This window comes from Mycobacterium bulgaricum (assembly GCF_041287165.2).
Taxonomy (GTDB): domain Bacteria; phylum Actinomycetota; class Actinomycetes; order Mycobacteriales; family Mycobacteriaceae; genus Mycobacterium; species Mycobacterium bulgaricum.
In genome coordinates, this window is record NZ_JBGGKV020000001.1 from 170,704 (window position 1) to 226,869 (window position 56,166).

56 protein-coding genes and 1 pseudogene (2 of these 57 cut by a window edge) are annotated in these 56,166 nt (G+C 67.3%); 31 read left to right on the forward strand and 26 right to left on the reverse strand.

The features are described 5' to 3' along the window. The 4 genes in view from ACAG24_RS00835 to ACAG24_RS00850 are tightly spaced (at most 39 nt apart) and all read right to left on the reverse strand, a layout consistent with a single transcriptional unit that may run on beyond the window. A protein-coding gene (locus ACAG24_RS00835; protein WP_370470806.1) for a glycosyltransferase 87 family protein crosses the window boundary here: on the reverse strand, positions 1-1,028 show its 5' portion. Its footprint begins 151 nt before the window's first position; only the first 1,028 of its 1,179 coding nucleotides appear in the window; the start codon lies at positions 1,026-1,028; the stop codon falls past the left edge of the window. A 6-nt stretch (positions 1,029-1,034) separates the two neighbouring features. After that, on the reverse strand, positions 1,035-2,066 hold the full coding sequence (locus ACAG24_RS00840) for a fused (3R)-hydroxyacyl-ACP dehydratase subunits HadA/HadB (RefSeq protein ID WP_370470807.1): 1,032 nt from the start codon (positions 2,064-2,066) through the stop codon (positions 1,035-1,037). 39 nt (positions 2,067-2,105) lie between these two features. Beyond that, positions 2,106-2,528 (reverse strand): nitroreductase family deazaflavin-dependent oxidoreductase, encoded by a 423-nt coding sequence (locus tag ACAG24_RS00845; RefSeq protein WP_370470808.1) that lies wholly within the window; start codon positions 2,526-2,528, stop codon positions 2,106-2,108. Between the two features lie 30 nt (positions 2,529-2,558). Further along, on the reverse strand, positions 2,559-3,005 hold the full coding sequence (locus ACAG24_RS00850; protein WP_370470809.1) for a hypothetical protein: 447 nt from the start codon (positions 3,003-3,005) through the stop codon (positions 2,559-2,561). Between the two features lie 116 nt (positions 3,006-3,121). On the opposite strand from ACAG24_RS00850, the gene ACAG24_RS00855 reads away from it, so the two are divergent. Genes ACAG24_RS00855 through ACAG24_RS00875 form a run of 5 tightly spaced genes read left to right on the forward strand, consistent with a single transcriptional unit; the run spans position 3,122 to position 11,742 of the window. Beyond that, positions 3,122-5,725 (forward strand): two-component system response regulator, encoded by a 2,604-nt coding sequence (locus ACAG24_RS00855; RefSeq protein ID WP_370470810.1) that lies wholly within the window; start codon positions 3,122-3,124, stop codon positions 5,723-5,725. 6 nt (positions 5,726-5,731) lie between these two features. After that, positions 5,732-9,232: a response regulator gene (locus ACAG24_RS00860; RefSeq protein WP_370470811.1), complete on the forward strand. Its 3,501-nt coding sequence runs from the start codon at positions 5,732-5,734 to the stop codon at positions 9,230-9,232. A gap of 5 nt (positions 9,233-9,237) precedes the next feature. Then, positions 9,238-10,086: a CheR family methyltransferase gene (locus ACAG24_RS00865; protein WP_370470812.1), complete on the forward strand. Its 849-nt coding sequence runs from the start codon at positions 9,238-9,240 to the stop codon at positions 10,084-10,086. A gap of 1 nt (position 10,087) precedes the next feature. Further along, positions 10,088-10,708, forward strand: a complete 621-nt coding sequence (locus ACAG24_RS00870) for a chemotaxis protein CheB (RefSeq protein WP_370470813.1) — start codon at positions 10,088-10,090, stop codon at positions 10,706-10,708. A gap of 44 nt (positions 10,709-10,752) precedes the next feature. Further along, entirely contained in the window at positions 10,753-11,742 is a 990-nt protein-coding gene (locus ACAG24_RS00875; RefSeq protein WP_370470814.1) for a glycoside hydrolase family 6 protein, read from the forward strand. A 9-nt stretch (positions 11,743-11,751) separates the two neighbouring features. Here ACAG24_RS00875 and ACAG24_RS00880 read toward each other — a convergent pair whose 3' ends face one another. Continuing rightward, complete coding sequence (locus ACAG24_RS00880) at positions 11,752-12,948, reverse strand: YihY/virulence factor BrkB family protein (protein ID WP_370470815.1); 1,197 nt, start codon at positions 12,946-12,948, stop codon at positions 11,752-11,754. Between the two features lie 58 nt (positions 12,949-13,006). Between ACAG24_RS00880 and ACAG24_RS00885 the strand changes: the two genes are divergently transcribed. Then, entirely contained in the window at positions 13,007-13,210 is a 204-nt protein-coding gene (locus ACAG24_RS00885; RefSeq protein ID WP_370470816.1) for a zinc ribbon domain-containing protein, read from the forward strand. Positions 13,211-13,259: 49 nt separating this feature from the next. On the opposite strand, the gene ACAG24_RS00890 is transcribed toward ACAG24_RS00885, so the two are convergent. Next, the gene (locus tag ACAG24_RS00890) at positions 13,260-15,977 is read right to left on the reverse strand and encodes a hypothetical protein (protein WP_370470817.1); all 2,718 of its coding nucleotides are present in this window, start codon (positions 15,975-15,977) and stop codon (positions 13,260-13,262) included. A gap of 180 nt (positions 15,978-16,157) precedes the next feature. Here ACAG24_RS00890 and ACAG24_RS00895 point away from each other — a divergent pair, with 180 nt between their 5' ends. Then, positions 16,158-16,826 (forward strand): TetR/AcrR family transcriptional regulator, encoded by a 669-nt coding sequence (locus ACAG24_RS00895; protein WP_370470818.1) that lies wholly within the window; start codon positions 16,158-16,160, stop codon positions 16,824-16,826. Positions 16,827-16,965: 139 nt separating this feature from the next. On the opposite strand, the gene ACAG24_RS00900 is transcribed toward ACAG24_RS00895, so the two are convergent. Then, on the reverse strand, positions 16,966-18,150 hold the full coding sequence (locus tag ACAG24_RS00900; protein WP_370470819.1) for an FAD-dependent monooxygenase: 1,185 nt from the start codon (positions 18,148-18,150) through the stop codon (positions 16,966-16,968). A 72-nt stretch (positions 18,151-18,222) separates the two neighbouring features. Between ACAG24_RS00900 and ACAG24_RS00905 the strand changes: the two genes are divergently transcribed. Together ACAG24_RS00905 and ACAG24_RS00910 are read left to right on the forward strand one after the other, a co-directional pair. Next, the gene (locus ACAG24_RS00905; RefSeq protein WP_370471743.1) at positions 18,223-19,014 is read left to right on the forward strand and encodes a cyclase family protein; all 792 of its coding nucleotides are present in this window, start codon (positions 18,223-18,225) and stop codon (positions 19,012-19,014) included. Between the two features lie 136 nt (positions 19,015-19,150). After that, positions 19,151-20,398 (forward strand): ammonium transporter, encoded by a 1,248-nt coding sequence (locus ACAG24_RS00910; RefSeq protein WP_370470820.1) that lies wholly within the window; start codon positions 19,151-19,153, stop codon positions 20,396-20,398. A 58-nt stretch (positions 20,399-20,456) separates the two neighbouring features. Here ACAG24_RS00910 and malQ read toward each other — a convergent pair whose 3' ends face one another. Genes malQ through ACAG24_RS00925 form a run of 3 tightly spaced genes read right to left on the reverse strand, consistent with a single transcriptional unit; the run spans position 20,457 to position 24,116 of the window. Next, the gene (malQ, locus tag ACAG24_RS00915) at positions 20,457-22,463 is read right to left on the reverse strand and encodes a 4-alpha-glucanotransferase (protein ID WP_370470821.1); all 2,007 of its coding nucleotides are present in this window, start codon (positions 22,461-22,463) and stop codon (positions 20,457-20,459) included. Positions 22,464-22,485: 22 nt separating this feature from the next. Beyond that, a complete protein-coding gene (locus ACAG24_RS00920; RefSeq protein WP_370470822.1) occupies positions 22,486-23,697 on the reverse strand; it encodes an oxygenase MpaB family protein in 1,212 nt (403 codons plus the stop codon). Beyond that, the gene (locus ACAG24_RS00925; RefSeq protein WP_370470823.1) at positions 23,694-24,116 is read right to left on the reverse strand and encodes a pyridoxamine 5'-phosphate oxidase family protein; all 423 of its coding nucleotides are present in this window, start codon (positions 24,114-24,116) and stop codon (positions 23,694-23,696) included. The genes ACAG24_RS00920 and ACAG24_RS00925 overlap by 4 nt, the downstream gene beginning before the upstream one ends. A gap of 417 nt (positions 24,117-24,533) precedes the next feature. Here ACAG24_RS00925 and ACAG24_RS00930 point away from each other — a divergent pair, with 417 nt between their 5' ends. From ACAG24_RS00930 to ACAG24_RS00940, 3 genes are all read left to right on the forward strand, one after another. Further along, on the forward strand, positions 24,534-25,913 hold the full coding sequence (locus ACAG24_RS00930) for a uracil-xanthine permease family protein (protein WP_370470824.1): 1,380 nt from the start codon (positions 24,534-24,536) through the stop codon (positions 25,911-25,913). Continuing rightward, on the forward strand, positions 25,910-26,623 hold the full coding sequence (locus ACAG24_RS00935) for a cysteine hydrolase family protein (protein WP_370470825.1): 714 nt from the start codon (positions 25,910-25,912) through the stop codon (positions 26,621-26,623). The genes ACAG24_RS00930 and ACAG24_RS00935 overlap by 4 nt, the downstream gene beginning before the upstream one ends. Positions 26,624-26,814: 191 nt before the next feature. Then, the gene (locus tag ACAG24_RS00940; RefSeq protein WP_370470826.1) at positions 26,815-27,849 is read left to right on the forward strand and encodes a GlxA family transcriptional regulator; all 1,035 of its coding nucleotides are present in this window, start codon (positions 26,815-26,817) and stop codon (positions 27,847-27,849) included. On the opposite strand, the gene ACAG24_RS00945 is transcribed toward ACAG24_RS00940, so the two are convergent. Further along, entirely contained in the window at positions 27,799-28,779 is a 981-nt protein-coding gene (locus tag ACAG24_RS00945; protein ID WP_370470827.1) for a GlxA family transcriptional regulator, read from the reverse strand. The two genes, ACAG24_RS00940 and ACAG24_RS00945, sit on opposite strands and share 51 nt — an antisense overlap. A 244-nt stretch (positions 28,780-29,023) precedes the next feature. Between ACAG24_RS00945 and ACAG24_RS00950 the strand changes: the two genes are divergently transcribed. From ACAG24_RS00950 to ACAG24_RS00970, 5 genes are read left to right on the forward strand one after another with little or no spacing between them, the layout of a single operon-like run. Continuing rightward, the gene (locus ACAG24_RS00950; protein ID WP_370470828.1) at positions 29,024-29,548 is read left to right on the forward strand and encodes a DUF1097 domain-containing protein; all 525 of its coding nucleotides are present in this window, start codon (positions 29,024-29,026) and stop codon (positions 29,546-29,548) included. Beyond that, a complete protein-coding gene (gene nthB / locus ACAG24_RS00955) occupies positions 29,545-30,279 on the forward strand; it encodes a nitrile hydratase subunit beta (protein WP_370470829.1) in 735 nt (244 codons plus the stop codon). The genes ACAG24_RS00950 and nthB overlap by 4 nt, the downstream gene beginning before the upstream one ends. After that, positions 30,276-30,896, forward strand: a complete 621-nt coding sequence (gene nthA / locus ACAG24_RS00960) for a nitrile hydratase subunit alpha (RefSeq protein ID WP_370470830.1) — start codon at positions 30,276-30,278, stop codon at positions 30,894-30,896. The genes nthB and nthA overlap by 4 nt, the downstream gene beginning before the upstream one ends. Then, positions 30,893-31,177, forward strand: coding sequence for a nitrile hydratase accessory protein (locus ACAG24_RS00965; RefSeq protein ID WP_370470831.1), 285 nt, complete (start codon positions 30,893-30,895; stop codon positions 31,175-31,177). Before nthA ends, ACAG24_RS00965 begins: the two co-directional genes overlap by 4 nt. Before the next feature lie 22 nt (positions 31,178-31,199). Next, positions 31,200-31,877: an energy-coupling factor ABC transporter permease gene (locus tag ACAG24_RS00970; protein WP_370470832.1), complete on the forward strand. Its 678-nt coding sequence runs from the start codon at positions 31,200-31,202 to the stop codon at positions 31,875-31,877. A 3-nt stretch (positions 31,878-31,880) separates the two neighbouring features. Here ACAG24_RS00970 and ACAG24_RS00975 read toward each other — a convergent pair whose 3' ends face one another. The 3 genes from ACAG24_RS00975 to ACAG24_RS00985 all read right to left on the reverse strand — a co-directional run bounded on the left by ACAG24_RS00975 (position 31,881) and on the right by ACAG24_RS00985 (position 34,612). Continuing rightward, positions 31,881-32,360 (reverse strand): hypothetical protein, encoded by a 480-nt coding sequence (locus ACAG24_RS00975; RefSeq protein WP_370470833.1) that lies wholly within the window; start codon positions 32,358-32,360, stop codon positions 31,881-31,883. Between the two features lie 121 nt (positions 32,361-32,481). Continuing rightward, the gene (locus ACAG24_RS00980; protein WP_370471744.1) at positions 32,482-34,017 is read right to left on the reverse strand and encodes a phospholipase D family protein; all 1,536 of its coding nucleotides are present in this window, start codon (positions 34,015-34,017) and stop codon (positions 32,482-32,484) included. Between the two features lie 22 nt (positions 34,018-34,039). After that, the gene (locus ACAG24_RS00985) at positions 34,040-34,612 is read right to left on the reverse strand and encodes a DUF2231 domain-containing protein (protein ID WP_370470834.1); all 573 of its coding nucleotides are present in this window, start codon (positions 34,610-34,612) and stop codon (positions 34,040-34,042) included. A 128-nt stretch (positions 34,613-34,740) separates the two neighbouring features. Here ACAG24_RS00985 and ACAG24_RS00990 point away from each other — a divergent pair, with 128 nt between their 5' ends. Together ACAG24_RS00990 and ACAG24_RS00995 are read left to right on the forward strand one after the other, a co-directional pair. Beyond that, entirely contained in the window at positions 34,741-35,148 is a 408-nt protein-coding gene (locus ACAG24_RS00990) for a YciI family protein (RefSeq protein WP_370470835.1), read from the forward strand. Continuing rightward, a pseudogene (locus tag ACAG24_RS00995) lies at positions 35,148-36,370 on the forward strand (RNA polymerase sigma factor). Before ACAG24_RS00990 ends, ACAG24_RS00995 begins: the two are co-directional and overlap by 1 nt. Here the strand turns inward: ACAG24_RS00995 and ACAG24_RS01000 are convergent. After that, a complete protein-coding gene (locus ACAG24_RS01000; RefSeq protein ID WP_370470836.1) occupies positions 36,305-36,610 on the reverse strand; it encodes a DUF202 domain-containing protein in 306 nt (101 codons plus the stop codon). The pseudogene ACAG24_RS00995 and the gene ACAG24_RS01000 overlap by 66 nt on opposite strands. Then, positions 36,607-36,957, reverse strand: a complete 351-nt coding sequence (locus tag ACAG24_RS01005; RefSeq protein WP_370470837.1) for a YidH family protein — start codon at positions 36,955-36,957, stop codon at positions 36,607-36,609. Before ACAG24_RS01005 ends, ACAG24_RS01000 begins: the two co-directional genes overlap by 4 nt. Positions 36,958-37,010: 53 nt before the next feature. Between ACAG24_RS01005 and ACAG24_RS01010 the strand changes: the two genes are divergently transcribed. Beyond that, positions 37,011-37,841, forward strand: a complete 831-nt coding sequence (locus ACAG24_RS01010; RefSeq protein ID WP_370470838.1) for an LLM class F420-dependent oxidoreductase — start codon at positions 37,011-37,013, stop codon at positions 37,839-37,841. Here ACAG24_RS01010 and ACAG24_RS01015 read toward each other — a convergent pair. Both ACAG24_RS01015 and ACAG24_RS01020 read right to left on the reverse strand, forming a co-directional pair. Beyond that, on the reverse strand, positions 37,838-38,470 hold the full coding sequence (locus ACAG24_RS01015; RefSeq protein ID WP_370470839.1) for a vWA domain-containing protein: 633 nt from the start codon (positions 38,468-38,470) through the stop codon (positions 37,838-37,840). The genes ACAG24_RS01010 and ACAG24_RS01015 overlap by 4 nt on opposite strands. A gap of 427 nt (positions 38,471-38,897) precedes the next feature. After that, positions 38,898-41,429, reverse strand: a complete 2,532-nt coding sequence (locus ACAG24_RS01020; RefSeq protein ID WP_370470840.1) for a DEAD/DEAH box helicase — start codon at positions 41,427-41,429, stop codon at positions 38,898-38,900. 55 nt (positions 41,430-41,484) lie between these two features. On the opposite strand from ACAG24_RS01020, the gene ACAG24_RS01025 reads away from it, so the two are divergent. Together ACAG24_RS01025 and ACAG24_RS01030 are read left to right on the forward strand one after the other, a co-directional pair. Further along, positions 41,485-42,330 (forward strand): 1-acyl-sn-glycerol-3-phosphate acyltransferase, encoded by an 846-nt coding sequence (locus ACAG24_RS01025; protein WP_370470841.1) that lies wholly within the window; start codon positions 41,485-41,487, stop codon positions 42,328-42,330. Positions 42,331-42,339: 9 nt separating this feature from the next. Next, positions 42,340-42,774, forward strand: coding sequence for an SRPBCC family protein (locus ACAG24_RS01030; protein WP_370470842.1), 435 nt, complete (start codon positions 42,340-42,342; stop codon positions 42,772-42,774). Positions 42,775-42,777: 3 nt separating this feature from the next. Here ACAG24_RS01030 and ACAG24_RS01035 read toward each other — a convergent pair whose 3' ends face one another. Both ACAG24_RS01035 and ACAG24_RS01040 read right to left on the reverse strand, forming a co-directional pair. After that, positions 42,778-43,611, reverse strand: a complete 834-nt coding sequence (locus ACAG24_RS01035; protein ID WP_370470843.1) for an acyl-CoA thioesterase — start codon at positions 43,609-43,611, stop codon at positions 42,778-42,780. A gap of 13 nt (positions 43,612-43,624) precedes the next feature. Beyond that, on the reverse strand, positions 43,625-44,815 hold the full coding sequence (locus ACAG24_RS01040; protein WP_370470844.1) for a metallophosphoesterase: 1,191 nt from the start codon (positions 44,813-44,815) through the stop codon (positions 43,625-43,627). 72 nt (positions 44,816-44,887) lie between these two features. On the opposite strand from ACAG24_RS01040, the gene ACAG24_RS01045 reads away from it, so the two are divergent. From ACAG24_RS01045 to ACAG24_RS01070, 6 genes are read left to right on the forward strand one after another with little or no spacing between them, the layout of a single operon-like run. Next, on the forward strand, positions 44,888-45,727 hold the full coding sequence (locus tag ACAG24_RS01045; protein ID WP_370470845.1) for an SDR family oxidoreductase: 840 nt from the start codon (positions 44,888-44,890) through the stop codon (positions 45,725-45,727). Beyond that, the gene (locus tag ACAG24_RS01050; protein WP_370470846.1) at positions 45,727-46,566 is read left to right on the forward strand and encodes an EamA family transporter; all 840 of its coding nucleotides are present in this window, start codon (positions 45,727-45,729) and stop codon (positions 46,564-46,566) included. Before ACAG24_RS01045 ends, ACAG24_RS01050 begins: the two co-directional genes overlap by 1 nt. Beyond that, positions 46,559-47,191 (forward strand): TetR/AcrR family transcriptional regulator, encoded by a 633-nt coding sequence (locus tag ACAG24_RS01055; RefSeq protein ID WP_370470847.1) that lies wholly within the window; start codon positions 46,559-46,561, stop codon positions 47,189-47,191. Before ACAG24_RS01050 ends, ACAG24_RS01055 begins: the two co-directional genes overlap by 8 nt. Next, on the forward strand, positions 47,191-48,486 hold the full coding sequence (locus ACAG24_RS01060) for a hydroxyacid-oxoacid transhydrogenase (protein WP_370470848.1): 1,296 nt from the start codon (positions 47,191-47,193) through the stop codon (positions 48,484-48,486). Before ACAG24_RS01055 ends, ACAG24_RS01060 begins: the two co-directional genes overlap by 1 nt. 6 nt (positions 48,487-48,492) lie before the next feature. Further along, a complete protein-coding gene (locus tag ACAG24_RS01065) occupies positions 48,493-48,936 on the forward strand; it encodes an acyl-CoA thioesterase (protein WP_370470849.1) in 444 nt (147 codons plus the stop codon). Continuing rightward, on the forward strand, positions 48,933-49,439 hold the full coding sequence (locus tag ACAG24_RS01070; protein WP_370470850.1) for a MarR family winged helix-turn-helix transcriptional regulator: 507 nt from the start codon (positions 48,933-48,935) through the stop codon (positions 49,437-49,439). The genes ACAG24_RS01065 and ACAG24_RS01070 overlap by 4 nt, the downstream gene beginning before the upstream one ends. A 1-nt stretch (position 49,440) precedes the next feature. Here the strand turns inward: ACAG24_RS01070 and ACAG24_RS01075 are convergent, their stop codons facing one another. Beyond that, positions 49,441-50,187: an SDR family NAD(P)-dependent oxidoreductase gene (locus ACAG24_RS01075; RefSeq protein ID WP_370470851.1), complete on the reverse strand. Its 747-nt coding sequence runs from the start codon at positions 50,185-50,187 to the stop codon at positions 49,441-49,443. Between the two features lie 62 nt (positions 50,188-50,249). On the opposite strand from ACAG24_RS01075, the gene ACAG24_RS01080 reads away from it, so the two are divergent. After that, positions 50,250-50,618, forward strand: a complete 369-nt coding sequence (locus tag ACAG24_RS01080) for a nuclear transport factor 2 family protein (RefSeq protein ID WP_370470852.1) — start codon at positions 50,250-50,252, stop codon at positions 50,616-50,618. Here ACAG24_RS01080 and ACAG24_RS01085 read toward each other — a convergent pair. The 5 genes from ACAG24_RS01085 to ACAG24_RS01105 form a co-directional block, all read right to left on the reverse strand. Further along, the gene (locus ACAG24_RS01085; RefSeq protein WP_370470853.1) at positions 50,599-51,279 is read right to left on the reverse strand and encodes an alpha/beta hydrolase; all 681 of its coding nucleotides are present in this window, start codon (positions 51,277-51,279) and stop codon (positions 50,599-50,601) included. The genes ACAG24_RS01080 and ACAG24_RS01085 overlap by 20 nt on opposite strands. Further along, positions 51,279-51,629 (reverse strand): STAS domain-containing protein, encoded by a 351-nt coding sequence (locus ACAG24_RS01090; RefSeq protein ID WP_370470854.1) that lies wholly within the window; start codon positions 51,627-51,629, stop codon positions 51,279-51,281. The genes ACAG24_RS01085 and ACAG24_RS01090 overlap by 1 nt, the downstream gene beginning before the upstream one ends. Beyond that, positions 51,626-52,693 (reverse strand): cobalamin B12-binding domain-containing protein, encoded by a 1,068-nt coding sequence (locus ACAG24_RS01095; protein WP_370470855.1) that lies wholly within the window; start codon positions 52,691-52,693, stop codon positions 51,626-51,628. The genes ACAG24_RS01090 and ACAG24_RS01095 overlap by 4 nt, the downstream gene beginning before the upstream one ends. After that, positions 52,690-54,279, reverse strand: coding sequence for a PP2C family protein-serine/threonine phosphatase (locus ACAG24_RS01100; RefSeq protein WP_370470856.1), 1,590 nt, complete (start codon positions 54,277-54,279; stop codon positions 52,690-52,692). The genes ACAG24_RS01095 and ACAG24_RS01100 overlap by 4 nt, the downstream gene beginning before the upstream one ends. A 129-nt stretch (positions 54,280-54,408) precedes the next feature. Beyond that, the gene (locus ACAG24_RS01105; RefSeq protein ID WP_370470857.1) at positions 54,409-55,392 is read right to left on the reverse strand and encodes a glycerophosphodiester phosphodiesterase; all 984 of its coding nucleotides are present in this window, start codon (positions 55,390-55,392) and stop codon (positions 54,409-54,411) included. Positions 55,393-55,475: 83 nt separating this feature from the next. Here ACAG24_RS01105 and ACAG24_RS01110 point away from each other — a divergent pair, with 83 nt between their 5' ends. Both ACAG24_RS01110 and ACAG24_RS01115 read left to right on the forward strand, forming a co-directional pair. Next, positions 55,476-55,607 (forward strand): hypothetical protein, encoded by a 132-nt coding sequence (locus ACAG24_RS01110; protein WP_370470858.1) that lies wholly within the window; start codon positions 55,476-55,478, stop codon positions 55,605-55,607. A gap of 22 nt (positions 55,608-55,629) precedes the next feature. Beyond that, positions 55,630-56,166 carry the beginning of an aspartate aminotransferase family protein gene (locus ACAG24_RS01115; protein WP_370470859.1) on the forward strand. Its footprint extends 765 nt past the window's final position, so 537 of the gene's 1,302 nt are visible here — the first part of the coding sequence; it begins with the start codon at positions 55,630-55,632; the stop codon falls past the right edge of the window.

Genomic DNA, 56,166 nt, shown 5'->3' on the forward strand with positions numbered 1-56,166 from the left:
TGCGGCCACGCCCCGAGTGTGACGAACAGCGCGGCCGGGACCAGCCACCAGCGCCACGACCGCAGCGCACGGTCGACCAGCCACACGAACAGCGGCACCACCCACACGAAGTGATGTGTCCACGAAAACGGCGACACCACAGCTGCCGACAGGCCGACCAGCGTCACCGACAGCAGACGCTCACCACTGCGGTACAACCGCACCGCAACCCAAAGGCTGACCGCCGCAACCGCTGCCGCGATCATCAGCCAGAGCCAGACGGGTGGTTCGCCGCCGATGAGCCGGGCCATCGCGCCGCGCAGAGATTGGTTCGACGGATGCCCCAGCCGCTCGCCGACGCGTTCGGAGTCGACGAAGGTGCCCGTCCAGTACCGTCGCGAATCATCAGGCAGCAGAAGCCATCCCAGGCCGACGGTGGATGCCAGCGATGCGACGGCAACCGCGGCCGTGCGCCACTGCCGCAGCGCGAGGAAGTACAGGACGAAATAGGCGGGCGTGAGTTTGATGCCCGCCGCGATGCCGGTGCCGATACCAGCCAGACGACTGCGCCGGATGCCCACCGCGTCCGAGAGGACGAGCAGCATAAGGACGAGATTGATCTGTCCGAAGAACAACGACGTGCGGACCGGCTCAAGGAACACACACCCCAGCGCGATCAGCACCGAGACGCCTGCCACCCGCCTGTCCGGGCGGTAGCCGAGCAACCGCCAGCTCTGGACGACCACCGCGGTCAGCACCACGAGGTTGACCGCCATCCAGTAATGCCGGTCGGCCACGATCGGCAGCATGTCGAGCGGGACGAACACGACCGCGGAGAACGGTGTGTAGGTGTAAAAGAGCTTCTGGTCGACCGGCGTCTCGTACAGCGGCAGCCCGGACAGCACATGCCAGGCGCCCTTGCGATACACGTCGAGGTCGACGCCGCCGTCGAACAGACCCCAGTTCGCGGTGGGGTTGATCGTGGTCAACGCAAGCACCACCGACAACGTCGCCCACGCGACCAGGATCGCGAGCGCAGGCCTGCTCACGGCCAATCAGCGGAAGCGAATGTTCAGGGACGCGAGCCCGAAGATCTTCTTGCCGCCCGACTTGGCTCCGATCAGGACGACACCGGAGCGGGTCTCGGGGTCCAGCGACTTGATCTTGCCGCTGTACTCGATGTCCGCGCCCTCCTTGGCCGACACGATGGCCGGCTGCGAGAGCCGGATCGTGTACCGGGTGACGGCGCCGGGGTCACCCGACCACGCCGATGCGAAGCCGGCTCCCAGACCCATGGTGAGCATGCCGTGGGCGATCACGTCGGGCAGCCCGGCCAGCTTCGCGATGTCCTCGTCCCAGTGGATCGGGTTCGCGTCGCCCGCCACGCCCGCGTAGTTCACCAGGTCACCGCGGGACAGCCTGGTGTGGTGGACGGCCAGCTCGTCGCCGACCTTCACCTCGTCGAACGACCGGCTCCCCGGAGTGCGTGTCACGCCGCCCTCGGAGATGCGGGTCTCGCCCTCGGGGCGCACGGTCTTCTGGTACTCGGCGTCGGATCCCCCGATGTCCAGGATGTTCATGTCGTGCATCATCGCGTTCTGGACGGCGATCTTGACGCCGGCATCGATGTCGTCCGCGGTCACGCCGACGACGGTGGTGTGCAGCGTGTGCACGCGCTCACCACCGGTGTCGGTGAAGGTGTTGGTGACGGTGATGAAGTCCCTGCCCGCGGTCCGCCGGACCGAGGTCAGCTCGACGTCGATGAGCAGCTCGTCGCCGGCGACGATCGGGCGGTGCTGCTCGAAGACCTCCTCGGTCTGCAGATACGTGTCGTAACCGACCACGATCTCTTCGAACATGCGCCGGTTGCACTGCATGCCCGGCGCAGAGGTGAACGTCAGCGGCGCGACGACGTCCGGGTAACCGAGCTCCGCGGCGGCGGCGACATCCCAGTGCGCGGGGTGGTAATCCTGCACGGCGCGCGCGTATTCGCGCACCTTCTCCCGGCCGACGAGGTAGGTGCCGTCCATCTGGTAGTAGTGGCCGACCCGTGCTTCGAGCGGTGAGGCGTCTGCTGGTGCAGTCATGAACCAGCACAGTACGGGCCGAAGCCCGCGCGCCGAAAACTACTCGACGATGAAGACGGGGATCTGCCTGTCCGTCTTGGTCTGGTACTCGGCGTACGGCGGATACGCGGCGACGGCGAGTTCCCACCAGTGGGCCCGCTCGTCGCCCTCTATTTCGCGTGCGACGCCTTCGATGACCTTGTCACCGTCCTGGACGGTCACCGCCGGGTTCGCTTTGACGTTGAAGTACCAGCTGGGATGCTTGGGGTCACCGCCCTTGGACGCGACCATCGCATAGCGCCCGTTCTCCTCGACACGCATCAGGGGCACGTAGCGCTTCTTGCCCGACTGTGCGCCCGTGGTGGTGAACAGGACGATCGGCCGGTCGAGAACCTCGACCCCGTCGGTCGTGCCTTGTTCGAGGATGCGCTGGGTCTGTTCGCGGACCCAATCGGTGGGACTCAGTTCTGCTTGCTCGCTCATCATTCCTCCAACTCGACGTTGCCTCCAACGTCATCGCGGCGTCGCCCTATTCCAGTGCACGTCCAACAGCCGGTCGAGAATGCGCACTTCCCTCTTACTTACCCACGAAGGGTTGGCCTGCTGCGGCGATCTGAACAGCTCCAGCGTCGCGAGCTCCGGAACGGTCGACAGCTCCGCTGCGGTCAGCGGCGCCCCGAACAGCGGAATCTCCACGGGAACATGCAGTCGGCCGTCCTCACGCGTGGCGACCCCGGTGATAATGCCCGCGCCCCAGAATCCCCGGCGCCGGTGGGCCGACACCCAGAACAGGGCACGCTGACCGGGCTGCATGAGACCGCTCCGGTAGTTGTCGGCGACGCACCAGGATCGCTTCGCCTCGCCGGCGGCGACCATCGGCGCCAGCGGTGTTTTCTGGGGGTTGCACTTGATCACCCAGGCGCCCAAATTCTCGTGCGTCACGCTGCGTCCAGCCGTCACGAGCAAGCCTCTCCTTACCTGAGCCAGTTTGCTGACGAATGCAGACGACCCAACTATGCTGTCCTACGCGGTCAATCCGCCTTAGCGGACGGGACACGGAGGGGTTGAGGGGTCCTGTGCTGACGGAAGACGCTCCCGGGGAGGGCAGCGTAGCCGACGATCGGCAGGTGGTCCTGGTCGTCGACGATGACGCACGACTGCGCGACCTGCTGTGCACCGTGCTGACACCGTTGAACTGCGAGATCGCCCAGGCCGCATCCGGCGAAGAAGCGCTCACCGCCCTGTTGCAGCGCAAGGTCGCCGTCATCGTGCTCGACATCAACATGCCCGGCATGGACGGCTTCGAAACGGCGCAGCTCATCCGCGACGTCGAAGAGCTGGCCTCCACGCCGATCATCTTCCTCACGGGGCAGGCCGAGGCTGGCGACCTGGGCCGCGGCTATGACCTCGGTGCCGTGGATTTCCTGATGAAGCCCGTGTCGCGGCAGGTGTTCCTGGCCAAGGTCAAGGCTCTGCTCGAGCTCGATCGGTCGTTTGCTCGGCTGCGCGCGGCGGCAGCCAAGCTCCACGAGGAGCAGCTGATGGCCGCTCGTGCCGCGGAGATCCGGCAGCGCGAAGAGCTCGCGTTCACGCGGCGACGGGAGAAGCTGGGCAACGTCTTCACCGCCGCCAGCATCGACCTGCCGTCGTTGGAGAGAACGATCGTCGCCGAGCTCAGCCAGATGTTCGACGCGGAATGCGTGCTGCGGGTGCCCACCGCCGACAACGGATTTCACGAGTCGTTCTCGCACGAGGGCTCCGGCGAGGCATCCGACCTGCTGCAGGCATTGCTTGCCGAACCGCTCGCCGACCTCGCGCCGGGCCCTCAACCGCAGGACGCCGTCATGGTCGAGCAGTTGACGGCCCGGGGCCAGCTCGTGGGCGTCGTCTGCGTTGGCCGGGCGGGCGGGCCGGCGTTCACCGAGGCCGAAGGCGCCCTGTTCCGCGGGGCATCGGTGGGAGCCGCGCTGGCCATCTCCAACGCCTCGCTGTACCGGGTCCAGGCCGAGTACGCCGCCGTCATGCAGGCCACCGGTGACGCCATCCTGGCCGTCGACATGTCGGGGGCCATCCGCAGCTGCAACAAGGCCGCCACTGCTCTGTTCAGCGCGGATCGCGACGCCCTGATGGGCAAGTCCATCGTGGACCTGGCCGTCGCACAGGACAGGGAACGGTTGAAGGAGCAGCTCGACACCACCATGGCGACGCGCCAGGAGGTCTCGCTGGAGATGACGCTCGCCGGCCGCGACGACCACCCCGTCGACGTGATGATCACGCTGTCGCCGATCGGCGATGCCGGCGATCTGCATGTGGCCGTCGTGGTCCATGACCTCACGGAGATCAAACGCGCCCAGACCGAGATCAGGCACCTCGCCAGCCACGACCCGCTCACCGACCTCGCCAACCGGCGACAGCTCAACGACAGGCTCGCCGTTCTCTCCGGCCAGCGGGACACCGGCTCGAAACTCACCGCGCTGCTGTACATGGACGTCAACCAGTTCAAGGGCGTCAACGACACCTACGGCCACGACACGGGTGACGAACTGCTCCTGGAGGTGGCGACCCGGTTGCGCTCCGCGGTGGATGACGACACGCTGGTGTGCCGGGTCGGCGGCGACGAGTTCATCGTCGTGTTCGAAGACGTGGCCTCGGTGGATGCTGCAGTGGCAGAGGGGAATCGGATCCTGGACCGGGTGCAGGCACGACCCGTCGCGTGCAGGAACGTGACGCTGTACCCGTCGCTGAGCATGGGCATCGCGTGTCTCGGCGTGACCGCCCACAGCCCCGAGGAACTGCTGACGCAGGCCGACATGGCCATGTTCGAGGCGAAGAAGAACCGGCTCGATGTCTGTGTCCCCTACACCGACCAGATCGGGTCGCGGCAGGAGGGGAAGGCCTACCTGCGCGCCGAGGTCGTCGACGCCATCGCACGCTCGGATTTCCGCATGGTGTACCAGCCGATCGTGAACTCCGCGACGGGCGCGCTGTTCGGTCTCGAGGCCCTGATCCGGTGGCGCGCCGGGGGCAGGGAGATCCCCGCAGCCGAAATCATTGCGCTGGCCGAGGATTCAGGGCAGGCGGGTGCGCTGGGGCGTTGGATCTTGGCCCGCAGCTTCGAAGATTACGTCGCCCTAGGCAGGCCCGATCTCAGGTTGCACGTGAACGTGTCCCCGGACCAGGTGCTCGACGAGGGCTTCCTCGAGCACCTGATCAGCGTGCAGCAGGACACGAAAGTCGCTCCCGGCAGCGTCTGCCTCGAACTCACCGAGCGGGCGTTCACCCGGGACCCCGCCCCTGCTCACAAGGCGTTACGCGGGGCCCGTGACTACGGCTTCAGTTTGGCGATGGACGATTTCGGGGTCGAGCACGCCAGCATGACCAACCTGATGCACGTTCCCGTCGATTGGCTCAAGATCGACCGCTCCTTCGTCGCGAGGGTCGAGGACGACGAGCGAGTCCAGCGGCTCGTGCGCGGCCAGATCGCGGTGGCGGCGTACATGCAGGCCGACCTGATCGCCGAGGGCGTCGAGTCACTACAGCAGGCAGAATGGCTCAGAGATGCGGGCTGCGTTCTGCAGCAAGGGTTTCTGTACTCCCATCCGATCGAGACGACCGAGCTGGCCACCTACATCGACAGCCGGACGGCGGTCGGGGCCGACCAGGGCGCCAACGAAAACTAGGCGGATATGAAGCTCACCACCCGACTGGCCATCGTCTGTGGATCAGCGCTGCTGGCGATCATCCTGGCGAATGCGCTGTATACGGTTCAGATCAACCGGATCTCCGTACTCTATGAACAACGCGCCGCGGCGAGAAACGCCCAGGCCACCGCCATCGACGTCGGCCGGGACCTGCAAACTTTCCTGGCCACCTACGGCGAGTTGCTGTTCACCGAGGACCCGGCCCGGCGTAGGGACCTCACCGATGAGTTGAACGGCCTGGAAAGCTCGATGGAAACCGAGCTGCGATCGCAGGCCGGGGAGGACCCCGACCCGAACCGTCGGCTGCAGTACCAGCAGGCGTTGACCACGTGGTCGAGCATGGTGTCGGGCTATCGCAGCGAGATCCAGAACCTCGAGGGAACGCGGAACATCTCGGCGTCCGAGCGCGCGTCCGAGGCGCAGGCAGCGGTACTGGAGAACCAGCTTCAGCAGATCGAACAGGAAACCGAAAGGGCGGTCAACGACGCGAATGCGCGGGCCGCAAGTGCCATCCAGTTCACCAAGAACAGCCTGTGGCTCCTCTCGAGTGCGATCGTGCTGGTGCTCGGCGTACTGCTCTGGTTCACCAGTCGCAACATCGTCCGCACGGTGACTTCGGCGGCACGGCAGAACGAGAAAGCGCGCCTATCCAAGGAGACGCAGGCCGCGCTGATGACCGAGGTGCAGGGCGTCGACGACCTGACGGCGGCCTGCGGGATCATCGTGTCGCGCACCGCAGAAGCCGTCGGAGCCAAGCACGGTGCGCTGTACGTGCAACAGCCCGGTGACGACGTCGGCCGATACGCGCTGACGGCGTCGTACGCGTTCCACCGCCGCAAAGACCTGCCCACCTCGTACGCGCTGGGCGACGGTTTGGTCGGTCAGTGCGCGCTGGAGGGTAACCGGATCGAGGTGACCGGCGCACCCAGCGATTACGTCGAGATCGTCTCGGGCCTCGGAAAGACGGGGCCGGTGTCGCTGATCCTGGTTCCGATCAAGTTCGAGTCCGATGTCCTCGGCGTGCTGGAGCTCGCAAGCCTGCGGCTGTTCACCGAGGAGGACATCGAACTCCTCGATGCCATCGCGCTGGGCGTCGGGGTGGCGATCAGCGCGATCGAGTCGGCGCAGAAGACCCGTGAGCTGCTGCGGGTTTCGCAAGCACAGACCGAGGAGCTGCAGACGCAGGAGGAGGAGTTGCGCGCGGCCAACGAGCAACTCACGCAGCGCGAGGACATGCTGTCGGCGCAGAACGCGGAACTGGAGGAGACCACCGAGGAGCTTCGCGCGCAGCGTGAGGAGCTCAAGGCGAGTTCGGAAAGGCTTGAGGCGCAGTCACGCTCGCTGGAGCAGAAGAACGACGAATTGCAACGCATCAGCAGTTCGCTCGAGGTCAAGGCCGAGGAACTCGCCGTGTCCTCCCGCTACAAGTCGGACTTCCTCGCGAACATGTCGCACGAACTGCGGACCCCGCTCAACAGCATCCTGATCCTCGCCGGGCTGCTCACCGAGTCCGAGGACCTCGACGCCAAACAACTGGAATTCGCCGAGACCATTCAGCAGTCGGGAAAGGACCTGCTGAACCTCATCGACGAGGTGCTGGATCTGGCGAAGGTCGAATCCGGATCGCTCTACACCGAGATGGAACCGATCAGCGTCGCCGAGCTGGTGACCTTCCTGGAGCGCACGTTCCGCCCCATCGCACTCAACAAGGGCGTCGAATTCGTGGTCGACGTGCAGGACACGGCGGCCCGCGACTTCACCAGCGACTACACGCGGGTCAAGCAGATCGCCAAGAACCTGGTGGCCAACGCGATCAAGTTCACCGATCAGGGTTCGGTGACCGTCACGTTCTCGGGAGCGGCTGACACGCAGGGCAACCCGGGCCAGGGATATCTGGCCATGGCCGTCGCCGACACCGGGATCGGAATCGACGAGAAGGATCACAACCTCATCTTCGAGTCCTTCCAGCAGGCGGGCCGCGGCTCGGCCAGGCAGTACGGCGGGACGGGCCTCGGGCTGGCGATCAGCCGCGAACTCGCGCGCCACCTCGGAGGCGACATCGCGCTCCGCAGCGCACTCGGCCAGGGTTCGACATTCACCTGCTACCTGCCCGTCGGATCCGCTACAGAAGCCACCGCCGCCGCGGCGCCGGCGCCTCCGGCGCCGACCAAAACATCTGCGCCGCAGGCGGTGTCAGAGCCGGTATCCGCCGAACAGGATTCGGCGGCCCGGCTCGACGACGTCGACATCTCGGCGGTGGGCTGGCCGCAAGGATCCAAGCCGGTGCTGCTCATCGTGGAGGACGACCCCACCTTCGCGGGAATGCTCGCCGAACTCGCCGGCGAAGCCGGTTTTGATTCTGTCATCACGGCCAGCGGCCGAACGGCGTTGGCGCTGGCCAAGGAACGGCAGCCGGCCGCCATCACACTGGACATCGGGCTGCCGGACATGGCGGGCTGGGTGGTGCTCGACGTACTCAAACACGATCTCGCCACCCGTCACATCCCGGTGAACGTCGTCTCGGGAGCCAACGACGACGGCCGCGGCCGCCGGATGGGGGCCATTCAGACGCTGGCCAAACCGGCCGATGTCTCCGAGCTGCGTTCGATGTTCACCTCGACCGCGGACTTCCTGAAACCGGGACCGCGCAATGTGCTGGTCGCCGAGGACGACGCGAATCAACGTCAGGTCGTCAAGCACATGATCGAAAGCGACGACATCGCGATCACCACCGTCGCCACCGGTGAGCAGGTTCTTGCCGAGTTGTCGGGTCCGACGTCCTATGACTGCCTGGTCCTGGACCTGGGGCTGCCCGACATCGACGGCATCGACCTCATCGAGCAGATCAAGGAGCAGCTCAAGCAGAAGAGTCTGCCCGTGATCGTGCACACCGGCCGGGAGCTGACCTCGGCGGAAACCGAACGCCTGGAAGCGTTGGCGGCCGCGATCGTATTGAAGAACGCGAAATCGCCTGAGCGGCTCCTGGACGAGACCGCCTTGTTCCTGCATCGGGTGGCCACGGAGATGCCGGATTCGGCGCGCGAAATCCTGTCCAACCCGCGACGTATGGACGAGTCGCTGGAGGGCAATACGGTCCTGCTCGTCGACGACGACGTCCGCAATGTGTTCTCCCTCGGCAGTGCGCTGAAGCGCTACGGCATCACCGTGGTGCCGGCCAGCAACGGGCAGGCCGGCCTCGACAGCCTGGCCGAACATCCCGAGGTGGGGCTGGTTCTGATGGACATCATGATGCCCGTCATGGATGGCTACGAGGCGATGCGGAGAATTCGTGCGGATCCGCGCTGGCGCAACCTGCCGATCGTCGCACTCACTGCGAAAGCCATGAAGGGCGACCGGCAAAAATGCCTCGATGCGGGGGCGTCGGACTATGTCACCAAGCCGGTGGACATGGATCAGCTGACGTCGGTGTTGCGCGTGTGGCTCACGGGACGTCCACGCCCACAACGTGATCCAGCAGAAACCTGACGGGAATGGTCGCTGAGCAGTCTGAGGCGCCCCGATCCCGAGAGCTCACCCTGATCGAGGCGGATGCGTTCTTCTACACCGTCTTCGAGCATCTGGGCTACGACTTCCGGCACTACACCGATGCCTCCCGGAACCGGCGGTTGATGGCCTTCGTCAACAAGCACCGCTTCGCGTCGATTTCCGAGGCGCAGGGCCATGTGCTGCGGGACCCGAACCTGCTGGCCGACTTTCTGTCGACGATGACAGTCAACGTCACCGAGATGTTCCGGGATCCGATGGTGTTCAGCAAGATTCGCTCCGAGCTGCTGCCACGGCTGGCGACCTACCCGCGGATCCGCATCTGGGTCGCGGGTTGCGCGACGGGGGAGGAGGCCTATTCGATCGCGATCCTGCTGGACGAGGCGGGTCTGCTCAATCGGGCCACCATCTTCGCGACGGACATCGACAACGATTCCCTGCGCACCGCGACCTCGGCGATCTATCCCGCGGACGGCATGATCCAGGCAACACGCAATTATCAGGCCAGCGGCGGCGAAAGACCCTTCTCCGACTGGTACATCGCCAGATACGACCGGTGCATCCTCAGCCCTGAGTTGCGCTCGCGCATCGAGTTCTTCTCCCACAACCTGGCCACCGACAGCACTTTCGGCGAGTTCAACCTGATCCTGTGCCGCAACGTCTTCATCTATTTCGAAGAGACGCTCCAGCGCCGGGTCGAGCTGATGTTCCGCGAAAGTCTGGCCCCCTTCGGCAATCTCGTGATAGGCCCCCGCGAGCGCCTGACCACCGACGGCCGGTCGTGGTTCACAGCAGTGGACCGGCGGCTGGGCATTCACGTCAAGGGCCGGAGCTAGTGTGGCAGGCCCTGACCTGATCGTCATCGGGGGCAGCGCCGGCGGGTTGAAGGCGATGAAGGGCATCCTGGAGACGCTGGACGTCCGCGGCAGCGCGGTGTGTGTCGTGCTGCATCGGCCGCCGGAGTACTCCCCGCTGGCGGAGGTCCTGCAGACCTATACGAGTCTTGCGGTCAGCGAGCCCGCCGACAGCCCGTGGGAGTGTGCGCCGGGGACGGTGACGGTGGCGCCCGGCGGCTACCACCTCCTCGTGGGGCACAGCCGCATCCTCTCCGAGGAGCCCCACTCCCCGATCACGCCGTACGAGGCCGTTCCCGGTGTGCGCGCACATCTGACGCTGGACGGACCCGTCGCCTACTCGAGGCCGTCGATCGACGTCGCTTTCCTCAGCGCCGCTGACTTCGGGGAGTCGGTCGTCGCCGTCCTGCTGTCCTGCGCGAACGAAGACGGCGCGGCCGGCTGCGCGGCCGTGAAGGCGGCGGGTGGCCGCGTCGTGCTCCAGGATCCGGCCAGCTGCGAGGCCCCCGTCGCGGTCGAGGCGGCCCTGCGCGCGGCGGCGCCGGATCACGTCGCCGATCCCGTCGGCATCGGCACATGGCTCACCGAGGTCGCACGAGGGTAGGCGCGAACTGGCATTCGGTGCGAAGCCGCACTAAGTTCCGGTAGGTGTTTTCCTCAGCTGCGGGAGCAGTCGCACGGTGGTTCGCCCCAGTTCTGACGGTCGCGGCGGTCGTCGCGGGCATCGGCGTCGCCGCCGAACCCGGCCCCGCACCCGCGGTGCGCTTGGCCGCGGACGCGAACCCGCTGGTCGGGCGACCGTTCTACGTCAATCCCCAGTCCAAGGGGATGCGCGCGCTGCAGGGCAACCCCGACCCGCTGCTGGCGGAGGTCGTGAACACGCCGACGGCCTACTGGATGGACCACCTGTCCACGCCCGCGGTGGACGCGAAGTACATCCAGACCGCGCAGGCGGCCGGCACCATGCCGATCCTCGCGCTGTACGGCATTCCCAACCGTGACTGCGGGAGCTTCGCGGCAGGCGGGTTCGGGTCGGCCGACTCGTACCGCGCCTGGATCGACGGCGTCGCCGCCGCGATCGGCGGAGGCCCCGCGGCGGTGATTCTGGAGCCCGATGCCCTGGCCATGGCCGACTGCCTGTCGCCCGGCCAGCAGCAGGAGCGCTTCGAACTCATCGGCTACGCCGTGGACGCGCTGACCCGCAATCCCGGCACGGCCGTGTACGTCGACGGCGGTCACGCCCGATGGGTGCCCGCCGACGTCATGGCGGCCCGCCTCAACCAGGTGGGTGTGGCCAAGGCCCGCGGGTTCAGCCTCAACACCGCGAACTTCTTCACCACCCAGGAATCGGTCGGCTACGGGGCGGCCGTCTCGGGTATGACGGGCGGCAAGCCGTTCGTCATCGACACCTCCCGCAACGGCGCCGGACCGGTCGAGGGCGACGACCTCTACTGGTGCAATCCGAGCGGCCGGGCACTCGGCGCGCGGCCGACGACCGACACCGGGAACCCCCAGGTCGACGCGTTCCTGTGGGTGAAGCGTCCGGGCGAGTCCGACGGTTCCTGCCGCGGGGCCCCGAGTGCGGGCACCTTCGTCAGCCAGTACGCCATCGACCTGGCGCGCAACGCCGGTTGGTGACGGCGGGGCTCACCCGTCGTCTCCGTCATCCCGGCCGCGCGATCTGCGCAGCGCGCGCCCGCGGGCGATGTCCTCTTCGGCTTTGATCCGATTCTTCTCCGCGACACGGCTGTCGCGTGGGGGCAACTGCAGGTCGCGTTCGGCGGCGATTCCCGCCTGAAGCTGCCGTCCTCGTTCGAGCTCGGCGTCCAGTTCGGCGCCGAACAGCAGTGCGACGTTGGTGAGCCACAGCCACAGCAGGAACACGATGACCCCTGCCAGGGCGCCGTAGGTCTTGTTGTAGCTACCGAAATTGCTCACGTAGAACCCGAACCCGACGGACGCGAGAATCCAGACCAGGATCGCCACGCCCGCCCCGATGCTGATCCAGCGGAACTTCGGCTGCCGCACGTTCGGCGACGAGTGGTAGAGGACGGCGACCGCAGCGATGACGAAGACGAGCACCACCGGCCAGCGCGCAATGCTCCACACCTGCTGGGCCTGCTCGCCGAGACCGATGACGTCCCCGACCGCATCGGCGATCGGCCCGCTGACTGCGAGCATCAGCGCCACCAGAGCGGCCGCGACGAGGCCGACGAAGGTCAGGAGCAGCTGCAGGGGCCGCAGCTTCCAGATCGGGCGGCCCTCCTCGACTTCGTAGATGCGGTTCATCGCGCGCCCGAAGGCGCCGATGTACCCGGACGCCGACCACAGCGCGCCCGCGATACCCGCGGCGAGCGCGAAGCCCGCCGACGGGGCTTCCACCAGCTGTTGGATGGGTGCGCGCAGAGTGTCCACGGCTGACGACGGGCCGAGGTCCTCGACGATCTGCAGCACCGCGTCGGTGGTGCGTTGCCCCTGCCCGAAGACACCGAGGAGCGATACCACGACCACGAGTGCCGGGAACAGCGACAGAACGGCGTAGTAGGTCAGCGCCGCGGCCAGATCTGTGCACTGGTCGGTGCTGAACTCGCGCGCGGTCTTGCGCAGCACGTACATCACGGACGGTTTGCTGAGGTCCGCGGGCGAATCGGGCTTGGCCGGATCCTCGGGATCCGGTGCGTTCCTGGTGTCCGCATTGGCGTCGGGTTCGGGAGGATCGGGTGGACCGGACGGGCTCCCGGCGGCCGCCGGCTCGGCTGGGCGCTGTTGCTGCGTAGATCGGCCCAGCATCACCCCGGCGGTCAGGGCGCCCAGCGGTACCAGCCATCGCGCAGCACGGTTCATGGTGACGAACATGCCCGGCGCGAGGTGGGCTAAACCGTGGTGACCGTAGGCTGGCGGCGTGTTGTTCTTCTTCGGCTACGGGACCAAGCAGAAGCAGATGGGGCTCGGCCAGGTCAGGGCCTGCGGGCGTTGCCACAACACGTCGCAGTGGATCCGCCTTCGGGAGTTCAAACAGTTCACGGTGTTCTTCATCCCGGTCGCGCGGTGGAAGCGACGCAATCTCGAAGTCTGCGGGATCTGCGGCGCCGCCGTTGCGGTGTGAGCGTCCTTCACGCTCACCGCTGCCGCCGGGGCTGACCGCATGACGTCAACTACGCATTGGCCCGAGTCTCGGCGATCCTGTCCGGGTCCAAGAGCACCAGCAGATCGCCGTCGAGGCTCGACCTGATCATCGAACCGGGGTCGTTGGGGGTGTTGTCCCCCGCGACCGTCGGGGTGATCGATCGTGTGAGCTTGTTGATGGTGACGTCACCGCGCAGGTAGCCGGTGTGGCTTCCTGTGACCGTGATGTCGCCGACGTAGCGAATGGTGTTCTGGCTGGCTGTGGTGCTGGTGGATTCCGATCCGTTCAGGACCATTCCGTCCTCGTTGACGTAATTGTCGTAGGTGACTGTGCGCAGCGTCGCGGCTGGATTTGTCGGATCCGCGACCTCGGTGATCGTCGCGGTGCCGCCCTTTGCGCCGGCATAGGATCCAACCGGGGGCAGTGCCACCGTGGTGGGAACAGACTCGCTCAGTTTCGGTGCCCAATTCGGATGTGGCGTCACCAGATCACCCTGGACCGTCCCGACGCTCGTCGTGTATTTCAGGTTGGCGATGACGAGTCGTGACACGTTCGGGTCGGGGGTGCCGAGCGGCGCGGACTGGGCCTCCCAGAACGCGACCGCGGTCCCGTCGGCGTTCCAGCTGGCCATGCTTCGGGCGTTGTAGTTGTCACCCTCGTCCTCGGGAGTGCTGGGGTCGTCGTCGACGAACAGCGGAATCCCGTTCTCGCCCTTCAGTTCATCCTCGATGGCGACCAGCCATTCCTGGTTGGAGACATTCGTGGAAGGCGTGCCCGCGTAGGCCTCGTAGAGCGCACCTTGGATGTATGCCGGCAGGAACGCCGGACGCACGATCCTCGTCATCGGCGTCAGCGCGTCATACGTGCGGGTACTGCCGACGGCGATCCACTCGAGGTTGGGCGACATGTCGATGTCCTCGTCGTAGTCGAGGCTGGACGTAAGCCGGGTCACCTCTCCGGTCGCCAGGTCGACCACGATGTCGTCGACGTTGCCCATCTCGTACTGCCCGCCGGTGATGATCACGCCTTTGCCGTCGGGGGTCCACTGCTTGGCCTCGCCGACAGGGAAAACCACTCGCGCATCCTCGATGTGGTACTCGGGTGCCCCGGTCTCTGCATTCGTGGTACGGACGAGCCTGCCCACCACCGGCACGGCTGTGAAGTTGCCGGTCCGGCCGAACTGGACCTGGCTGAATACCACGTACTTTCCGTCGGGCGAAATCCGCATCTCGCGTTGCGGGTCCAGGACGCGCGCCGCTGCCGGCGGTGTGATGACAGGGACCAGTTCGTTGGTGGCGGGTTCGTAGACGACATAAGAGTTCGGGCTGGCATCGTGCTGGATCATGATCCGACCGTCCGGAGCGGGCACCACTCTCCCCAGGTCAGACGTGAGGTGCGGGGAGAGGCCACAGGTGATGCACCGTAGGTTGGTGCCGTCGAGGTCGATCTGATGGACCTCCTGCCGAGTGCCGCCAGGCGGTGTGACGGAGAAGTACAGCGACTCGCCGTCGGAGGCAAAGCGCGGTGTATCTGGATCGGTGTAGCCGTCGGGTAGGTCCAGGATGACGCGCTCGACGGTGGGGTTGAGCACGTTGACGTCGAGTTTGGCCTTGTCGCCGTGCCGGCTGAACAAGGTCAGCAGGTTGAACTTGTGATCGGTGACCGACACCGTGAATGTGTCGGTTTGCACGGCGGTGTAGTTGATGTCGTCGGGGGTGTAGGTGAACTCACCGGTGGCCTGATCGATGGTCAGGGTGCCGTGCCGAGGCGCCTTGGTGACGGTGTAGGTCAGGGCGTCTCCCTCGGGATCGGTGGCGCCGATGGTTCCGGTGACGGTCTGACCGGTCTGCACCGTCGTGGTCGGGTTGTAGTTGATTGTCGGCGCCTGGTTGAACAGGTTGCGTCGCACCCAGCCGAGCACCGCCCACGCGATCGGGGTGAAAGGCTCCTGCGTATTCGGCGCCGGTGCCAGGAACGGGTTGAGCAGGTTAGTGACGACCTGATTGAAGAACCCGATGACACCGGGAACGGGAGCGGCGGCCTGGGCCGCGGGCTCGACTGCACTGACGGCGACGGCGGCCGGCGCGGCAGTGGACGTGTCATGGCCGGTGCGAGCGAACAGCGTTTTCTTGCTCGGCGCGGCGCTCGACGCGGCGATCTCCGCCGACGGCTGGGAGCTCGCCACCGGCGTCACCGGCAAGTCCGGCGACAACGTCTCGGCATCGCCGGCATCTGCCGAGTCCGAATTCGACCCGCCCGGCGTCGATCCGACCTGCGCGGGCTCTGGTGCCGAAGTCACCGGCGGCGTACTGACCTCGACGGGTTCGGTCGCACTCTCGGAATCCTCGGAATCACCCGAGTCTGCTTCATTCTCAACACCGTTGGCGTCCTCGGCGGATTCACCGTCTGCGCCTTCCGGCAGTTCGTCCGTGGTGTCCTCCGCTGCCACCTCGGTGGTCGAAGAGGTCGGCTCCGACGTCTCGTCGGCCGTCGTCGAACCGGCACCGGCAGTCGCGGTGGATGATGTGGCGGCTTCCGTACCCGATGACTCACCGGACGACGCTTTACTCGACGTTGAGTGCGCCGAACTCGTCGAGGACGATTCCGAGGACGCGCCGGTCGCGTCTGCTGTGGCCAGACCAGGCGAGGTAGCGACCACCACCCCGATTCCCAAAGCCGCGGCCAATGCGCCCACCCGACCGATATAGCGGCCGTAGGTGCTGGCATAGGAAGTCTGTGTGCTCATGTGAATCCTCGTCGACTCGATGTGACCGCCCGGCGCGCCGCCGCCTGTCGATCGTAAAGTGATGGCTTGCTGAACGTAAAGTGGCAGATTGCCGGATGTCAAGGTCGAACTTGTCGATCAGTAAACTGAAAACCTGCCGACTGTCCAGTGCGTTGCCGGACGCTGATGAGGGGTGAAGGTGTGACTGCTGCAGGAACCGACGGCGCCGACCAGATCGACACCAGGCAGAGGCTGCTCGATGTCGCCAGAGTGCTGATCAGCCGACACGGATATGCCGGTACCTCGCTGCAGATGATCGCCGACGAACTCGGATTCACCAAAGCGGCGATCTACTACCACTTCCGCACCCGCGACCAGCTACTTATCGCGATGATGGAGCCCCTGCTGCGCCAGATCCGTCGTGTCGTCGACACTGCCGAAGATCAACCCACGCCGCGCACCCAGATGGATGCCATGGTGCGGGGGTTTGCCGCCGTCGTCGCAATGAATCGTTCGGTGGCCGCAGTCATGGTCTTCGATCCGAGTGTTCACCGTGTCCTGCGATCACAATCCGAGTGGGGCGATCTGATCGCACGTCAGCTGACGCTGCTCACGCAGCTCGACTCCGAGACCGCGGGAATCGTCAAGGCCACCGCCGTCCTCACTGGACTCGCTGGTGCGGCCACGGGTGCACCAGTCGACATCGACGAAGGGCTGCTGATCGAGCAACTCTCCGAGATCGGCCGTCGCATTCTCGGGCTGCGCCAACCACGACGCCGCAATGACGCCCAACAAAACGGTGACGCAATCGAGCGGAAACGACCGGAACCCGCCCCGGGGCGCTGGAAGGACTTTCTGGCCGAGGCATGATGGGGGCGAACGCGAGCTGAAGTGTGCCGATCCGTCGTACCCCATCGAGAAATTGCACAACTCGACCAGTTTCCCGCGCCCGGGTGTCCTGCTTCCCAGTGAAGGTCGATGCCACAACACGTTGCGGTGTGAGCGTCCTTCAGTAATTCGGTAGCGGCGTGGGAGGGCTCGCAATTCGCCCCAGCCCGTTTCCCGCGAGCGCGCCGACAGCCCTGCCGACGGGGCTGGCAGCCAGGGCTGCCGCGGTCCGAAGTGCCCGAATACCGTTGCGGGTGCGGGGATTGGCGAGCCGCAGCGCGCCGGCGCGCACCGTCGGCGCCGAGTCGGTGAACGGCTTCATGGCACGTTCGTAGCGGTGCAGTGCATCGGTGACCTCGGCGCCGTCCGCGAGTTCGCCGGCCAGGATGTAGGCGCCGATGAGCGCCAGGCTGGTTCCGGCACCGCCGAAGGTCGCATTGCAGAACGCGGCGTCACCCAGCAGTGCGACTCTGCCTTTGCTCCAGGTGGGACTGTGTACCTGACCGGCAACCGAAAAGTACATGGGCGCACCAGCTTCCAGTGCGGCGAGCACACGGGGCGCGGCGCCACCGACGTCGGCGAAGGTGCGGCGCAGGATGGTCATCTGACCGACTCGGTCGAGTTCCTCGAAGCCGCGGACGTCGGAGATGAACGTCAGGATGGCCCGGGTGGTGCCGAGGTTGTCCGGCCGCAGGTGAACCGCACGAGATTCGGTCACGTGCTGCCAGTTCCACCACCGGTCGTCGCTGTCGACGCGGGGGAGGGTCGCATAGGCGAAGTACATGCCGAGATCGGTCACGTCGACGGGCGTAACGAAGCGACGCGACCGGGAATGCAGACCCTCGGCGATCACCAACAGATCGGCGTCGAGGCAATCGCCGTCGGCCAGCGCCACCTGTACGCGGTCCCCGGCGTCGCTGATATCGGCGATCTGTCTACCGAAGCGATAGTCGGTGTCGCCGGTGTTCTCGATGAGGATGCGGGACAGCTCGCCGCGCAGGATCTCCAGTTCGGCTGTGGGACCGTCTTTTCCGCCTCGGCCGACGGGGAAGGATGCCGCGGGGGAGCCGTTGTCCTTGACGAAACGGGTGCCGATCTCCCCGGTGTTGGCTGCGCGGACATCTCCGTCGATACCCATCCGCCGGACCACCTCGCGGGCGGCGCCGCGCACGTCGACGTTCTGGCCCTCGTCGCGACGACGGGGATAGCGCTCGATGACGGTGGTGCTCCACCCCCGTGCGGTGAGCTGATGAGCGAGTGCCGGTCCGGCGATGCCGGCACCCGAGATGACCGCATGTCGGGGCATGGCCGGGTGTTGCCCCACCCCGGCTCGCGTGAAACCGGACCGGTGTGACGAGTGCGTGACATCCTGGCCACCATGCGCACCCTGATCGACATCTCCGTGCCGCTGCGCAGCGGTATCGCCTCCGATCCTCCCGGATACCGCCCGGAGATCGAGTACTTCACCCACCGCGACACCGTCGACGACGTGCTGGCCTTCTTTCCGGGCGCTACGAGGGACGACCTGCCCGACGGGGAGGGGTGGGCGATCGAGCGAGTGTCGATGACCACGCACAGTGGCACCCATCTCGACGCGCCGTATCACTTCGCGTCGACGATGAACCGGACCAGCCGCGAGAACGGTGAACGCGCGATCACGATCGACGAGGTGCCGCTGGAGTGGTGCCTGCAACCCGGCGTGAAACTCGACTTCCGGCACTTCGACGACGGCTACGTCGTCACACCGGACGACATCGACACCGAGCTGAGGCGCATCGGCCACACGCTGGCCCCGCTGGAGATCGTCGTGGTCAACACGAGCGCCGGAACACGCTACGGCCACGACGATTACGTGCAGCGCGGCTGTGGCATCGGGCGCGACGCGACGTTGTACCTGCTCGAGCAGGGCGTGCGGCTCACCGGGACCGACGCCTGGAGCTGGGATGCGCCGTTTACCTTCACCGCGCAGCGTTACGCCGCCGATCACGACCCGTCGATCATCTGGGAAGGCCACAAGGCGGGACGCGACATCGGGTACTGCCACATCGAGAAGCTGCACAACCTGGAGCTGTTGCCTCCGACGGGTTTTGAGGTGTCCTGTTTCCCCGTGAAGGTTCACGCCGCCTCGGCGGGATGGACCAGGGCTGTCGCGATCGTCGACGCCGACTGACTCCGCTGTCCCCACCGCCCGGGTGAGCATGCCGGCGAGCCCGATCGATTCTGTGAAACATTCCGGAAACACAATCGCCGCGTAGCCGAAACGCGGACCCGACATCCTCGTCCGGGACCGTCGAAGGAGCCGGACATTGAGTGAGATCGATCCCGCCGCGACCGCGTGGCTACTGACCAGCACAGCCCTCGTTCTTCTGATGACGCCGGGGCTCGCGATCTTCTATGGCGGCATGGTCCGCACCACCGGTGTGCTCAACATGATCATGATGAGCTTCATCGCCATCCCGCTGGTGACGGTGTCCTGGCTGCTGGTCGGATACAGCCTGGCGTTCACCGGGGACGGTGCGGGCGGCCTCATCGGTGGGTTGTCGCACATCGGCATGAGCGGCATCGGACCCGACGCGGTACGCGGTCAGGTCCCCGAGCTGTTGTTCGCCACGTTCCAGCTCAGCTTCGCCATCATCACCGCCGCGCTGATCAGCGGCGCCATCGCCGACCGCGCCAAGTTCGTCGCATGGGCTGTCTTCGTGCCGCTGTGGGCAGTCGCCGTGTACGCGGTGGTGGCGCACTGGGTGTGGTCACCGAGCGGATGGCTCTTCGAACTCGGGGTGCTCGACTACGCCGGCGGACTGGTCGTCGAAATCGTCTCCGGCGCTTCTGCTCTGGCACTGGCGCTGGTTCTCGGTCCGCGCATCGGCTTCAAGAAGGAGGCGATGCGCCCGCACAACCTGCCGTTCGTCCTGCTCGGTGTCGGGCTGCTGTGGTTCGGCTGGTTCGGGTTCAACGCCGGATCGGCCCTGGCCGCCAACGGAACCGCGGCGGCGATCTTCCTCAACACCCTCGTCGCCGGCTGCCTCGGCATGCTGGGCTGGCTCACGGTGGAGCAGGTCCGCGACGGCAAGCCCACGACGTTCGGTGCGGCCTCCGGCGTGGTAGCCGGCCTGGTCGCGATCACGCCGTCCTGCGGGACCGTCGACACGCTGGGCGCGGTCGTGGTGGGTCTGGTCGCGGGCATCGTGTGTTCCTTCGCGATCGGTCTGAAATTCCGCTTCGGCTACGACGATTCGCTCGACGTGGTCGGTGTGCACTTCGTCGGCGGCGTGGTCGGCACCCTCTTGATCGGCCTGCTCGCCACCGACGTGATGACCGGCGGCCCCGAAGGTCTGCTCTACGGCGGCGGTGTCGCCCAGCTCGGCAAGCAGGCCCTGGCGGTGGTGGTCGTCGCGGCCTACGCGTTCGCCGTGTCCTTCGTCCTCGCCAAGCTGATCGATCGCGTCATCGGCTTCCGGATCACCCCCGAGGAGGAGACCTCGGGGGTCGACTTCTCCCAGCACGCGGAGACCGCCTACGCAGAAGGCGTCCACGGCCACACGGCGAAGTAGCCCGTTCGGGCGTACGCGGCGCCGAGCGTCAGTCTTGAAAGCCTCAGTCGCGAAAGGCTCAGTCGCGAAAGACGGAAGTGATCGCCGCGACCCTCGGATCGAGGCGAAGTTCCTCCAAGGTGAGGGGGAGGGGCAGCCGCCAGTTCGGGTATTCGTCCACTGTGCCAGGCAGATTCGGCTGCCTCGGCTCGGCGATGACGTCGTAGGCTGAGATCAGCTTCAGCCGGCTCGCCGTCGACGCCAGGAATCGGTGCATCGCCAGGACGATCGCCGATTCGTCTGGCTCCGATTCGGCATCCAGAAACCCTTCAGACCGCAGCATGGCCAGCCATTCGGCCCGCTCCCTGTCGGCGTTGGCCTGTTCGCCGTCGACGTCGTCGAGGAGGCCGAGATCGGCACGCACCCTGACGTGTTCACCGCGGAAGAAGCCGGCCGCGGTCGGCAGGTCGTGCGTCGACAGGCTTGCGGCCGCGCGCGCCGGCCAGTTCGCCGGCGGCAGAAGCGGTTCGTCCTCGACGGACTGGTCGCGGGTGAACCAGGACACCGCGCACCCCAGCATGCCGTTGTCGGCCAGGGCCTGAGTGACCTCCGGTTCGACGGTGCCCAGGTCCTCGCCGACCACGGTCGCGTGCGCCCGGTGCGCCTCCAACGCGAGTACGGCCAGCATCGTCTCCGCGTCGTAGTGCACGTAGGTGCCGCGGTCCGGGCCGTCGCCGGGCGGAATCCACCAGAGCCGCCACAGCCCGGCGACATGATCGATCCGCAGACCGTCCGCATGGGCGAGGACGGCACGCAGCATGTCCCGGAAGGCGCCGTAGCCGGTGGCGGCCAGCCGGTCGGGCCGCCACGGCGGCAGGCCCCAGTCCTGGCCGCGGGGAGTGAAGTTGTCCGGCGGCGCCCCGACGCTGACGCCGGCGGCGAGCACGTCCGCCAGGGCCCACGCGTCGGCGCCGTCGGCGTCCACACCCACGGCGAGGTCGTGCAGGATGCCCAGTCCCATGCCTGCGTCCCGCGCCAGATCCCGCACCGCTGTCAGCTGCTCGGCACAGCACCGCTGCACCCAGGCGTGGAACGCCACCCTCGACGCCAAATCCTGGCGTGCCGACGCCACGGCCGATCCGTTGACATCCCGCAGCTCCTCCGGCCAGCGGCTCCACCGGCCGCCGTGGCGCTCGGCCAGCGCGCAATAGGTGGCCCAGTCCCGCAGCCCTGCGGACGCCGACGATCCGTCGAGCGGGTTGGGTCGGCTCTCGGCACGCCAAAGCAGTTCCAGCGCATCGCGTTTGGCGACCCACACGAGGTCGTGGTCGATCCGGGGGGTCGCTGCGGAGACACGCAGCGCGTCCACCTCGGCACGGACGTCCGCGTCGGCGCGGCGATAGGCGTCGGTGTCCTCGATGCGCAGCGCCAGCGGATTGGCGAACCGCCGGCTCGACGGGGTATAGGGCGACGGCTGCACCGGATGGGTCGGCCCAGGCGCGTGCAGTGGGTTGAGCAGGACGGCACCCGCACCATGTTCGGCCGCCGTCCATTCGATGAACTCGCGCAGATCTCCGAGGTCACCGATGCCCCAGGAGCGGGCGGATCGGAGTGCGTAGAGCTGCAGCATCCACCCCCACGTCGGCGGCGCGGCGGGGACCTGGGGTGGCGCTGCCACGACGGTGGCCTGCTGGCCGTCGCGGGTGTGCAGCCGGTACCAACCTGGCGGCAGGTCGCTGGGCAGTTCGCCGTCGACCGGGATTTCGGAACCGTCCTCCGCGACCAGCGATTCGGCGCCGGGCACCCGTCGCGGGTCGCCGCCGACGCGCATCGAGATCGTCGCAGGCAGCACGCCGGCCCGTTCGCGTTCGTCGAGCCGCATCAACTCTGCCCGGCGGCTGTTCTCACTGCCGGCGTCGACGTCCATCAGTTCCAGTACGCGGATGACCACATCGGCGTCCACCTCGACCGGCTCGCGCCGTTCGTTGCGGTACGAGGTGGCCACCCCGTGCGCCGCGGCCAGCCGGCGCAGGTCCTCGGGTGCAGGTTTCGGGATTGCCGTCGTCACCGCGCGTCTGTACCCCACGCGGGGTTCCTTAACCCGACTCTCAGCGCCGCAACGGGGTCGCGGCCTCGAAAGCCGCGGCCTTGCCCGCCGACTGCCACTCCAGCCAGCTCTCCCAGCGCCGGACGTTGAAGGCCTGCCAGCGGCTGTCGAAACCCGGTGAGACCCGCCGCAGGATCTCCAGGCCGGCGATGAACGGAGAACGCAAGAGCAGCAACAGAATTCCCGGTACCGCCGACGGTAACCGGTACCGGCGTCTGTTCCACGGCAGCATGTACAGGCCGAGGTAGCCCGCCTGCACGCGGTAGTGGTAGGTGGCACGCAGACGCGCGACGCCGCGCAGGTGGGGGCCCGGCTCGAACGCCGGAACGAAGGACTCGACGAGTTCGGATCCGCTGTCGGCGCTGTCGTAGCTGCGCGCGGCGTCGGCCATGAGCAGGATGCGCCACGCGTCGGCGACGGTCTCCGGGAAGTAACCGTCGCATCGGACGCCGACGAGGTGGCCGCAGTACCGGTTGAAGTGCAGAACCGCCCGCATCTCCCTCGGCGACGTGAGATGACCGAGAAGGAACAGCCCGAACGCCGGCGCCACGCTTCCACCGAGAAGGGTCAGCAGCATCGCGGACTGGCTGATCGGCAGACCCCACCGCCGGGCGTCCCATTCGGGATGCTGCTTCACCCGCGCCCGCACGCTGACGTGCATGATCCGCACATGCAGAGAGATGTTGCGCCCCAACGATCCTGGGGTCAGGATCGCGCCCGGTCTGCAGACCTCGATCCACCAGCGGGAGGTCTCCAGATAACGGTGCAGCGCGCGCTGACCGGCATATCCCCCGGACAGCGACAGCGGCACGGCGAGCCAGCCCTCGGTGTAGGTGTCGTTGGTGCCTGCGTTGCCGAGAGCGCCGAGCGCATAGGCCCAGCGCCGCCACACCGCGGCACCTTCCTCGACGAGCTCGGGGTCGACCCAGTCCGGGAGCTGCTCGAACTCCGCGAAAAGCGCACGCATCGACTCGGGGGCGTCGGGCACGTTGTCGATACCGACGCGCTGTGCCTCCTCGACGAGGTCGCGCGCCCTCTTGGCGCCGACCTCGCCGTGATAGGTCTCAGCCACAAATTGCTCCGCGACCGGATCGCCCTCGCTGAGCCCGTCGATGAAGGCTTGCGCGACGGCGTCGGACGGGTACAGGCGGCGCATCCGCCGGCGCGCTGCCTGCGGGTATCTGAACGCCGTCGGTCCCATGGGAACTGTCATACCATCGCGTACCGCGCGACCTTCTCGGGATGAATCACGATGCGCACCCAGTTCTGCTCCAGCATCTCGGCCAGTTCTCGGGATCGGACCGGGTCGTCGAGGTCCCAGTACCGCTCGGCGAGCCGCTGCAGAAGCTCATGCGCGCCATCGGGTTCGACCGTCGTGTGTCCCGCGACCGACACCCAACGCTCACGTTCACCCACCGGCGCGGCGACGACGAGCGATGCGCGCGAATCCTTGGCCAGACGGCGCACTTTGGCGGCGCCGGGGTCCGTGAACAGCTGCACCGTCCCCTCCACGGTGACCTCGAACCACACCGGGCGGGGCTGAGGCGGTGCCGACCCCGCTGCCACGGTAAAGAACCCGTAGAGCGGACTTCGGAGGAATTCCAGGTCGTCAGGGGTCAGTCCGGCAGCCACGGTTCCATTGAACCGGAGACGTGGCGCGGCCCAACTCCCGGTTACGTCTGCGAGTCGCCCTCGTCGGCTTCGCTGGGCAGGGCTTCGGCGCCGGGCGTCGCCGGGGTCGTCAGCACTTCGTCGGTCTCGTTGCCGGGCTCGGGAGTGGTCATCGCAGGCCTTCCTGTCGCGGTCGTGACGTTTGCACCGCGATCTGTAACGGTGCGTCTCCTCCTCGTTACCCGCCCGGCCCGAGACGGAAACCGGCCACGGGGTGGCGCGGCGGATTTGAATCCCATCGAACAAGGCGGCCCTCGCTGCCGGAACCTCCCGGCCGTCGTAACGTGCCTGTTAACTGTGCTAAATGAACGGGTACATGCGGTTTTTCCGCGCCCGAGCGGTTGACAGCGAGTTCAGTCCAGCAGTACATATTATTGTGTGTCTGAAGTCACTGCCGATGGTGATGCCGATGGTGATGCGGTGCTCGACGTCGGGATCCAAGACCGCGTATCGCTGCCCAAGACCGGCCTGTTCGGTCTTCAGCATCTGCTCGCCCTGACCGGGATCTGGATTTTTCCCGTCCTGATCGGTGCGACGTTGGATCTGAGTCGCAACGACGTCAGCCACATCGTGCAGGCATGTTTCCTGCTGACCGGGCTCGTGACGATCCTGCAGTCGAGCCGGATCGTGCGGCTGCCGATCGTGCAGGGTCCCACCGCGGCGTTCTTCGTCGCGATCCTGGCCGCGGCCGCCAGCTACGACCTGGGAACCGCCTTCGGATCGATGGTCGTGGCGGGCCTCATCTTCATGGCACTGTCGATTCCCGTCGGGAACTTGGGCCTCTTCGGGCACATCCGCAGGTTCGCCGCCGACCCGATCGTGTTCGGAACGCTGTTCGTCATCATCGGTGCCCAGCTGGCGAGCATCGGTCTGCCCGGCTGGTTCGGGACCCCGGGCACCGACTCGTACGGATGGTCCAGCTTCTGGGTCGGTCTCGCCGTGGTCGTCGTCATTCTCGCGTGCATGATCTTCGGTGGCAGCACCCTTTTCAAGCGTGCGGCGATCGTGGTCGGCATCGCCGTGGGTTCGATACTGGCACTGGCGATCGGCGTCTGGTCGCCCCCCGACATCGGGGACGCGTCCATCCTCGGCGTGCCGAGCCTGTTCCCGTTCGGCTTCGGGGTCGCATGGCCGGTGGTGATCCTGATGTTGCTCGCCTTCTTCCAGGCCGGCGCGGAGGCCATGGGCATGTACACACTGGTCGCGGGTTGGGGCGGCGAGAAACTTTCGGTGAACCGCATCAACCGGGGGCTCTTCACCGAATTCCTGGGTTCCACCGTGGGCGCGGCGTTCGGCGGGATCGGGACCACGTCGTATCCCGAGAACGTCGGCATCATTCGCATCACGCGCATCGGCAGCAGATTCGTGACGATGGCCGCGGGCATCTTCGCGTTCGCCCTCGCTTTTCTGCCCCAGATCAGCATGTTCATCGCGGGATTGTCCGGTGCGGTGCTCTCCGCCGCGTCGACCATCCTGTTCGGCATCATCGCGATCAGCGGCATCCAGATGCTTCAGAAGGTGCGCTGGGACGACCTCAACGTCGCGGTGGCCGCCACCTCGTTCATCGTCTCCCTTGGGACCCAGTGGATCCCGGACGACATCCTCGCCGCATTGCCTCCGCAGATCGCCGGATTGATCAACACTCCGATGATGCTGGGGATCATTCTGTTGATCAGCCTCAACATCATCGTCAACTTCATCATCAGACCGCGACTGGAATCCCGCGTCGCCGTGACGACCGAAACGGCCCGCTTATGAGCAGCCACCTCGTCCACGGGACCGAGCACCCACTCGACCCGGCCGGTGACTTTTCGGCGTGGCTGGATCCACGAAGAACCGCGATCGTCTCGATCGACATGCACGAGGGCCATCTTTCGGACAGCCCGGACTGCCCCTGCCCGGCGCCGCGAGGCAGGGAGATCGTGACGGCGATCGACCAGTTTCATTGCGCCGCACGAGAACGCGGGGTACCGATCATCCACGTGCGTTCCGAACTGCGGCCGTCGGGAGCCGACGACATCCATGGAGCGAGCAGCAGCGCCTGGCGGGTCACCTTCCCGCGTCACGTGGGACCCATTGTGGGCGCCGACAGGCACGCCCTGCAGGGCAGTCGGTGGACGAGGTTCGTCACCGAGGTCGACCCTGCCGACGAGATCGTGACCGGCAAGAAGCGCCTCTCCGCCTTCTATCCGACCGACCTCGACTTCCTGCTGCGCCAGATGAACATCACGGCGGTCGTACTCGACGGCATCATGGCCGACTGCTGCGTGCTCAACACTGCGTTCGACGCCTCGAATCTCGGCTACCGGGTGACGGTGCCACAGGATCTGGTGCGCGGGACCGACGAAGCGCTCGAAGCGGCCGCGCTGTCGATGATCTCGCTGCACCTCGGTCTGGTCGCGACCTCGGATACCGTGCTGCGCAGCTGGGACACCGTGATGGCGCGCGAGAGCGGCGATCAGCGGTAGCGGCGGGCCCAATCAGCCGGCGCCGCAGCGCCGTTCGGTCGTCTGCTGCCCCCCGGGCCTGACGGTTGTGGCAGCGACCAGCCGAGCGTTCCCCTCGACGCCCTGATCAGCGCAACATGCAGGTAACAGATCCCGGTTACATTGACCCACGTCGCGGGGGTATCGGTGGGCACCAGAAGGGCGAGTCACACGTGGCCGACGAATCGAAACATCACCGGCCGCCCAAGACCGTCGTCTTCGCCCTCTACGACAAAGTGACCCTGCAGGACGTCGCGGCACCGCTGGAGATCTTCGCGCGCGCCAACGACTTCGGGGCGCGGTACACGGTCCTGTTGGCGTCGCCGACGGGTCGCGCGGTGGGCACGACGGCGTTCGCCAAGCTCGACGTCGACGTCTCTGTCGACGACGTCCCCGACACAATCGACACCTTGGTGGTCCCCGGGGGCGTCCCCGCGGAGTTCATGTTCACGCCGGGCGTCCACGACATCCCTGAGGAACCGACACCGGACTCGGTCCCGGATGCGATGAGGATGGTGCGCGAGCTCGCGCCGCGGGCTCGCAGGATCGCCTCGGTGTGTACGGGCTCCTTCGTGCTCGCCGCACTCGGTCTGCTCGACGGACGCCGGGCAACCACCCATTGGGCGCACTGCCAGACGCTGGCCCGCTGCTATCCGAAGGTCGAGGTCGACCCCGATTCGCTGTTCGTGCAGGACGGGCCGTTCATCACCGGGGCGGGCATCACCGCGGGGATCGACCTCGCGCTCGCGATGGTCGAAAGCGACTTCGGGCCCGCCGTGGCCAGGCGGGTGGCGCGGTGGATGGTCGTCTTCCTCCAGCGTCCCGGCGGGCAGGCGCAGTTCAGCGTCTGGGCGGAATCGGCGCTGCCGGTCACCGGCGGTCTGCGCGACATCGTGGACTCCGTCATCGCTGACCCCGGCGCCGACCATTCACTTGCGACGCTGGCGGAGCGCGCCGCGGTCAGCGAACGTCACCTGGTGCGGGTGTTCCGGGAACAGGTCGGGATGACGCCCGCGCGGTTCGTCGAGCAGGCCCGCCTCGAAGCAGCCAAGGTGCTGCTCGCGACCGGCGATCAGAGCCAGGATGCCGTGGCCCGCCGCACCGGGTTCGGCTCACCCGACACCCTGCGGCGGACCTTCCGGCGCAATCTTGGTATCTCACCCGGCATGTACCGAAATCGGTTCCGCACCAACGGAATCGGCCAGTAGACGAGCTCGGCGCATGCCGAGGTGGTCACGGACGCTCGCCCCGTAGTGCAGCCCGCTGCGCCGGGCTGCGGCGCGAAACGATTCCCCGGCGAGAACCAGCGCGACGGCGTTCTCCATGCGGACCTCGTGCACGTACTGACGCAGCGTCATACCCATCTGCGCTTTGAAGAGCCGTGTCAGATGTCGCGGGCTGATACCGAGTTGCGCTGCCACGGTGTCGAGCTCGTAATGTCCGGCGGGATCGACGTTGACCGTCTCCAGCAGTCTGTCGATCTCGGGATGCTTCGGGCGCGGCGTCCGGGCCGCCACCGAGATCTGTGGGTGGCCTTCCATCCTTCTGCCGAACACGACCAGGTCCTTGGAGATCTCCTGTGCCACAGCGGCTCCGTGGTCATCGCAGACCAGCGCGAGGGCCAGATCGATACCCGCGGCGACGCCCGCCGAGGTCCACACGTCGCCGTCGCGGGTGTATACCGATTCACGGTCGACGATGACCGACGGATGACGCGCGGCGAACGAGTCCAGATGGCGCCAGTGCGTCGTCGCCCGCTTGCCGTCGAGCACCCCCGCCGAGGCGAGCGCGAACGAACCGGCGCATACGGAGGCGACGCGCCGGGCGCGCGCGGCGAAGGAACGGATCGTCCGGATCAGGTGCCACGGCACGCCGTCGGTGATCAGGCTCTCGCTGCCCGGAACGAGCAGCGTGTCGACCTCTGGAGCCAGGGTCGAGGCGGGGGCCGCCTCCACGATCAGCCCTGATGCGCACCGGATCGTCGTCGCGTCGGTCGTCGAGTAGAGCCCGAAGGAGTAGCGGAAGCCCAGTGCCCTCGCAACGTCGAACACCTCCAGCGGTCCGGTGACATCTAGCGCGCGGACCCCATCGAAGACCAGCACCGCAATGTGCGGCTGGCCGCGGACGGAGTTGTTCATGGCGACAGCGTGACCGCGACGGTATCTCTGCGCGTCCCGATGTCCGGAATTGCAGTCGACGTGTCCGGGACGGTCGGCCGATGTCCCGTTTCACCACAAACCTGTCGCAAGCGGCCGCCATCGGAAAACCGCCGGTTACCTCCCGGAAATACCGTGCCGCCACCGTTGTTTCGAGAGGCACCGTTGTTTCGAGAGGCACCGTGGTTCGCGAGGCACCGCTGTTCGCAAGACGAGGAGGGACTGGATGGATTCGAGGTCTGCGCTGACGCTGAGCATCGGTGTGCTCGGCGGGGTGGCGGTGGCTTTCACGGCCACGGTGATCACCGTACCGATCTGGGTGGTGTTCCTGGCTTGGGCGTCGTTCTTCTTCGTCGGCGGAGGTCCCGCCGGCTGGGTGAGGTCGGTGTGCTCCAACCTGGTGGGCGTCGCGATCGCGTGCGCAAGCCTGTACGCGGCCCACCTGCTGGGCGGCAGCCTCACCGCGACGGCCATCGCCGTGGGCGTCGGCAGCGCCGTGATGGTGCAGGCCTCGTGGGTCGGTCTCCTGTCCACGACCCCGGCGGTCGTGGTCGGGTTCGCCTCGACCGTCTCGACCGTTGCGGGGACGGGCCAATTGGTCACCGCAACAAGCATTTCGCACCCGGGCTTGGTGGCGGCGTGTGCGTGCGTGCTCGGCGCGACGTTCGGTATCGCGTCCGAATACCTGGCCACCGCAATGACGCGTACGGCGCCCGCCGGCCGCCCCGACACGGAAGGCGCAGCAGCATGAAACTGCAGCACTATCTCGGCGGGCTCGAGGGCCTGCCGCAGCCGCTCGATCTCGAGAAGCGGGTGTTCGTCCAAGACTGGGAAAAGCGCATCTTCGGCATCCACGTCGCGATGATGGGTCTGAGCAATCATCTGGGCTCGGCCCTGCCCGAATACCCGATCGACGACGTGCCGACTAAGTTCCACGACGAATGGACCTGGGCCTCACTGCGCACCGGCGCCGAAGGCATGAACCCGTTCGACTACTTCAAGTTCCGCTACTACGAGAAGTGGCTCGGCGGGATCAGCCAGTTCTTCGTCGACAAGGGCTACGTGTCCGAGGCCGAGATCAGCGCGCTTTCAGGCGCTTCCGACGCGCCGACGGGGTCGGGAGACCCGGCCATCGACGATCAGGTGATCGACTATCTACGCCGCGGTGACAGCCCGCGTCGCGATGTCGCCCACCCGAAGTTCGCCGTCGGGCAGCAGGTGCTGATCGCCGACGTCCCCGCTGCCGAGCACACGCGGCTCCCCGGCTATCTGCGCGCCAAAGTGGGGACCGTGCAACGGATCTTCGAAGGCGACTACGGTTACTTCGTCGCCACCGGGGACGGCATCGGTGACCCGATGCCGATCTACATCGTCGAGTTCACCCCGCAAGAGCTGTGGGGCCCGCGGGCCGAACCGGGCGCCAACAGTCTCTACGCCGAATTGTTCGAGGCGTACCTGAAACCCGTCGAGGAGGACAAGTGACCGACCAGTTCGCCTACCCGTCCGACCGTGAGAAGCTCAGCGCCGACAGGGTCGCCGCGTTGGAACGGCTCCTGATCGAGAAGGGCATCATCACCACCCAGACGGTCGACAAGGTGCTGGCCTACTTCGAATCGGAGATGACACCGCTCAACGGCAAGAAGATCGTCGTCAAAGCGTGGACCGATCCCGACTTCGCCGCGCGCGTGGTCGGCGACACCCCCGCCGCCATCGCCGAGCTGGAGCTCCCCGAAGGGATGGCCGGTGCCGAGGGCGAACATCTGCAGGCCGTCGCCAACACCCCCGGGGTCCACAACCTGGTGATCTGCACATTGTGCTCGTGCTTTCCCTGGCCGGTTCTGGGCCTGCCGCCCTACTGGTACAAGGATCCGGTGTTCCGCGCCCGTGCCGCACGCGAGCCTCGCACTGTGCTCGCGGAGGTGGGCGTCGAACTACCGGACGACACGGAGATCAAAGTCTGGGATTCATCCGGGCACTCACGGTGGTTCGTCATACCCGAACGCCCCTCGGGGACAGACGGTTTCACCGACGAGCAACTCATGGATCTGGTCACCACCGAGTCGATGATGGGTGTCGCGCTGGCAGGGCAGGCGTCATGAAGCTGCACACCACCTGCACCACCGACCAGGCCGCACCGTCCTTCGACCACGAGTGGCAGCGCAGGGCTTTCGGTCTCGCCCTCGCACTCTCAGAGTTCGGGCACTACCCGTGGAGCGAGTTCCAACAGAGCCTCATCGACACCATCGGCGCCTGGGAGGCGTCGCCGGAACCTGTTCGGGGGCAATGGGAGTACTACGACCACTGGGTCGCCGCTCTCGAACACGTCGTCGACCAACGGTCGATCCTGTCGGCACCCGAAGAGCTTCACGACCACCACTAACTTCGAGAAGAACGGAACAGCCATGCACATTGAGCCAGGTTTGGTCGACGGCGCGAAGATCGTCCTGAGTTACGCCACCGCCGCGGGAGCAGGTACGTATGCGCTCAGCACGGCGTGGAAACACGTCAAGGAGCGTGGCGCGTCGTCGCTGCTCCTGGGTACCGCGCTGACGACGGCGGTGGTGTTCGCGTTCTTCGAGGTGTTCCCACACTTCCCCGTCGGGGTGTCCGAGGTGCACCTCATCCTGGGGTCAACCCTGTTCCTGCTCTTCGGTGTCGCGCCGGCAGCGGCCGGGCTGGCCCTGGGCCTGCTCATCCAGGGCCTTCTCATCGCGCCGTTCGACCTACCGCAGTACGGGATGAACGTCACCACCTTGCTGGTGCCGCTGTTCGCGCTGCAGTATGTGGCCGGCAGGGTCATAGCACCCCAGACCCGATACGTAGATCTCAAATACCGTCAGGCACTGACACTCTCGGTGACCTACCAGGCCGGCATCGTGTCGTGGGTGACGTTCTGGGCTCTCTACGGGCAGGGTTTCTCACTCGAAACGGTCACCAGTGTGGCCACGTTCGGCGCCGCGTACCTGCTGGTGATCGTTCTCGAGCCGGTGGCTGACCTGGCCGTGCTCGCCGCGGCCAAGACGGCGCAGCGCTTCCGCGACGGTGCGTGGCTTGAGCCGCGCCTGTTCGATCCCGCCTGAGAATCAGGCGGCGGAACTGCGCGGCCGGGCGCAGCTGACCGGCGCGGGCGTCGAGACAGGCGTCTGCGCCGGCACAGCCTTGCGCTGCTTGCCGCGGGCATCGCGCTGGATTCGGCGGGCGAGCACCCGGTCGTCGCGTTTGGTCAGCGAACGGCTGCGGTGCACCAGGAGGTCGAGCTGCTGCCAGCTCAGCCCGTCGAGGTCGCCGTCGGAGTCATGCGTGGCGATCACGACGGAGCCGCGCAGCAGCGGCACCGACTTCGCGGTGAAACCTGTTGTCGCCAGGAATAGTTCGGTCGCCGCGAGGTTGACGCGGCGTTGGCAGCCATGTGTCGACGGGCTGAACCAGAAATCGAACTGGCGGTCCGTACTGGTCAGGCAGTACAGGCCTTGGTCGTGCATCAGTTTTTCGATGTCGGCCTTGGTGTAGGCACGGGTCTCATACACGGCGCCGCGGGCGCTGCAGTAAAGCACGGTGTTCATGGCGATGTCCCATTCGTCTCTTTCATCGGTTCCCTGGATGCGCGGCGCGCCGCCGCGCTGTTAATGGAGTTACCCATGTGACTTTTGAGACAAACGTTGATATCGAAACGGCAACGACACCTCACCAACGCCGTCGCAGACGATCGCGGTAGTTACGGCCGTCCGGGTCGTACACCGCGCGGTACATGGGTTCGGCCCATATCCGGGTGAGCGCGCCCAGGCGCTCAGGCTGGTGCGGACGCAGTCGTCCCGGCGGACGCGGACCTGTCCGGCCTCCGTCATGCCAGTCCTGCAGTGCCTGCGCCGACCGGATGACGGCGGACACCGCATCCGCAGGATCGACGAGATCGTCGTCCTCGCTCCCGTCCTCTGCGCGGTCGAGGTGCTCACGCAGGAGGCGCAGTCTGAGGTCTCGGGCGAATTCACCGGTGTCGTCGAGCACCGCGCATGACAGTTCACTGTCGTGCGTCCAGGACCGCCGATTGAAGTTGTCGCTGCCCACCGAAGCCCAGACGTCATCGATCACGCACACCTTGGCATGAACGTAAACCGGTGTGCCCTCGTGGTTTTCGAGATCGAAGACGTGGACGCGATCGGGGTCGGCCTGCCGGCACGTCTCGATGGCCTGCTGGCGTCCGACCTGATTGGGCGGTAGTGCCAGACGTCCGTCGACATCAGGGTGCCGCGGAACCACCGCGATGAGATGCAGGTCGGGGTTGGCCCGCAGCGCCTCGGCGAACAGTTGCGACACGTTCTTCGACCACAGGTACTGGTCCTCCAGATAGATCAGCCGCCGCGCCCGCCGCAGCGCCTTGGTGTAACCGCGAGCGATGCTGAATTCGCCGTGCGGCGCGAAGTCGAACTCGAAGTGTGCGTCAGGGTAGGTGCGCAGGACCTGCACGGAGTGTGGGCCGCACACCGGCGGGTCGGGTGGCTGCGGAGGCAGCTCGCCGGGACTGAGATCCGCGCGCCGCAGTTTGTCGACCACCCACGCGATGGGCGAGAGCATGTCCAGCGGCGCCGGATCGGTCCACCGTTCGCGGAACGTCGTGTCCAGCGCGCCCACCGCTGGGCCGTGGATGCAGAGCTGGACGTCGTGCCACGGCGGCCGATCGCCGTAGGCGGACGACATCTGGACGGCTTGGGCGTCACCGCGGTGATGAGCGTCGTCACGGCGGGAATGGCACAGGTCGATGCCGCCGGCGAACGCGACATCGCGCTCGGGCGCACGCGGGTGGCGAATCACCACGAGCTTCTGGTGGTGGGAACCTCCGAAGCGCACCCGCTGATCCAGGAGCACCTCGCCGCCGGCGGCTTCGATGGCATCCCCGAGATGCTGGTTCTCTTCCTCGCTGTAGGCGAACTTGTCCAGGTGCGACCGCCACATCAGGCCCTTGACCACGACACCGCGGCGGGCGGCCCGGCAGAACAGCTCGGCGATGGTCGGACCTGCGTCGCGCACCTTCTCGTCGGGGTCGCCGCGCCAGTCCGTGAAGAACAGCTGATCACCTGCGCCGAGAGCCTCGACCTCGGTCGCCAACCGGTCGAAGTACGTCGCGCCGTGGATCAGCGGCTCGACGCGGTTTCCCGCGCTCCAGTCGGGGATCGACGTCGCAAGATTGCCGCGCTCGCCCGCCGCGAGAAACCAGTCCTTCATCACGGTGCGCGGATACCCCGTTTCAGGCGGCGCGCAGGTGCTCCGCGGCGCTGCGGTTGGTCAGGGCCCGCCAGGGCTGCCACCGGAACATCCCTGCGCCCTGGGCATAGGACAGGTGGCCGCCCAGCGCCCCGCCGACGCCGATCGCCCCGAGCCCCAGCAGCAGGTAGGCGCGGCCCGCGCGCTGCCGTTCGCGGCCGTAGGCCCGGTAGGACAGCGACAACAGCGCGGCTCCGACGGCGTTGGACAGCGCGTGCACCAGCCCCACTCGGCGCTGCCTGCGGTCGAGTAGCGGATAGTCGGCCCATCCGGCCAGCACCGTGGGCGGGGTCGCCGCCAGTCCGATCCCGATCAGACGCCGCGCCGTCGTGGCGTCCTTGAAGCCGGCGTCGAACACCGCTGCCGCCATCCACGTACCGATCGGGACGGTGACCAACAGCGGGTGGACGGGGTGGCCCAGCCAGGAGCCGCGGAGTAGATCGGCCAGGCCGGCGCGGTCGACGATGCGGTCGGCGAGGTGTGCCGCGACGTCGGTGGTGTCATCGAGGGAATCGGCGTCCTCGACTCGGGCGAGAAGTGCGTGCAGGCTGCTCATGCAGCGGATCTACCCGGTGCGGCGGCGACCAATCGAGAAAATCCGCGGGCGATGTCGAGATTGGGGTGACGGCTCCGTCCCAGGGGTGAGCGACCAGCGAGGGTCGCCGATCTGACAAGGAGAAGTTCATGGCGAAATACCTGTTCCTCAAGCACTACCGCGGCGCCCCGGCGTCGGTCCACGACGTCCCGATGGACCAGTGGACGCCCGAGGAGATCGAGGCGCACATGCAGTACATGCAGGATTTCGCCGACCGGCTGCGTGAGAGCGGCGAGTACGTGGACAGCCAGGCACTGATGCCCGAAGGCGCGTGGGTCCGCCACGGCGGCGAGGGAAAGCCGCCCGTCACCGACGGGCCGTTCGCAGAGACCAAAGACCTGATCGCGGGTTTCATGATCGTCGACGTCGACTCCTACGCGCGTGCGGTCGAACTGGCCGGGGAGCTGTCCGCCGCGCCCGGCGCCGGTGGCAAGCCGATCCACGAGTGGCTCGAGGTGCGCCCGTTCATGAGTGGCACGCACCTGCCCGCCGAGTGATGGCGGTCGACGAGGCGCAGCTGCGGGACCTGATTCCCGGCGTGTTGGCTGCCCTCGTCCACCGCGGGGCGGACTTCGCCACCGCGGAGGACGCTGTGCAGGAGGCGCTGATCCGCGCGCTCGGATCGTGGCCCGACAACCGCCCCGCCGATCCCAAGGGCTGGCTGATCACCACGGCGTGGCGGCGGTTCCTCGACCTCGCCCGATCCGACGCGGCGCGCCGTGACCGCGAGCGGCGCGCAGCCGACGGCCGGCATCGGGGCCCGCGGGACCGGCCGACGACACCCTGGATCTCTACTTTCTGTGCGCACATCCGAAGCTGAGTCCGGGCTCAGCGGTCGCGCTGACGCTGCGGGCCGTCGGCGGTCTCACCACTCGTCAGATCGCCCAGGCCTATCTCGTGCCCGAAGCCACGATGGCGCAGCGGATCAGCAGAGCCAAGCGCGCTGTCGCCGATGTACGTCTCGACGAACCCGGGGACCTTCGCACCGTGCTCAAGGTGCTGTACCTGGTGTTCAACGAGGGCTACACCGGCGACGTCGATCTCGCCGCGGAAGCAATCCGGCTGGCGCGCCAGCTTGCGGCGCAGACCACCGACGAGGAAGTGTCCGGGCTGCTCGCGTTGTTCCTTCTGCATCACGCGCGGCGCCCGTCGCGAACCCGCGCCGACGGCAGCCTGGTTCCGCTCGCGGATCAGGACCGCAGCCTCTGGCGCACCGATCTGATCGCCGAGGGCGTCGCCGTGCTGCAGGCGGCGCTGTCGCGTGACCGCCTCGGCGAATACCAGGCGCAGGCGGCGATCGCGGCGTTGCACGGCGACGCCCGGACGGCCGAGGAGACCGACTGGGTGCAGATCGTCGAGTGGTACGACGAGCTGGTCCGGTTGACCGACAGCCCGATCGCGCGCCTGAACCGGGCTGTCGCCATCGGTGAGGCCGACGGACCGCGCGCCGGACTGGAAGCGCTGTCCCTGCTGGACCCGGCGCTACCCCGCTACACCGCGTCGGCGGCATACCTCCACGAGAAAGCCGGGGACACCGCGCTGGCCGCCCGGCTCTACGCCGAAGCAGCGGGGCAGGCGCACACCGTCGCCGAGCGCAATCACCTCACCCTGCGGGCAGCGACTCTGCGCCTCGCCGGGCGCAGCGAGCCGAATTCACGCGGTGAGCACCAGCGCGACGACGATGGCCAGGGCGAAAGCCGCAGTGCCATAGCCCAATAGCAGCACCGCGGCCCGCGGCGGGGGAACGTGCCGGCCGCCGTCTCGCACGCGTCGCGACCTCATGTAGCCGAGGGCGAACACGCCCAGCGCGAGCAGACCGGCGATCGAGGCAAGTGCGACCCGTCCCGCGTGGAGCGGGCCGTGGGGTCGCAGCAGCACCAATGCGCCGCCGACCAGGAATCCGAACGCACTGCGTTCCCACGACAGCTGCGTGCGCTCCACCTGCAGACCGGGTTTCACGGCCTGCCCGGCGGCCAGATGACGAGCACGATCAGGACTGCGACGGTGATGACGAAGATCCCCGCCGCGAGCAGGGCCGGGATACGCGTGCGAGGAAGATCGTCACCGCGGCGCATCGCGGTCTGCACCCGCTGCCATCGCCTGACGGCCAGCAGCGCGAGGACGCCACCCCCGGCGGTCAGAACGATGCTCAGCGCGTGCCGCACTCCCGCGATGCCGAAGGCGGGCAGGAACTGAACGACGGCGATACCGCCGGCGATCAGCGCGAGGGACGTCCGGATCCACGCGAGGAAAGTTCTCTCGTTGGCCAGCGTGAAACGGTAATCCGGTTCCTGCTCGCCGCTCACGGCTCGACGGTATCCGGTAGTCGGCGGGCCGTCGGCAGGAATAGCCTTCGGTCATGAACTTCGGGATCTCCACGTTCGTCAACGACGACACCATCGACACCGTGTCGCTGGCACGCGCGATCGAGGAGCGGGGCTTCGACTCGCTCGCGGTCGCCGAGCACACCCACATCCCGGCCAGCCGTGAGTCGGCGTATCCGCTCGGTGGGGACCTGCCGCAGATCTACTACCGCACGCTCGACCCGTTCGTGACGCTCGCCGCCGCGGCAGCCGTCACCTCGACGATCGAACTGATCACCGGCATCGCGCTGCTGATCCAGCGCGATCCGATCATCACCGCGAAGGAGGCCGCCAGCATCGACGTGCTGTCCAACGGCCGCTTCGTGTTCGGTGTCGGCGCCGGCTGGAACATCGAGGAGCTGCGCCACCACGGCACCGATCCCAAGACCCGTGGCGCGCTGCTCGACGAGCGCATCGAGGCGATCAAGACGCTGTGGACCGACGAGCCTGCCGAATACCACGGCAAATACGTCGATTTCGACTCGTCATACCTGCGGCCCAAGCCGGTCCGCGAGCCGCACCCGCCGATCCTCATCGGCGGTGACTCCGATGCGACCGTGAAGCGGATCATCCGGCACGGGGCGGGCTGGATCTCCAACCCGCTGCCGGTGGACAACCTGAAGCGGCGTGTCGATCAGATCCGCGACGCGGGCGGACACGATGTGCCGCTGACCCAGTTCGGCACTCCCGCGAAACCCGAATACTGGCATGCGGTCGAGGAACTCGGCTTCAGCAGGCTGGGCATCCTGCTTCCCACCAAGCCTCTCGACGATTCCTTGCGCCTGCTCGACGATTACGCCGAGCAGGTCGCAAAGTACCGGGGTTAGGTCCCCATCGCGGCGGCGCGGTCGGCATCGGTGAAACCGGTGGACCGGCCGGCACGGGCCGATGCGATCCATGAACTCGCCGCCGCACTCACCGCGACGGTGCTCATGTAACTGGAGTCGTTGTAGGTGATGGCATCTTCGGCGGCGACACCCATGCGGGCGCCAACCTCGACCGCGTCGATGTTGGACCCCAGGAAGATGAAGCGCCAATTCCATTGGTCGCGTTGCTGGTTGATCAGATCGCGAACCGACTCCCAGCTCCATTCGGCACTCGAGTTCTCCATGCCGTCGGTCATGATCATGCAGATCACCTGTCCGGGCCGCTCGTCTTCCGGCAGCGCCGAGAGCCGTTCGCCCACCTCGGTGATGAACCGTCCGGCGCTGTCGAGCAGGGCGGTCATTCCCCGTGGGGCCACGACGAATTCAGGCACGCTACCGATGTCGGTCGGCGGATAGAGCAACTCGTAGACCGTGTCGAATTGGGCGAGCGTCACCTCGCACGTACCAGGCTGGCGGCGCTGCTCGTTGATGAGTTCGCGCCAGCCGTCCTCTGTCGCCTTCTTCGATGTCTCCATCGATCCGGAGCGGTCGAGCAGAGCGGCGATCAGGGTTTTGTCGGGATTCGTCACAGGATGCCTCCAGCGCAGCGTCGATCGGCTATCCGGCTTCATCGGCGAGGAGGCACAAGGTGATTGCTCGTTTCGCCACCGGCATCAACGGGCGGGGCACCCGCGATGATCAGTGCGCAGTGCCCGGCGGAGGGGCGTGGCGCTGATCACATTCTACGCTCGTGAGCGTCAGCGCTCAGGGCCCTCGTATCGCTGCGCAACCGCCACCAGCTCGTCTCTGATGGTCGAGTGGGGCATCGAGGCAATCCGTGCGTAGAGACGCCGCCGATCACGGTTGATCTGACGGGTGGCACGGTACTGCGCGAACATCTTGGGGGCTCCTGTGTGGTGGATCGGACCCTGTCCATGGTCCGTGTTACATCTGCGTAAATCAAACCGCTGACGTGTGATTTTGCGGACAGAGAGCGGGCTCACATACCCCTGAGGCTCAGTCCAGCCGGCCGGCGTTCACCACGCGCAGCACCGCCGCTCCCTCTTCGTCGGAGGCTTCGAGGTCGACCTCGACATCGAAGCCCCAATCATGGTCGCCCGCAGGGTCGTCGAGGATCTGCCGCACCCGCCACACGTCGCGCTGTCTGTCGAAGATGAGCAGGGCCGGTCCGCGGGCGTCGGCGCCGGTCCCCACGTCGTCGTGTTCGGCGAAGTACTCGTCACCGATCTCGCGCCAGCGCTCGGCACCCAACCCGGACCGGCCGTCGAGCGCGGCGAGCTCGTCCCACCGTTCCCGTGCGAACAGGTCCACCCTCCGGAACAGCGCGTTGCGCACCATCGCGGTGAATGCCCGCTCGTTCCCGGTGAGCGGACGCGGACGCGCGGGCACCGCTGGAACTCTTTCTAAGGGTGCGCCAGCCTGTTGGTCGGGGCTGGTGAGTTGTTCCCATTCGTCGAGCAGGCTTGAATCGACTTGTCGCACAAGCTCGCCGAGCCACTCGACGATGTCGGTGAGTTCCTCGGTGCGTGCTGCGGCGGGCACACCGGAGCGCAGCGCCTTGAACGCATCGGACAGGTAGCGCAGCACCGCCCCCTCCGAGCGCATCAGCCCGTAGACGCTGACGTACTCACGGAAGGTGAAAGCCCCTTCCCACATCTCCCGTGCAACGGACTTGGGGGACAGCTTGCCGTCCGCCGCCCACGGATTGCTCTGCAGATACACCTCGAACGCGTGGCCCAGCAGTTCGGCCAGCGGCTTGGGGTAGGTCACGTCGTCGAGCAGTTCGATCCGCTCGTCGTACTCGATTCCGTCGGCCTTCATCTGCGCGACCGCTTCGCCCCTGGCCTTGTTCAGCTGGGCCGCCAGGATCTGCCGCGGGTCCTCCAGCGTGGCCTCGATGACCGAAAGAACGTCCAGCGCATACGTTTCCGACGTGGAGTCCAGGACGTCGATCGCGGCCAGCGCGAACGTCGACAACGGCTGGTTCAGCGCGAAGTCGGGCGGCAGGTCGACCGTAAGGCGGTAGCGCCTCCCGTCGGGCTGGTCGTCCGCCGCGCCCACCCTTTCCAGAACACCGGCCTGTAGCAGCGAGCGGGCGATCCCGACCGCCTCGCGGATGAGCCGCAGCTGCTTCTTGCGCGGCTCGTGGTTGTCGGTGAGCAACCGCCGCATCGCTTCGAACGGGTCGCCCGGTCTGTCGACGACGTCGAGGATCATCGCCGTGGTCACCCGCATGTGGCTCGCCAGCGCTTCCGGTGCGGCATCGATGAGCCTGCTCATCGTCGACTCGCTCCACGGCACCATCCCCTCGGGAGCTTTGCGGCGCACCAGCTTTCGACGCTTCTTCGGATCGTCGGCGACCTTCGCGAACTGTTTGAGGTTCTCCACCTCGTGCTCGGGTGCCTGCACGACGACGGTGCCCGCGGTGTCGAACCCGGCGCGCCCCGCACGCCCGGCGATCTGGTGGAACTCGCGTGCACTCAGCAGCCGTGTGCGGGTGCCGTCGTATTTCGACAGGGCCGAGAAGACGACGGTCCGGATGGGGACGTTGATGCCGACGCCCAGGGTGTCGGTGCCGCAGATGACCTTGAGCAGACCCGCCTGCGCGAGCTGCTCGACCAGCCGGCGGTACTTGGGCAGCATGCCCGCGTGGTGCACGCCGATGCCGTGGCGCACGAGCCGTGACAGCGTCGAGCCGAATGCCGAAGAGAAGCGGAACGCGCCGATGTGGTCGGCGATCGCGGCCTTCTCCTCCTTGGAGCTGACGTTGACGCTCATCAATGCCTGCGCCCGTTCCAGCGCAGAGGCCTGCGTGAAGTGGACGACATAGGCCGGCGACTGCTTGGTGTCGACGAGCTCCTGGATGGTCTCGTGCATGGGCGTCGTCGCGTACGAGTAGTACAGCGGCACAGGACGTTCGGCGTTGGCCACGAGTGCCGTCGGCCTGCCGGTCCGACGGGTCAGATCCTCCCGCAGGAAAGTGACGTCGCCGAGCGTGGCCGACATCAGCAGGAACTGGGCATTCGGCAACTCCAGCAGCGGTACCTGCCACGCCCACCCGCGGTCGGGGTCGCCGTAGAAGTGAAACTCGTCCATCACGCACAGCCCGATGGCGGCGTCCCGGCCCTCGCGCAGCGCGATGTTCGCCAGGATCTCCGCGGTGCACGCGATGATCGGCGCGTTCGCGTTGACGGCCGCGTCCCCGGTGAGCATCCCGACATTGGCGGCGCCGAAGACGTCGCACAGGGCGAAGAACTTCTCACTGACGAGCGCCTTGATCGGCGCGGTGTAGTAACTCGTCGCACCTGCCGCCAGCCGTGCGTAGATGGCGCCGGTCGCGACGAGGGATTTTCCCGACCCCGTCGGCGTCGCCAGGATGACGTTCGCGCCGCTGACCAATTCGATCAGCGCCTCCTCCTGCGCCGGGTAGAGGGTCGTGCCCGCCGCCTCGGCCCATGCCGCGAACGATGCGAAGAGTTCGTCGGCGTCGCCATCGGTGGGCGGTTGCAGGAGAGCGGTCGAGTTCATCAGGGATACACCCTGCCAGGTTTGCCGAACGGCGCCGTTGTCAATATCACTTCGCATGGCGGGGTTCGGTGATGTCCTCGAGTGGGTCAAGCATGAGGTCGGTGCGCGCGTACCGAAGGCTGACCTCGATCAGCGCGATGCCGACTACATCCGTGAGCAGCTGCCCGGGCTTTGGCTGCTGGCTTCGCTGTACTTCCGGGCCGACGTGCGCGGCCTCGACCGCATCCCGGCGGATCGCCCGGTGCTTCTCGTCGGCAACCACAGCGGGGGCAACCTGCCGCCGGACACGTTCGTGTTCACGCTGGCGTTCTGCTCGTACTTCGGTGTGGAGCGGCCGTTCTACCAGTTGGCGCACAACCTCGTGGTGTCGATGCCGGGCCTGGGCTCGCTGCGCAAGTTCGGCACCGTCGCCGCCAACCATGACAATGCCACCCTCGCGCTGAAATCCGGCGCCGCGCTGCTCGTCTACCCGGGCGGCGACTACGAGGTGTTCCGTCCGTCCTGGAAGCGCCACGAGGTCGACTTCGGCGGTCGCAAGGGTTACGTGAAGCTGGCCCGCGAAGCCGGTGTTCCGATCGTGCCCATCGCCAGCGTCGGTGGCCAGGAGGCGGCGCTGTTCCTCGACCGCGGGCAGTGGTTGGCCAAGCTGCTGAGGGTCGACAAGGTCGCGCGGCTCAAGAGCGTCCCGATCCTGCTTGCGCCCCCGTGGGGGTTGGCCGTCAGCGACATGGTGCCCCGCCTGCCGCTGCCGACGAAGATCGTGATCGAGGTTCAGGAGCCGATCGACGCCGACGACATCGCCGCCGGCGACGACGACGGCATCCACGACAGAGTCGAGAGCGCCCTGCAGTCCGCCGTCGACCGGCTGGCCGCCGAACGGCGCTTCCCGGTGCTCGGCTAGGAGAGGCTCATGAGGCTTTCGCGCAGCGTGATCGTCGACGGAGAACCCCACCTGGTGTGGAAGCACATCAGCGATCCGGGCTGCTATCCGGAGTTCATGGCGAGCCTGGAGCGGTGGGAGGTTGTCACCGAGGGCCCGGTCGGGGTGGGGTCGCGGTACACCGTGCACTGGAAGGTCGGATCGGTGCCGATCGGCGGCGTGATCGAGGTTGTGGAGTTCGATGAACCCCGCGACCTGGCCTGGATCGGGATCACCGGGGTGACGCTGCGCGGGCGTTTTCGCATGCGCGACCTCGGGGACGGCCGCACCAAGGTGACGTTCCGGCTCGCCTATGAGGCGCCCGGCGGACTGCTCGGGTTGATCGCCGACCGGGTCGCCGCGAACCAGGTGGGCCGCATCATGGATAAGACCGTCAAGCAGCTCAAGGCCCTCGTCGAGGGCTGACATTCACTTCCGCGATGGGGGAAAGTACATCTCCTGGCGCACCGTGCACACCAGTTCACCGCTGCGGTTGAACATCGTGCCGCTCGCCAACGCGAGGGTGTCGGTGCTGCTCGGCGAGGACTGTTCATAGAGGAGCCAGTCCGTCAGGTCCGCGGCGGCGTGGAACCACACGGAGTGATCGCGCTGGGCGGACACGGAGATGCCACCGCGTGCGGCGTACGCCGGTTCGGTCAAGGTGACCGCCGACAGGTAAGCGACTAGCGACGCCGTCAGCACGGGGTCGTCCGGTACGTCGCCGTCGGGCCGCCACCAGATGCGTGACATCGCAGGCGGCGCGGTCTCGACACCGACGATGCGCCTCTCGAACCAGCGCAGGCTGGCCCACAGGCCGGGGGTGTTGTCGTCGGCCTCGGCGAAATGAGGCGCCACCTTCGGCAGCGACTCCGGTGGCGCGACCTCGGGAACCGGCGGCTGGTAGAGGACGGGCTCCGCCCTCGTCTCACGCGGGGCGGACGTGAACGACGACATCGCCTCCAGCAGGATCTCCTCCCCCTGCCGAGCGGTCACGCGGCGCGCCGAGAACGTCCGGCCTTCCTGAAGAGGCACCACCTCGAACGTCACCGTCTCGCGGGAATCGCCGGGTCGCAGGAAGTACGTGTGCACACTGTGCGGCGTGCGGCCCGGCGCCGTCAGGCTCGCCGCCAGCAGGGCCTGCGCCGAAATGTGGCCGCCGAGAATGTGATTGGCGGGGGCGGGCAGCTGCTTGCCGACGAACTCAGCCGTATTGACGCGCTCGAGCTGCATGGAGGCGAGGACATCGCCCAGCGAGGAGGACACGCGAACATCTTGCCTAAGCGCTGCGCAGGGTCAGCAGCGTGATCTCGCTCGGTGCGAACACCCGGAACGGCGGGCCCCAGAAACCGGTGCCGCGGCTGGTGTAGAGCTGGGTCCGGTCGCCGTGCCTGCTGAGCCCGTGCACGACCGGCTGCTCAAGACGCACCAGGAAGTTGAACGGCCAGATCTGACCGCCGTGCGTGTGCCCGGACAACTGCAGGTCGACGCCGGCGCGGGCTGCGTGCGTGACCTGCTTGGGCTGATGCGCCAACAGAAGTACCGGCGACTCCGGGTCGGCGCCCGACAGCGCGGTCGCGAGGTCCTGGCCGTGTCCTCGGACCCCGGAACCGGCGGCGGTGGCGTCGTCCACACCTGCGATCACGAGCTGGTCACCGCCGCGCTCGATCGTGAGATGCCGGTTGTGCAGGACATCCCAGCCTGCCCGCGCCATGTAGTCGAGCCAGCCCTGGGCTTCGCTGAAGTACTCGTGATTGCCCGTGACGTACACGCGGGTCGAGGTGGCCCGGACCGACGCCAGGGGCGCGGCCTGGTTGTCGCGGATGTCGGCCGTGCCGTCGGCGATGTCGCCGACGTGGCAGACCACGTCGGCGTCGAGTTCGTTGACCCGTTCGACGACGCCCGCCGACCACCGGGACCGGTCGATCGGCCCGTAGTGCGTATCGGTGATGACCGCGACCCGCAGGCCGTCGAGCCCGTGGCCGAGGCGGGGAAGGGTCACGTCCAGGGCCTTCACCCGAGGCACCCGCATGGCTTCGGCGTAGCCCCAGACGAGGAGGACCACGGTGACGGCCAGGACGGCGGCGGCGACGATCCGCGAGCGCGTCGGGTCGGCCACTCCGGCCACCAGCAGGACGAGCTCGAGCACCTGGCCCAGCACCGACCAGACGAACAGCACCCATGCGGCGCCGAGCAGCGCGTCGCCGAGGGCGGCCGTTCCGTCACGCCTCCGGCCGTGGCCCGACAGCATCAGCATCGGCAGTCCGGCGAAGGCGGCGACGAAGAGGATCGTGCCTGCGACGACGACCGCGGTCGGCCATGCCGCACCGCCCACCACCAGCGTCGCCCACGGCACCCCGAACAGCAGCAGCATGATGGTCAGCACGACGGCGACGCGGCGCCAGCGACGTCGTCGGCGGGGCGCGGGTCCTGCAGCCTCTTCCACTACCTCGGCCGGATTCTCGGTCATCTACCGAAAGTACCGGCGGGCGATTCCGTCCCGAGCTGTCCGCGGTGTTGAATGGTGCAGGGAGGTTTACACATGAGTGCTGTTTCGTTAATCACCGGTGGCGCGGGCGGCATGGGTCTGGCGACGGCGAAGATCGTCGGCCGCGACCACGCCGTGGTGCTGTGCGACGTCAGGCAGGACCGCCTCGATGCGGCTGAGGCTGCGCTGAAGGGTCTCGGAGTCGCCGTCACCGCGGTCAACTGCGACGTCACCGACCGGCAGGCGGTGCGCGCGCTCTTTCAGACCGCTGCCGCTGCCGGCGATCTCACTTCGGTGATCCACGCTGCCGGCGTCAGCCCCAGCATGGGTGACGCCGAGTACGTGATGCGCACGAACGCGATCGGCACCCTCAATGTCGGTGAGGAGTTCCACGCGAGCGCCGGCGGGGGCGCCGCGATCGTCAACGTGGCATCGATGGCGGCGCACATACTGCCCGCCGAGATCATCCCGACGGCGAAGTTCCCGTTGGCTCTTCAGGACACCGATCAGTTCATGACCGAGATGCTCGCGGCGTGTTCGATCGTGCCCGAGGAAGCTCGGTCGGGCATCTCCTATGCGGTGAGCAAGAGCTTCGTCCGGTGGTACTCGGTGGCGCAGGCCGAGCGGTTCAACGCACGCGGGTTGCGCATTGTGTCGGTGTCGCCGGGATCCGTCGACACCGAGATGGGCCGCCTGGAAGAGAGCGCGGGCGCTGGCGCGATGGTCGTCGACGCCGCCGTGCCGCGGTGGGGCAGGGCCGAGGAGATGGCGGAGCTGTTCGCGTTCTGCGCGAGCGACAGGGCGGGCTATCTCACCGGCACCGACATCCTCAACGACGGCGGTGTCGTCGCGTCGATCACCGAGCGGAGCCGGGTGGCCGCCGCCGGAGCCTGATGGTCCCGCTGTTCTTCGTTGTCGGGGCCATCTCGCAGTACCTCGGGGCGGCGATCGGCGTCTTCCTGTTCGACACGACGAACCCGGCGACCGTCGCCTGGCTGCGCGCGGCGGGGGCCGCGGCAGTCCTGCTCGCATGGCGCCGGCCATGGCGTCGCCGCTGGACCACACGGATGGTGCTCGCGGCGACCGCGTTCGGCCTGGTGACGCTCGCGATGAATGTCGCCTTCTACGAGGCGATCGCGCGCATCCCACTCGGCACCGCGGTCGCGATCGAATTCGCCGGACCTGTGGTCGTCGCGACCCTCGGATCGCGGCGCACGCAGGACTTCCTCGGTGTGGTGCTCGTCGCCGCAGGTGTCTACCTCGTCGCCGGTGTCGAGACCGACGTCGACTGGGCGGGAGTCGGATTCGCGCTCCTCGCCGCGGCGCTGTGGGCGGGATACATCCTGCTGGGCAAGTGGGTCGCCGACGCCGGCGACGGAATCGATTCGCTCGCAGTCGGAATGGCCTCTGCCGCCGTGGTGTCCGCGCCGCTGCTGCTCGGTGTCCAACTGGCCGGGGATGCATCGGTTTTCGCCGACCCGCGCACGTGGCTGCTGGGTGTCGGGGTCGGCCTGCTGTCCAGTGCGATCCCTTACGCATTGGATCAACGTGTGCTCACCCGCATCGGCCGCGAACGTTTCGCACTGTTGCTCGCACTGCTGCCCGCCACCGCGGCCGTCGTCGGCGCGGTCGTCCTGGCGCAGCGGCCCACCATCGGCGAAGTCGCCGGTATCGCGCTGGTGATGCTGGCCCTCGTGGTCACGGCCAGGCCGATAAGATGGCCGCGTGCGTAGCCACGGCTGGGGTGGCAACACCCCGGGATCCGACGAGGAGGCGATCGACCGCATCCTCAATGCGGCCGACAAGATCATCGCCGACCGCGGTTCTGCGATGCGGATCGCCGATGTCGCCCGCGAGCTCGCGGTCACCCGCCAGACCGTCTACCGGTATTTCCCGAGCACAGATGCGCTGCTCGTTGCGTGCGCGATGCGTTCAGCCGACGGCTTCCTCGACCAGCTCGCCGCTCACCTTCGCGGCTATGACGAGCCGGCGGCGGCGATGGTCGAAGGTGTCGCCTTCACCATCGAGGCCCTCGCCGACGACGACACCATCGAGTTCCTGTTCAACCAGCGCGAACGGGGGGGCCGCGAACGGGCGAGCGTCCCGTCCATCACATCGGACACGGCCCGCGCGTTCGGCAAGGCGCTTCTGCATCGGCTCGAAGTCGACTGGGAGGCATACGGCTACGACGAGGTCGCGTTGGACCGACTGGCCGAATTCGGGCTCCGCTCCATCCACTCCCTGCTCCTCGACCCCGGCAGCCCGCCGCACCAGGGCGACGAGCTGCGCGAGTTCCTGACCCTGTGGCTGGGCCCTGCGGCAACCCGGCTGCAACGGACACGATCGGCGGCCTCCTGATGAGCTGTTGTCACGACAGCGACGCCGACGGCGCCTTCACCGTCGACGCCTCGCGGATCACGTTCGGCCGCGGTTGCCTCGCCGAGGTCGGCGATCGAGCCAGGGCGCTCGGTGTCACGCGTGTAGCGCTGTTCTCCGATCCCGCCGTCGCTGCGTTGGCCGTTTTCGACACGGTCGCCCGCTCGCTGCGTGATGCCGGGATCGACGTCGTGCCCTACACCGAGGTGCGGGTCGAACCGACCGACGAATCCTTCCGGCAGGCAGCCACTTTCGCATCCGAGACCGGAGCCGACGGGTACATCTCGGTCGGCGGTGGCTCCGTGATCGACACGGCCAAAGCCGCCAACCTGTATGCCACCCATCCGGCCGACCTCCTCGAATACGTCAATGCCCCAGTGGGTTCGGCCAGCCCGGTGCCGGGCCCGCTGAAGCCGCACATCGCCTGCCCCACGACGTCGGGCACCGGCAGCGAGGTCACGGGGATCGCGATCTTCGACCTGCTGTCGATGCACGCCAAAACCGGCATCGCCTCACCGGCGCTGCGCCCCACCGAAGCCCTCGTCGACCCCGACAGCACCGACACACTGCCCGCCAGCGTGGTCGCGTGCAGCGGACTCGACGTGCTCTCGCATGCGCTGGAGTCCTACACCGCACGCCCCTACTCGCGTCGCACCGCGCCTGCCCGGCCCAGCCAGCGGCCGATGAGCCAGGGCGCCAACCCGTGGAGCGACCTGGGGTGCTTCGAAGCGCTGCGCCTTCTCGGGATCTATCTGGATCGTGCCGTTGCCGACGCGTCCGACCGGGAGGCCCGCGAACAGGTCATGTGGGCCGCGACACTGGCCGGTATCGCGTTCGGCAATGCCGGAGTACACCTGCCGCACGCAATGGCGTACGCCGTGGCCGGGCTGGTGCGCGAGTTCCGTCCCGAGGGCTATCCCGACGCCGAACCCCTGGTGCCCCACGGGATGTCGGTGATCCTCAATGCGCCCGCGGCGTTCCGACTCACCGCGCCCACCGACCCGGGGCGTCACCTCGCGGCGGCCGCTCAACTCGGGGCCGACGTCCGTGGCGCCGCGCCCGAGGACGCCGGCACGGTCCTCGCCGACCACCTCGTCGGCATCATGCGCACGGTGGGCATGCCGAACGGACTGGGCGGCGTCGGCTACACCGACACCGACAGCCCTGCGCTCGCAGACGGTGCGTGGCCGCAGCAGCGACTGCTCGGCAACGCGCCGATCGAGGTGGACAAGCCGTTGCTGGACAGCACGTTTCGCCAGTCCATGCGTTACTGGTGACCGGCGATGACGACGCCAGGGCACCGCGCTGCCGACTACCGATACTTCGTGCCGATCACCACCAGGTGGATGGACAACGACGTGTACGGCCACGTCAACAACGTCACCTATTACAGCTACTTCGACACCGTCGCGAACCACTTCCTGATCCGGGAAGGCGGCCTCGACATCCACACCTCACCGGTGATCGGCCTCGTGGTGGAATCGAAGTGCTCCTATCTGGCGCCGGTGGCCTACCCGGACGAGCTTCGGGCGGGACTTCGCGTCGACAAGCTCACCAACCGCTCGGTGACCTACGGGGTCGCGATCTTCGGTAGCAGCGAGGAGGCCGTCGCGCACGGATATTTCGTGCACGTCTTCGTCGATCGGGAGGCCCGCAACGCCGTCCCGATCCCGGACCGGATCCGTGCCGCCCTCGCGACGCTCGTCGCCGACGGGGACAACCCGTGAGCGCTGCCGGGCGGCTCAACACGGCTCAGCGCCGCGCCTGGCTCAACTACATGAGGGTTTACCACCGTCTCGAGTATGAGATGAACCGTCAGCTCCAAACCGATTGCCAGATATCGCTTTCCGATTACACGGTGATGAACGCTCTGACGCTGGGCGCCAATTCGCGTGCACATCTCAACGTGCTGGCCACCACCATCGGCTGGGAGCGCAGCAGGCTCTCCCACCACGTGGAGCGCATGAGTCGACGAGGCCTCGTCGAGCGCACGCCGTCCGAATCCGACGGAAGGGCCACCGACGTGGTGCTGACGGAGGCGGGCAGAGAGGTCTTCGAGGCGGCCGCCCCGAAACATGCGGCGTGGGTCGGGACGGTGTTCTTCTCCGACATCGACGGCGAGCAGCAGGACCAGCTCGCCGACATACTCGGTGCGGTCTACGAGTCGATCCTGCGGCACGGCACACTGCCGCGGCCGGACCTCGACGAGGACCGGCCGCGGGGGGCTTGACTCAGAGCTGCTCTGCGCCGCCGTCGACGAACAGCTCGGTCCCGGTCACGAAGCTGCTCAGATCGGAGCCCAGATACACGACCGCCGAGGCGATTTCGTCCGGCCTGCCGAGACGCCCGAGCGGGACGTCGGCGGTCAGCTGATCGAGGAGTTCCTGCTCGCCGCCCGCGGGGGCGAGCTCTTTGAGGCCGCGTGTCTCGATCGGGCCGGGTGTCACGGTGTTGACGCGGATGCCCCGCTCGGCGAGCTCTGCGGCCCACGTCCTGCCGAGGGACCGGATCGCGGCCTTGGACGCCGCGTAGGCGCTGAACGACGGGGTCCCGTTGTGGGCGGCGGTGGATCCGGTCAGTACGACGGATGCGCCGGGGTTCAGCAGCGGCAGCATCTTCTGCACCGTGTAGACGGTCCCGTAGACGTTGGTGCCGAAGGTGTCGGCGAGATGCTCGGGGGTGATGTCGGGCAGCGCGGCGAATTCGCCTCCACCGGCGTTGGCGAATACGACGTCGAGCCCACGCCCGTGCGCCCGAATGGCGTCGACCACCGCGTCGAGGTCCTCCGGGCGTGACACGTCACCCCGGACGCCAGTGGCCTGCTCGCCGATCGATGCGACCGCAGCGTCGAGTGTCGACTGGTTGCGACCCGTCACGAAGACATGCGCGCCCTCGGCGGCTAGTCTCTGCGCCGTGGCCAGGCCGATGCCCGATGTTCCGCCGGTGACGAGTGCTGTCTTGTTGTTGAGAAGTTCCATACCGACCATAACTTCGGTGACATGTCACCTATTCCATTCCGCCCAACTCAGAGGAGACCGCGATGTCCGACCCGATCGACGCCGTGATGTTGTCCAACCTGCTCGACGTGTTCAACGAGCGCGAGGGCGCCGCCCGGCAGGCGGCCATCGCGAGGACCTACGCCGAGGACGTCAGGTGGACCGACGCCGAGGGCGTGGTCTCGGGGCGAGACGCTCTGGAGGCGAAATGTGTTGAGCTGCAGTCGAACCTGGGGGAAAGCCAATTCGTGTCGGCGGGCCCGGTGCACCAGCTTCCCGGATTCGGCTACCTGGCCTGGAGCCTGGTGGATCCGGCTTCGGGAAATGCGGTCATGACGGGTTTCGACGCAGCAGTCGTCCGCGATGGGGTGATCACCGACCTGTGGACTGTGCTCATCCCGCCGACGGAGTGACTCCCGCCGCGGTGGCGATGTGTCCCGCGACCACAGCGGCCACGCGTTCGGTGTCCGGATCGTCGGCGGGTTCGTAGCGATCGGCAGACGCGTCGTATCGGGCGCCCGCGATGTTGCCGTGGTCGGCGTCGAGTTCGAGGAACCGGACATCCCAGCCCGCCGCCGTCAGCGAGTCCGAGAACGAGCGGCTCGCCGCCACGGGAACGACGTCGTCGGCGCGGCCGTGAAGCAACGTGAACGGGCTCCTGGCACGCGCGTCGCCCAGACTGCCGGTGACGTCGGTCCCTGAGATCGGGTCGGGGACCATGAAAGCCCCTGCCAGACAGACAGTGTGGGCCAGCACGATGTCATGGTCGGCGGCGTGGACGGCCAGGCCGGCGGCGGCGACGCCGCCCAGTGACCAACCCACGAGGACCATTCCGTCCGGTGCGTCCGACCAGGACCGCGCGAACTCCACGGACCTCAGCAGATCCGACCGACCACGGTCGTCACTATGTGAATCCCAGTCGGGCACAGCAACACCGAGGCCCCGGTCGGCGAGCAGTGTCGCCAGCACTCGGACAGTGCTGCGGGCATCGGTCTGCGTGCCGTGCCACAGCAGCACGGTGGGATCAGACTGTGCGCCGTAGAGATCGATCGAGCGGCCCGGCGCGTATTCCATCAGCCGATGCCGGATTCGTCCGGCTGCTGTGCCGCCACCGGGGTGGTCAGGAAGTCGAGGAGCCCGGTGATGTTCAGGACGCGATCCAGGTACGCCGGGCGGTGGTCGAGATGCAGCCCTATCCCGCCCGCACAGGCGAGACGGTGGATTCGGACCAGCGCGGACAGGCCTGCGGAGTCGCAGAACTCGAGATCGGAGAAGTCCAGATGCAGGTTCTGGAGGCCGGGCTGGTCGGATGGCAGCTTCGAGACGGTCTCGACCAGCAGGCCGGCTGTTCCGTAGTCGAGATCGCCTGCGACGTGGACGCGGGCCGACTGGCTTGTCTTGTGAACGACGACTGTGAATTTCATGCGGTGAGGGGTTGGGTTGTAGGTGTTGTCGGACTGGTGATCGCAGCGTGCGCTGCGGCGAGGAGACGTTGTGTCCTCGGGAACTCCAGGAGTTGCCCGGCAAGGGAGTCCAGCGCCGGGATCAGTGATTCGGCCGGTACACCGCGCGCGGCGAGGATCTCGCCCGTCCAGCTGACGAACTGCGTGAACAACTCGTCGTCGTCGGTATAGAGGGCAGTGGCGAGGAAGTCCACGATGTGCGCGATGTCCTCGACGGTGCGCTGGCGCTGCTCGTCGCTGTAGCCGCGCATCGCCGGGTAGCGCTCGTCGAGTTCGCTCACGGTGGTTCGCACCAACTGCGCGGAATTGCCCCGCACCATCGTGTACTCCTGATCGGCCAGGTGCGGCAGATCGTCGATTGGTTGATGTGTGGCCGTGGATTGCACCGGCCGGACGCCCTCGCTCAGCAGATCGGCTGCCGCACGCGCATTCGCGGCCCACGCATCCGCGCCGAGCTTCCTGGCGAAGCGGCCGTCGTGGCCGAAGGCGGCACCGCCCACGAGGACCGCGACACCCGCTGCCTGGCACGCCGTGATCGCGGCGTGGGCGGTGGGCAGCCCGGTCGGGATGGAGCAGGACAGGGCCACCGCATCGGGGCCGTGCTGATGCAGGTGGGCGATGAGATGCGGGGTGGGGACCTGAGCGCCGAGGAAATCGACCTGCCACCCGCGCAGCCGCAGTACCTCGGCCAGCAGGCGTGCGGGCAGCGCATGCCATTCACCGTCCACGCAGGCGACGGTCACGCGCCCCGCGTCAGGCGACCGCCGGCAGTCAGGGTGGTGGGCCAGCGTGGCGATGACTCTGTCGTTGATCGCGGTGGCGGCATGTTCCTGCGCGACCGTGATCTTGTTCGCGGCCCACTCCGTTCCGACGCGGTGTTGGACGGGCGCGATCACGTCGAGCAGCACACACTCGGGGTCGATGCCTGATTCCAGCGCCGAGAGGACGGTGTTGGCCGCCGCGTACTCGTCTCCGTCGATCACGGCGGTCCAGAGCTGCTCCCGCGCGGTCGTGTAGTCGGTCACGCGGTGAACCTCCCGGCGGTGTGTCCGTCGACGGCACTGAGGTGCGTGCGGCGCGGGGCGGTGATGGCCATGACGGCGATGTCGTCGTGAGTCCGGTGGTTGACCCACTGACTGGTGAGCATCATGACCCGTTCGACGACGGCCTCGGCAGGCATTCCCGTGCACTCGGCCAGCGCTCGGCAGAGCCGCTCCTCGCCGAACATCTCGGTGCCCAGCGGGCCACCGCGGGCCTCGGTGACGCCGTCGGTGTAGAGCAGGCACGTTTCACCGGGGTAGAGCGTGGTCTCGGTCGTGCGGGCCCTGGTGTCGGGCATCACCCCGATGAGGGTGCCCTCGGTGTCGACCTCTTCGACCCGCCCGTCGTTGCGCACGATCAGCGGAGCCATATGGCCCGCGCTGGTCAGCCGCACCGCCACGTGGCCGTCCCGGCGGGACACCGAGGCCAGGACAAGCGTGGCGAACCGCGTGGACTCCGCCGAGATCAGAGCGCTGTTGAGCAGCTTGAGCACCTCGCCGTGGTTGCCGGCCAACGGTGCCAACGCCTGCAGGGTGTTACGGATCTTGCCGGTCAGCACCGCCGCTTCCAGACCCTTCCCGCAGACGTCGCCGAGGACGACGAGCGTCTCTCCGTCGGCTGTCTGGGTGGGGTGGACGTCGTAGAAATCGCCGCCGATGGCTTCGTGGTCTTCGGAGGCCCGGTATCCGCCGGCCAGCTCGATGCCGTCGAGCCGATGTAGCTGCGGAGGAAGCAGATCCCGCATCAGCGTGCGGGTGATCGCGGACTGTTCGGCGTAGAGCCGCGCTGCGGACAGCGCCGCACCGGCACGGGCGGCGAACAGCCGGGCGAAGATCTCCTCGCCGTCGCTGAACGCGGTCTCGGAGGTGCGTCGCAGCAGCACGAGCGCGCCGGCCGGGACACCGTGGCCGGGTAGCGGGGTGACGACGATCGAACCAACTTCTTCTGAAAAGTCTTGCGGAACAAGCCATTCAGGAACCGACGCCGGGTCGATCCAGCGGGACGGAACCGGCGGGAAGCCGCGCAGTGCCTCGCCGAGACCGGGCACGTCGGCGGGGTCGGCCTCGACCATGCGCTGTTGCGCGACCCCGTCGGGGCAGCAGCTCACGACCGGGATCAGGCCGAGGCTTGCATAGGGCGCCACCAGCACCGCGGCGTCGGCGATGTGCCGTGCCGCCATCTGGACCGTCGCTTCCATGCACCGGTCGATGTTCAGCGATGCCATCAGCACCGCGGACGCCTCGTCGAGAAACGCTGCACGCTCGCGCTCCAGGCTCAGTGCCTTTCGGGCTTCCCGGGCCGAATGATCCGGGTCGTCCATCAGCCACCAGGCCACTTCACCGTTGGGCAGCGGTGTCTGGTGCGCTGCCCGCTTGTCCTGGTTCGACAGCCATGGCGGGACGACGTCGTCAAGCGCGCTTCCCGGGCCGATGTCCGGCAGGATGGACCGGGCCGAGGCGCTCAACGCACGGACGAGTCCGTCGCGATCGACCACCAGCACCGGGTGCGGAACCGAGTCCCAGTCAGCGTCTGTTCGCGAGTCGACGTCGAGGGGTATGTTCTTCCCCATCGTTGCCTCCTCTTATAGACCGGACCAAGCCCGGCCGTTTATCGACCATATGCAGTCAGCACTCCCATGTCGACCTGCACGAAATGCCCGTAACACTTTCGGCCACGTCAAACTATGCGCTGTACAGGCTCAACTCAGCTGACGGGCTAACGGCAGCGTCATATTCAGCTCCGCCATCACCGCCCGAAGCCGCGTCGGGTAGTCGGTGATGAGTCCGTCGACTCCCGCCGCGATCTGTGCCCGCATCTCCGCTTCGTCGTTCACGGTCCACGGGATCACCCTCAGACCCCTGGCGTGGGCTCGTTCGACCAGCGCCGTATCCGACAGTGCATACGCGGGCGACAGGACGTCCGCGCCGACCATTGTCGCGGCCTCGACCGGGTCCTTGACGACGCCCGGGTCTATCCCGTCGAGCCACGGTGATCCCGGTGTGAACGTGGTGTCGTCCCAGAGAGCCACGAGCGGGATCGACGGTTCGGCGGCGCGCACCATGGGTAGCGTGCGCCAGTCGAAGCTCTGGATGTCCACCATGCCGGTCTTGCCGGCAGTGCGCACCGCGGCGAGGATGACGTCCACGAATTGCTGTGGAGGCGCAGACTTTCCGGGGTCGTCGGCTTCCACTTTGGTCTCGATGTTGAAGCGCACCGGCGCACCGTAGGAGTCGGCGAGAGCGAAGACTTCCGGCAGTGTCGCGATCCTGTTGTCCTTCACGACCTCCGCATCGGGGTAGGCCGCGAGCAGCTTGCCGCAATCGAGCATGCGCAACTGTTCGACCGTGAGCTGGTTGACCTGCTTGCCGACATACGGGAATTGGGGATCGGCGGGGAACGCGGGTGCGGTGTCGGAGCACTTGTCGGGCTGGATCACCGGGTCGTGCCACACCATGGGCTGCCCGTCTTCGGAGATGACGATGTCCAATTCCAGTGTGGAGACGCCGAGTTCGATCGCCTTGGCGAATGCCCGGAGAGATTCCTCGGTCGTCTCGCCGCGGCCTCCGCGGTGCGCCTGCAGATCGAACTCGCCCGGCTGCGCGGTGGCGACGGCGGGGACGGACAAGCCGACGAGGCAGGCGATGGAGCCGGCCAGCGTCGTCGCGGTGCGTGCGATACCCATGGGGCGCGACGCTAACAATGCAAGGTGAATTCGCCGTGTCGGTGGCAGCGAGTGAGTTGCGCCCGAGCGGGTAAGTGAGGTCCATGAACCACGACAACCGCGAGCCCAATCCCGACGAGAACGACACCGCCTCCGGATTGGAGGATGCGCCCGCCGCCAACCCGGCCTACGCCACGCCACCTCCCGAAGGCATTCCGGACGCCGACAACGACTGAGGCCGGCACGTAGGGTGTCGCCGTGGACACCGAGGAGTTCTGGCAGGTCGCCGACCGTCACCTGGTACGTTACGGTGCCGCGTTCGTCCCGCGAATCATCGAGCGCGCCAACGGAAGCTACGTCTACGACAGCGGCGGTAGGGCCATCCTGGACTTCACGTCCGGGCAGATGAGCGCCGTCCTCGGCCACGGGCATCCCGACGTCGTGACGACGGTGTCCGAGGCGGTCGCATCGCTGGACCACCTGTACAGCGGAATGCTCAGCCGTCCGGTCGTGGAACTGGCCAGGACCCTTGCGGAGACGCTTCCGCCGTCCCTGAGTCGGACGCTGTTGCTGACCACCGGGGCCGAGTCCAACGAGGCCGCGATCAAAATGGCCAAGCTGTACACCGGAAAGTACGAGATCGTCTCGTTCGACAGGTCCTGGCACGGGATGACTACCGGTGCCTCGTCGGTGACCTTCAGCGCGGGGCGTCGCGGCTACGGCCCGGCGATGCCGGGCAGCCTGATGCTGCCGACGCCGAACGCCTACAGATCAGCGTTCCGCCACGCCGACGGC

Coding starts and splice junctions, on each gene's coding strand:
- ACAG24_RS00840 (WP_370470807.1), bottom strand. CDS start 2,066: ATGACTGCACCAGCAGACGCCTCACCGCTCGAAGCACGGGTCGGCCAC.
- ACAG24_RS00845 (WP_370470808.1), bottom strand. CDS start 2,528: ATGAGCGAGCAAGCAGAACTGAGTCCCACCGATTGGGTCCGCGAACAG.
- ACAG24_RS00860 (WP_370470811.1), top strand. CDS start 5,732: ATGAAGCTCACCACCCGACTGGCCATCGTCTGTGGATCAGCGCTGCTG.
- ACAG24_RS00865 (WP_370470812.1), top strand. CDS start 9,238: ATGGTCGCTGAGCAGTCTGAGGCGCCCCGATCCCGAGAGCTCACCCTG.
- ACAG24_RS00880 (WP_370470815.1), bottom strand. CDS start 12,948: ATGAACCGTGCTGCGCGATGGCTGGTACCGCTGGGCGCCCTGACCGCC.
- ACAG24_RS00890 (WP_370470817.1), bottom strand. CDS start 15,977: ATGAGCACACAGACTTCCTATGCCAGCACCTACGGCCGCTATATCGGT.
- ACAG24_RS00900 (WP_370470819.1), bottom strand. CDS start 18,150: ATGCCCCGACATGCGGTCATCTCGGGTGCCGGCATCGCCGGACCGGCA.
- ACAG24_RS00905 (WP_370471743.1), top strand. CDS start 18,223: ATGCGCACCCTGATCGACATCTCCGTGCCGCTGCGCAGCGGTATCGCC.
- ACAG24_RS00920 (WP_370470822.1), bottom strand. CDS start 23,697: ATGACAGTTCCCATGGGACCGACGGCGTTCAGATACCCGCAGGCAGCG.
- ACAG24_RS00935 (WP_370470825.1), top strand. CDS start 25,910: ATGAGCAGCCACCTCGTCCACGGGACCGAGCACCCACTCGACCCGGCC.
- ACAG24_RS00945 (WP_370470827.1), bottom strand. CDS start 28,779: ATGAACAACTCCGTCCGCGGCCAGCCGCACATTGCGGTGCTGGTCTTC.
- ACAG24_RS00950 (WP_370470828.1), top strand. CDS start 29,024: ATGGATTCGAGGTCTGCGCTGACGCTGAGCATCGGTGTGCTCGGCGGG.
- nthB (WP_370470829.1), top strand. CDS start 29,545: ATGAAACTGCAGCACTATCTCGGCGGGCTCGAGGGCCTGCCGCAGCCG.
- ACAG24_RS00965 (WP_370470831.1), top strand. CDS start 30,893: ATGAAGCTGCACACCACCTGCACCACCGACCAGGCCGCACCGTCCTTC.
- ACAG24_RS00970 (WP_370470832.1), top strand. CDS start 31,200: ATGCACATTGAGCCAGGTTTGGTCGACGGCGCGAAGATCGTCCTGAGT.
- ACAG24_RS00975 (WP_370470833.1), bottom strand. CDS start 32,360: ATGAACACCGTGCTTTACTGCAGCGCCCGCGGCGCCGTGTATGAGACC.
- ACAG24_RS00980 (WP_370471744.1), bottom strand. CDS start 34,017: ATGAAGGACTGGTTTCTCGCGGCGGGCGAGCGCGGCAATCTTGCGACG.
- ACAG24_RS00985 (WP_370470834.1), bottom strand. CDS start 34,612: ATGAGCAGCCTGCACGCACTTCTCGCCCGAGTCGAGGACGCCGATTCC.
- ACAG24_RS00990 (WP_370470835.1), top strand. CDS start 34,741: ATGGCGAAATACCTGTTCCTCAAGCACTACCGCGGCGCCCCGGCGTCG.
- ACAG24_RS01010 (WP_370470838.1), top strand. CDS start 37,011: ATGAACTTCGGGATCTCCACGTTCGTCAACGACGACACCATCGACACC.
- ACAG24_RS01020 (WP_370470840.1), bottom strand. CDS start 41,429: ATGAACTCGACCGCTCTCCTGCAACCGCCCACCGATGGCGACGCCGAC.
- ACAG24_RS01025 (WP_370470841.1), top strand. CDS start 41,485: ATGGCGGGGTTCGGTGATGTCCTCGAGTGGGTCAAGCATGAGGTCGGT.
- ACAG24_RS01030 (WP_370470842.1), top strand. CDS start 42,340: ATGAGGCTTTCGCGCAGCGTGATCGTCGACGGAGAACCCCACCTGGTG.
- ACAG24_RS01040 (WP_370470844.1), bottom strand. CDS start 44,815: ATGACCGAGAATCCGGCCGAGGTAGTGGAAGAGGCTGCAGGACCCGCG.
- ACAG24_RS01045 (WP_370470845.1), top strand. CDS start 44,888: ATGAGTGCTGTTTCGTTAATCACCGGTGGCGCGGGCGGCATGGGTCTG.
- ACAG24_RS01050 (WP_370470846.1), top strand. CDS start 45,727: ATGGTCCCGCTGTTCTTCGTTGTCGGGGCCATCTCGCAGTACCTCGGG.
- ACAG24_RS01060 (WP_370470848.1), top strand. CDS start 47,191: ATGAGCTGTTGTCACGACAGCGACGCCGACGGCGCCTTCACCGTCGAC.
- ACAG24_RS01065 (WP_370470849.1), top strand. CDS start 48,493: ATGACGACGCCAGGGCACCGCGCTGCCGACTACCGATACTTCGTGCCG.
- ACAG24_RS01075 (WP_370470851.1), bottom strand. CDS start 50,187: ATGGAACTTCTCAACAACAAGACAGCACTCGTCACCGGCGGAACATCG.
- ACAG24_RS01080 (WP_370470852.1), top strand. CDS start 50,250: ATGTCCGACCCGATCGACGCCGTGATGTTGTCCAACCTGCTCGACGTG.
- ACAG24_RS01085 (WP_370470853.1), bottom strand. CDS start 51,279: ATGGAATACGCGCCGGGCCGCTCGATCGATCTCTACGGCGCACAGTCT.
- ACAG24_RS01090 (WP_370470854.1), bottom strand. CDS start 51,629: ATGAAATTCACAGTCGTCGTTCACAAGACAAGCCAGTCGGCCCGCGTC.
- ACAG24_RS01100 (WP_370470856.1), bottom strand. CDS start 54,279: ATGGGGAAGAACATACCCCTCGACGTCGACTCGCGAACAGACGCTGAC.
- ACAG24_RS01105 (WP_370470857.1), bottom strand. CDS start 55,392: ATGGGTATCGCACGCACCGCGACGACGCTGGCCGGCTCCATCGCCTGC.
- ACAG24_RS01110 (WP_370470858.1), top strand. CDS start 55,476: ATGAACCACGACAACCGCGAGCCCAATCCCGACGAGAACGACACCGCC.